The sequence below is a fragment of the Streptomyces sp. NBC_00464 genome, assembly GCF_036013915.1.
Classification (GTDB): domain Bacteria; phylum Actinomycetota; class Actinomycetes; order Streptomycetales; family Streptomycetaceae; genus Streptomyces.
Window position 1 is genome coordinate 3,653,782 of sequence record NZ_CP107899.1, and the last position, 57,671, is coordinate 3,711,452.

At 68.4% G+C, this 57,671-nt stretch carries 49 protein-coding genes (1 of these 49 running past the window's edge); 27 read left to right on the top strand and 22 right to left on the bottom strand.

The features are described from left to right. Positions 1 to 450: the 3' portion of an HAD hydrolase family protein gene (locus OG912_RS16315; protein WP_326737462.1), read on the top strand. The gene continues 417 nt to the left of window position 1, outside the view; only the last 450 of its 867 coding nucleotides appear in the window; its start codon lies beyond the left edge, outside the window; the stop codon is at positions 448 to 450. Positions 451 to 497: 47 nt separating this feature from the next. On the opposite strand, the gene OG912_RS16320 is transcribed toward OG912_RS16315, so the two are convergent. The 5 genes from OG912_RS16320 to hisC all read right to left on the bottom strand — a co-directional run bounded on the left by OG912_RS16320 (position 498) and on the right by hisC (position 9,983). Further along, a complete protein-coding gene (locus tag OG912_RS16320) occupies positions 498 to 2,195 on the bottom strand; it encodes a sensor histidine kinase (protein WP_327709962.1) in 1,698 nt (565 codons plus the stop codon). Between the two features lie 189 nt (positions 2,196 to 2,384). Further along, a complete protein-coding gene (gene cydD, locus OG912_RS16325) occupies positions 2,385 to 6,017 on the bottom strand; it encodes a thiol reductant ABC exporter subunit CydD (protein WP_327709963.1) in 3,633 nt (1,210 codons plus the stop codon). 46 nt (positions 6,018 to 6,063) lie between these two features. Next, entirely contained in the window at positions 6,064 to 7,065 is a 1,002-nt protein-coding gene (cydB, locus tag OG912_RS16330) for a cytochrome d ubiquinol oxidase subunit II (RefSeq protein WP_327709964.1), read from the bottom strand. 19 nt (positions 7,066 to 7,084) lie between these two features. Next, positions 7,085 to 8,593 carry a cytochrome ubiquinol oxidase subunit I gene (locus OG912_RS16335; protein ID WP_326737458.1) on the bottom strand — a complete coding sequence of 503 codons (1,509 nt, stop codon included), beginning with the start codon at positions 8,591 to 8,593 and terminating at the stop codon, positions 7,085 to 7,087. 310 nt (positions 8,594 to 8,903) lie between these two features. Beyond that, the gene (gene hisC, locus OG912_RS16340) at positions 8,904 to 9,983 is read right to left on the bottom strand and encodes a histidinol-phosphate transaminase (protein WP_326737457.1); all 1,080 of its coding nucleotides are present in this window, start codon (positions 9,981 to 9,983) and stop codon (positions 8,904 to 8,906) included. A 371-nt stretch (positions 9,984 to 10,354) separates the two neighbouring features. Here hisC and OG912_RS16345 point away from each other — a divergent pair, with 371 nt between their 5' ends. From OG912_RS16345 to OG912_RS16355, 3 genes are all read left to right on the top strand, one after another. Continuing rightward, positions 10,355 to 11,467 carry a LacI family DNA-binding transcriptional regulator gene (locus OG912_RS16345; RefSeq protein ID WP_326737456.1) on the top strand — a complete coding sequence of 371 codons (1,113 nt, stop codon included), beginning with the start codon at positions 10,355 to 10,357 and terminating at the stop codon, positions 11,465 to 11,467. A 173-nt stretch (positions 11,468 to 11,640) separates the two neighbouring features. Beyond that, a complete protein-coding gene (locus tag OG912_RS16350; protein ID WP_327709967.1) occupies positions 11,641 to 12,696 on the top strand; it encodes a metallophosphoesterase in 1,056 nt (351 codons plus the stop codon). Positions 12,697 to 12,878: 182 nt separating this feature from the next. Then, positions 12,879 to 13,706 carry a hypothetical protein gene (locus OG912_RS16355; RefSeq protein WP_327709968.1) on the top strand — a complete coding sequence of 276 codons (828 nt, stop codon included), beginning with the start codon at positions 12,879 to 12,881 and terminating at the stop codon, positions 13,704 to 13,706. A gap of 76 nt (positions 13,707 to 13,782) precedes the next feature. Here the strand turns inward: OG912_RS16355 and OG912_RS16360 are convergent, their stop codons facing one another. Further along, positions 13,783 to 14,667 carry a LysR family transcriptional regulator gene (locus OG912_RS16360; RefSeq protein ID WP_327709969.1) on the bottom strand — a complete coding sequence of 295 codons (885 nt, stop codon included), beginning with the start codon at positions 14,665 to 14,667 and terminating at the stop codon, positions 13,783 to 13,785. 142 nt (positions 14,668 to 14,809) lie between these two features. Here OG912_RS16360 and OG912_RS16365 point away from each other — a divergent pair, with 142 nt between their 5' ends. Further along, the gene (locus OG912_RS16365; RefSeq protein ID WP_327713454.1) at positions 14,810 to 15,196 is read left to right on the top strand and encodes a VOC family protein; all 387 of its coding nucleotides are present in this window, start codon (positions 14,810 to 14,812) and stop codon (positions 15,194 to 15,196) included. Positions 15,197 to 15,274: 78 nt separating this feature from the next. On the opposite strand, the gene thiC is transcribed toward OG912_RS16365, so the two are convergent. Then, the gene (gene thiC, locus OG912_RS16370; protein WP_327709970.1) at positions 15,275 to 17,068 is read right to left on the bottom strand and encodes a phosphomethylpyrimidine synthase ThiC; all 1,794 of its coding nucleotides are present in this window, start codon (positions 17,066 to 17,068) and stop codon (positions 15,275 to 15,277) included. Positions 17,069 to 17,264: 196 nt separating this feature from the next. Between thiC and OG912_RS16375 the strand changes: the two genes are divergently transcribed. After that, complete coding sequence (locus OG912_RS16375) at positions 17,265 to 18,596, top strand: YibE/F family protein (protein ID WP_327709971.1); 1,332 nt, start codon at positions 17,265 to 17,267, stop codon at positions 18,594 to 18,596. An 80-nt stretch (positions 18,597 to 18,676) separates the two neighbouring features. Here the strand turns inward: OG912_RS16375 and OG912_RS16380 are convergent, their stop codons facing one another. From OG912_RS16380 to OG912_RS16395, 4 genes are all read right to left on the bottom strand, one after another. Then, positions 18,677 to 19,114 (bottom strand): SsgA family sporulation/cell division regulator, encoded by a 438-nt coding sequence (locus OG912_RS16380; protein ID WP_114245561.1) that lies wholly within the window; start codon positions 19,112 to 19,114, stop codon positions 18,677 to 18,679. Between the two features lie 101 nt (positions 19,115 to 19,215). Beyond that, positions 19,216 to 19,986, bottom strand: coding sequence for an IclR family transcriptional regulator (locus OG912_RS16385; protein ID WP_326737450.1), 771 nt, complete (start codon positions 19,984 to 19,986; stop codon positions 19,216 to 19,218). A gap of 240 nt (positions 19,987 to 20,226) precedes the next feature. Next, positions 20,227 to 20,439 (bottom strand): DUF5326 family protein, encoded by a 213-nt coding sequence (locus tag OG912_RS16390; RefSeq protein ID WP_326737449.1) that lies wholly within the window; start codon positions 20,437 to 20,439, stop codon positions 20,227 to 20,229. A gap of 125 nt (positions 20,440 to 20,564) precedes the next feature. Further along, positions 20,565 to 20,882 (bottom strand): cupin domain-containing protein, encoded by a 318-nt coding sequence (locus tag OG912_RS16395; protein ID WP_327709972.1) that lies wholly within the window; start codon positions 20,880 to 20,882, stop codon positions 20,565 to 20,567. 68 nt (positions 20,883 to 20,950) lie between these two features. Here OG912_RS16395 and OG912_RS16400 point away from each other — a divergent pair, with 68 nt between their 5' ends. The 6 genes from OG912_RS16400 to OG912_RS16425 all read left to right on the top strand — a co-directional run bounded on the left by OG912_RS16400 (position 20,951) and on the right by OG912_RS16425 (position 25,803). After that, a complete protein-coding gene (locus OG912_RS16400) occupies positions 20,951 to 21,328 on the top strand; it encodes a phage holin family protein (protein WP_326737447.1) in 378 nt (125 codons plus the stop codon). Positions 21,329 to 21,395: 67 nt separating this feature from the next. Then, entirely contained in the window at positions 21,396 to 22,526 is a 1,131-nt protein-coding gene (locus tag OG912_RS16405; RefSeq protein WP_327709973.1) for a cystathionine gamma-lyase, read from the top strand. 208 nt (positions 22,527 to 22,734) lie between these two features. Next, positions 22,735 to 23,631, top strand: a complete 897-nt coding sequence (locus OG912_RS16410) for a LysR family transcriptional regulator (RefSeq protein WP_327709974.1) — start codon at positions 22,735 to 22,737, stop codon at positions 23,629 to 23,631. 63 nt (positions 23,632 to 23,694) lie between these two features. Continuing rightward, the gene (locus OG912_RS16415) at positions 23,695 to 24,174 is read left to right on the top strand and encodes an NUDIX hydrolase (protein ID WP_326737444.1); all 480 of its coding nucleotides are present in this window, start codon (positions 23,695 to 23,697) and stop codon (positions 24,172 to 24,174) included. 187 nt (positions 24,175 to 24,361) lie between these two features. Next, positions 24,362 to 24,889: a DUF2269 domain-containing protein gene (locus OG912_RS16420; RefSeq protein WP_327709975.1), complete on the top strand. Its 528-nt coding sequence runs from the start codon at positions 24,362 to 24,364 to the stop codon at positions 24,887 to 24,889. 5 nt (positions 24,890 to 24,894) lie between these two features. Continuing rightward, positions 24,895 to 25,803 (top strand): GNAT family N-acetyltransferase, encoded by a 909-nt coding sequence (locus OG912_RS16425; RefSeq protein WP_327709976.1) that lies wholly within the window; start codon positions 24,895 to 24,897, stop codon positions 25,801 to 25,803. Positions 25,804 to 25,886: 83 nt separating this feature from the next. Here OG912_RS16425 and OG912_RS16430 read toward each other — a convergent pair whose 3' ends face one another. Then, the gene (locus OG912_RS16430; RefSeq protein ID WP_327709977.1) at positions 25,887 to 26,312 is read right to left on the bottom strand and encodes a GlcG/HbpS family heme-binding protein; all 426 of its coding nucleotides are present in this window, start codon (positions 26,310 to 26,312) and stop codon (positions 25,887 to 25,889) included. 49 nt (positions 26,313 to 26,361) lie between these two features. After that, complete coding sequence (locus tag OG912_RS16435; protein ID WP_327709978.1) at positions 26,362 to 27,576, bottom strand: MFS transporter; 1,215 nt, start codon at positions 27,574 to 27,576, stop codon at positions 26,362 to 26,364. A 140-nt stretch (positions 27,577 to 27,716) separates the two neighbouring features. On the opposite strand from OG912_RS16435, the gene OG912_RS16440 reads away from it, so the two are divergent. Genes OG912_RS16440 through OG912_RS16450 form a run of 3 tightly spaced genes read left to right on the top strand, consistent with a single transcriptional unit; the run spans position 27,717 to position 29,888 of the window. Then, positions 27,717 to 28,175: a MarR family winged helix-turn-helix transcriptional regulator gene (locus tag OG912_RS16440; protein WP_327709980.1), complete on the top strand. Its 459-nt coding sequence runs from the start codon at positions 27,717 to 27,719 to the stop codon at positions 28,173 to 28,175. 38 nt (positions 28,176 to 28,213) lie between these two features. Next, positions 28,214 to 28,666 carry a GNAT family N-acetyltransferase gene (locus OG912_RS16445; protein WP_327709981.1) on the top strand — a complete coding sequence of 151 codons (453 nt, stop codon included), beginning with the start codon at positions 28,214 to 28,216 and terminating at the stop codon, positions 28,664 to 28,666. Positions 28,667 to 28,724: 58 nt separating this feature from the next. Further along, positions 28,725 to 29,888, top strand: coding sequence for a winged helix DNA-binding domain-containing protein (locus tag OG912_RS16450; RefSeq protein WP_327709982.1), 1,164 nt, complete (start codon positions 28,725 to 28,727; stop codon positions 29,886 to 29,888). An 87-nt stretch (positions 29,889 to 29,975) separates the two neighbouring features. On the opposite strand, the gene OG912_RS16455 is transcribed toward OG912_RS16450, so the two are convergent. Then, a complete protein-coding gene (locus tag OG912_RS16455; RefSeq protein ID WP_327709983.1) occupies positions 29,976 to 31,358 on the bottom strand; it encodes a serine hydrolase domain-containing protein in 1,383 nt (460 codons plus the stop codon). A gap of 132 nt (positions 31,359 to 31,490) precedes the next feature. Between OG912_RS16455 and OG912_RS16460 the strand changes: the two genes are divergently transcribed. Next, positions 31,491 to 32,030 (top strand): ArsR/SmtB family transcription factor, encoded by a 540-nt coding sequence (locus OG912_RS16460; RefSeq protein WP_327709984.1) that lies wholly within the window; start codon positions 31,491 to 31,493, stop codon positions 32,028 to 32,030. Then, the gene (locus tag OG912_RS16465) at positions 32,027 to 33,310 is read left to right on the top strand and encodes an MFS transporter (RefSeq protein ID WP_327709985.1); all 1,284 of its coding nucleotides are present in this window, start codon (positions 32,027 to 32,029) and stop codon (positions 33,308 to 33,310) included. Before OG912_RS16460 ends, OG912_RS16465 begins: the two co-directional genes overlap by 4 nt. A 27-nt stretch (positions 33,311 to 33,337) precedes the next feature. Here the strand turns inward: OG912_RS16465 and dnaB are convergent, their stop codons facing one another. Beyond that, on the bottom strand, positions 33,338 to 34,816 hold the full coding sequence (gene dnaB, locus OG912_RS16470) for a replicative DNA helicase (protein WP_326737433.1): 1,479 nt from the start codon (positions 34,814 to 34,816) through the stop codon (positions 33,338 to 33,340). Between the two features lie 459 nt (positions 34,817 to 35,275). On the opposite strand from dnaB, the gene OG912_RS16475 reads away from it, so the two are divergent. After that, positions 35,276 to 36,613 carry an MATE family efflux transporter gene (locus OG912_RS16475; protein WP_327709986.1) on the top strand — a complete coding sequence of 446 codons (1,338 nt, stop codon included), beginning with the start codon at positions 35,276 to 35,278 and terminating at the stop codon, positions 36,611 to 36,613. 122 nt (positions 36,614 to 36,735) lie between these two features. Here the strand turns inward: OG912_RS16475 and rplI are convergent, their stop codons facing one another. The 4 genes from rplI to rpsF all read right to left on the bottom strand — a co-directional run bounded on the left by rplI (position 36,736) and on the right by rpsF (position 38,475). Next, entirely contained in the window at positions 36,736 to 37,182 is a 447-nt protein-coding gene (gene rplI, locus OG912_RS16480) for a 50S ribosomal protein L9 (RefSeq protein WP_018553905.1), read from the bottom strand. A gap of 18 nt (positions 37,183 to 37,200) precedes the next feature. Then, positions 37,201 to 37,437, bottom strand: a complete 237-nt coding sequence (gene rpsR / locus OG912_RS16485; protein ID WP_003967857.1) for a 30S ribosomal protein S18 — start codon at positions 37,435 to 37,437, stop codon at positions 37,201 to 37,203. A 43-nt stretch (positions 37,438 to 37,480) separates the two neighbouring features. After that, the gene (locus OG912_RS16490; protein ID WP_326737431.1) at positions 37,481 to 38,110 is read right to left on the bottom strand and encodes a single-stranded DNA-binding protein; all 630 of its coding nucleotides are present in this window, start codon (positions 38,108 to 38,110) and stop codon (positions 37,481 to 37,483) included. A 74-nt stretch (positions 38,111 to 38,184) separates the two neighbouring features. After that, positions 38,185 to 38,475, bottom strand: a complete 291-nt coding sequence (rpsF, locus tag OG912_RS16495; RefSeq protein ID WP_018101872.1) for a 30S ribosomal protein S6 — start codon at positions 38,473 to 38,475, stop codon at positions 38,185 to 38,187. Between the two features lie 279 nt (positions 38,476 to 38,754). On the opposite strand from rpsF, the gene OG912_RS16500 reads away from it, so the two are divergent. The 3 genes from OG912_RS16500 (at position 38,755) to OG912_RS16510 (ending at position 41,546) form a co-directional block, all read left to right on the top strand. Then, positions 38,755 to 39,075: a hypothetical protein gene (locus OG912_RS16500; RefSeq protein WP_326737430.1), complete on the top strand. Its 321-nt coding sequence runs from the start codon at positions 38,755 to 38,757 to the stop codon at positions 39,073 to 39,075. Positions 39,076 to 39,263: 188 nt separating this feature from the next. Next, entirely contained in the window at positions 39,264 to 40,382 is a 1,119-nt protein-coding gene (locus OG912_RS16505; RefSeq protein WP_327709989.1) for a lipid II:glycine glycyltransferase FemX, read from the top strand. A gap of 132 nt (positions 40,383 to 40,514) precedes the next feature. Then, positions 40,515 to 41,546 carry an alanine racemase gene (locus tag OG912_RS16510; protein ID WP_136330867.1) on the top strand — a complete coding sequence of 344 codons (1,032 nt, stop codon included), beginning with the start codon at positions 40,515 to 40,517 and terminating at the stop codon, positions 41,544 to 41,546. Between the two features lie 20 nt (positions 41,547 to 41,566). Here the strand turns inward: OG912_RS16510 and OG912_RS16515 are convergent, their stop codons facing one another. Together OG912_RS16515 and OG912_RS16520 are read right to left on the bottom strand one after the other, a co-directional pair. Beyond that, positions 41,567 to 43,063, bottom strand: coding sequence for a glycosyltransferase family 87 protein (locus OG912_RS16515; protein WP_327709990.1), 1,497 nt, complete (start codon positions 43,061 to 43,063; stop codon positions 41,567 to 41,569). 128 nt (positions 43,064 to 43,191) lie between these two features. Continuing rightward, the gene (locus OG912_RS16520; protein ID WP_327709991.1) at positions 43,192 to 45,933 is read right to left on the bottom strand and encodes a transglycosylase domain-containing protein; all 2,742 of its coding nucleotides are present in this window, start codon (positions 45,931 to 45,933) and stop codon (positions 43,192 to 43,194) included. Positions 45,934 to 46,334: 401 nt separating this feature from the next. Here OG912_RS16520 and OG912_RS16525 point away from each other — a divergent pair, with 401 nt between their 5' ends. The 3 genes from OG912_RS16525 to OG912_RS16535 all read left to right on the top strand — a co-directional run bounded on the left by OG912_RS16525 (position 46,335) and on the right by OG912_RS16535 (position 49,567). Next, positions 46,335 to 47,039, top strand: coding sequence for a PadR family transcriptional regulator (locus OG912_RS16525; protein ID WP_326737426.1), 705 nt, complete (start codon positions 46,335 to 46,337; stop codon positions 47,037 to 47,039). 62 nt (positions 47,040 to 47,101) lie between these two features. Beyond that, entirely contained in the window at positions 47,102 to 48,184 is a 1,083-nt protein-coding gene (locus OG912_RS16530) for an inositol-3-phosphate synthase (RefSeq protein ID WP_326737425.1), read from the top strand. A 123-nt stretch (positions 48,185 to 48,307) separates the two neighbouring features. After that, entirely contained in the window at positions 48,308 to 49,567 is a 1,260-nt protein-coding gene (locus OG912_RS16535) for an MFS transporter (protein WP_327709992.1), read from the top strand. Positions 49,568 to 49,672: 105 nt separating this feature from the next. Here the strand turns inward: OG912_RS16535 and OG912_RS16540 are convergent, their stop codons facing one another. Next, positions 49,673 to 51,115, bottom strand: coding sequence for a CCA tRNA nucleotidyltransferase (locus tag OG912_RS16540; RefSeq protein ID WP_327709993.1), 1,443 nt, complete (start codon positions 51,113 to 51,115; stop codon positions 49,673 to 49,675). A gap of 181 nt (positions 51,116 to 51,296) precedes the next feature. On the opposite strand from OG912_RS16540, the gene OG912_RS16545 reads away from it, so the two are divergent. The 3 genes from OG912_RS16545 to OG912_RS16555 all read left to right on the top strand — a co-directional run bounded on the left by OG912_RS16545 (position 51,297) and on the right by OG912_RS16555 (position 57,656). Continuing rightward, positions 51,297 to 53,594 (top strand): DUF6049 family protein, encoded by a 2,298-nt coding sequence (locus OG912_RS16545; protein ID WP_327713455.1) that lies wholly within the window; start codon positions 51,297 to 51,299, stop codon positions 53,592 to 53,594. A 49-nt stretch (positions 53,595 to 53,643) separates the two neighbouring features. Continuing rightward, positions 53,644 to 55,809 carry a murein biosynthesis integral membrane protein MurJ gene (gene murJ / locus OG912_RS16550; protein WP_327709994.1) on the top strand — a complete coding sequence of 722 codons (2,166 nt, stop codon included), beginning with the start codon at positions 53,644 to 53,646 and terminating at the stop codon, positions 55,807 to 55,809. 128 nt (positions 55,810 to 55,937) lie between these two features. Further along, a complete protein-coding gene (locus OG912_RS16555) occupies positions 55,938 to 57,656 on the top strand; it encodes a protein kinase family protein (protein WP_327709995.1) in 1,719 nt (572 codons plus the stop codon). The last annotated feature ends 15 nt before the right edge of the window (positions 57,657 to 57,671 follow it).

Genomic DNA, 57,671 nt, shown 5'->3' on the forward strand with positions numbered 1-57,671 from the left:
GCCACGGTGGCCGTCGCCGAGAAGCTGCTCCAGGAGGAGACGCCGGGCAGTGGCGCCCCCGTGCTGAAGCTTCTGGCCCACCACGGCGAACTGGCCCCGGACGACTTCCTCGCCCTGGCGCTCAGGGTGGCCGGCGACCGCGCATCCTTCACCCGGTCCAGCCCCACGGCGCTCCTGGAGGTCAGCGGACCCGGTGTCTCCAAGGCCAGCACGCTGGAGCTGTGCTGTGCCGAGCGCGGCATCACCTCCGCCGAGGTCGTCGCCTTCGGCGACATGCCGAACGACGTGGAGATGCTGAGCTGGGCGGGCACGTCGTACGCGATGGGCAACGCCCATCCGGCCGCTCTGGCGGCGGCCTCCGGCCGTACGGTCACCAACAACGAGGACGGCGTCGCTGTCGTCATCGAGCGGATCATCGCCGAACGCGCCCGGCCCCGCGCGGAGCGCTGAGAGCAGTCGCTGAACGGGCCGGCCCCTTCAGCGACTGCCCCGACGGGTCAGAGCGGCGCCTGCCACACCACCGTCGTACCGGCGCCGTCCTCCCCGATGCCGGGCCCGAACCAACTGGCCCCACCGAGTGATTCCGCCCGCCGGGCCAGGTTCCGCAGCCCGCTGCGCCGGCCGCCCGCCGGGATGCCCACCCCGTCGTCGGCGACCGAGAGCCGCACCGCGTCCCGTCCGTCGGGCAGCGTGGCGGTCGCGTCGACGACCACATCGATCCGTGCCGCACCGGCGTGACGGAAGGAGTTGGACAACGCCTCCCGCAGCGCCGCGATCAGGTTCTTCCCGGTCAGCTCACCGACCAGGGAGTCGACCGGACCGAGAAAGCGGTGGGACGGTTTGAAGCCCAGCGGGACCGCCGCCATGTTGATCTCGCGCAGAACCCGGGTGCGCAGCCCGGAGGGTGCTTCGGCCGGCTCCTGCTGCAGCGCGAAGATCGCGGTACGGATCTCCTGAATCGTCACGTCCAGTTCGTCGACCGCCCTGCCCACCCCGGTCTGCACCTCCGGCACGTCCGACCGGCGCTGCGCGCTCTCCAGCATCATCCCGGTGGCAAACAGCCGCTGGATGACCAGATCGTGCAGGTCGCGGGCGATACGGTCGCGGTCCTCGTAGACCGCGAGCCGCTCCCGATCGCGCTGCGCCTCGGCCATCATGAGCGCCAGTGCGGCCTGCGAGGCGAACTGGGTGGCGAGGGTCCGCTCGGTCTCCGTGAACGGCCGGCCGCCTCTGGCGCGCGGTGTGGCGAGCGCTCCGAGCACCCTGCCCCCGCTGTGCAGCGGGAGCATCATGCTCGGGCCGAACCGGTCCGCCAGCCTCGTGATCATGCGGGAGTCGGTGGCCGAGTCGTCGATGAAGACCGCCTCACCGCTCAACAGTCTGGCCACCACGGGACTGTGTGCCGGAATGATCACTCCGAGCGAGGCGGACGGATCGTCCGCGGAGACGGCGACGATCTCCAGTCCCCCGTCCTCGGCGGGCAGCAGCACGATGCCGGCCGCGGATCCGGCGAGATGGCGGGCCTGTTCGGCAACAACGGAGAGCGCGTCGTCGGCGTCCCCGCCGGACAGCAGGGCAGTGGTCACTGCCACCGAACCGTCGATCCACCGCTCGCGCTGCCTGGCCGCCTCGTACAAGCGCGCGTTGCCGATGGCGATGCCGGCCTCGGTGGCCAGCACGCGGACCATGTGCAGGTCGTAGTCGTTGAACTCGCCGCCGTCGGTCTTTTCGGCCAGATACAGATTGCCGAAGATCTCGCCCTGGACCCGGATCGGAACGCCGAGGAACGTGCGCATCGGTGGATGGCCCGGAGGGAGGCCCGCGAATCTCGGGTCGGACGTCAGGTCGGCAAGCCGCAGGGGGCGCGGGTCGTGGATGAGGGCGCCGAGCAGCCCGCGGTGCCCGTCCGGCCGACGCCCGATCCGGCGCGCCACAGCCTCGGAGATTCCGTATGTGACGAAGTCGGAAAGCCCCTTGCCCTCCTCGTCCACGACACCGATGGCCGCATAGCGGGAGTGCGCCAACTCGGCAGCCGTCTCACAGATCCGGTCGAGCGTGGAGTGGAGTTCGAGCCCCGTGCCCACCGACCGCATGGCTTCCAGCAGGCGCGGTACGCGGGCGGTGAGTTCCGTGGACAGGCCCTGCAGGCTGCGGGTCGCCTCCGTCGCGGCGTCGAGCGAGTCCGTCGGGCCCATCGGGCCTGCCGGGTCAAGCGGGCCTGCCGGATCGAGCGGATCCCTTGAGCCCGACGGTTTCACCGGTTGATCCGAGTGATTCGGGTCCTTCGAATGCTGCGGGTGGTTCGGGTCCTGCTCTGACATACCCAGAGCGTAGTTAGTCCCTTTTGCCATGGAAAGTCGAGAGCTGGAGGCGGGCCGGATGTCTCACGCATGTGCGCCCGCCGACTCGACGGAAGCGAGTGTGGTCTCCCGTTCACGCTCAAGCATCAGGCGCAGCGGCCCGTCCACCGCTGCGAGGGCGTCGTACGGGCCGCGCTGCACGACGGCACCCGCCTCCAGAACGACAACCTCGTCGACGGCTTCCAGGCCTTCGAGACGGTGTGTGATCAGTACCGTCGTACGCCCCTGGGTGGCCGCCAGCAGGTCCACGGTCAAGGCATCGGCCGTCGGCAGGTCGAGATGCTCGGCCGGCTCGTCCAGGACCAGCACGGGGAAGTCCGCGAGCAGTGCCCGTGCCAGGGCGAGCCGCTGGCGCTGACCGCCGGAAAGGCGGGCGCCGTGCTCACCGACGAGGGTGTCCAGGCCGTCCGGCAGTGCCTCCGCCCAGTCGAGCAGCCGGGCCCGTCCGAGGGCGTCGCGCAGTTCCGCGTCTGTCGCGCCGGTACGGGCCAGCCGCAGATTCTCCCGGATGGAACTGTCGAAGATGTGGGCGTCCTGGGCGCAGAGGCCGACGAACCGCCGCACCGTATCCCCGTCCAGCGCGGAGGCTTCCACCCCACCGATCCGGTACGTCCCCGTCCGTGTGTCCAGGAACCTGAGCAGGACCTGGGCCAGCGTGGTCTTCCCCGAACCGGACGTTCCCACGACCGCGATCCGCCGGCCTGCCTCCAGTGTGAGGTCGATGGAGTCCAACGCATCGCGTCCGGCCCCTGCGTAGCGGGCGGACAGCCCCCTCAGTTCCAGGGGGAAGGGCGACGCGGGAGCCTCGGCCGGGGCGGCGGGTTCCTGCACCGGAACCGGGGCGTCCAGCACCTCGAACACCCGCTCCGCGCTCCGCTTGACGCGCTGCCGGTACTGCACGGCGACCGGCAGGCCGGTCACGGCTTCGAAGGCGGCCAGCGGGGTGAGGACGACCACGGCGAGTGCCACACCGGCCAGTCGGCCATCGGCCACTGCGGGAAGGGCGACGAGAGCGGCCGCGACCACGGTGAGGCCTGCGATCAGAGCGCTGAGACCGCCGCCGAGCGCGGTGGCGGCCGCTGCCCGGGCGGCGATCCGGGTCAGCGCGCCATCGGCCTCCCGGGTCCGGTCCACGCGCCCCGGGAGCGCACCCGCGACGGTCAGCTCGGCCGTTCCGCCGAGCAGGTCGGTGACCCGGGTGGCCAGATCGGCCCGTGCGGGCGCCAGGCGGCGCTCCGCGTGCCGGGCGCAGGCTCCGCTGACGAGCGGGACCCCGATCCCCGCCAGCAACAGTCCGGCGGCCAGTACGAGGCCCGCCTCCGGCAGCAGCCAGCCGGTGAAGCCGGCGGCTCCCGCCCCTACGACGACCGCGGTCCCCGCGGGCAGCAGCCACCGCAGCCAGTAGTCCTGAAGGGCGTCCACATCGGCGACGAGCCGTGAGAGCAGGTCTCCCCGCCGGGTCCGGCGCAGGCCCGCGGGCGCGATGCGCTCCAGGCTTCGGTAGACCGCGACACGGAGCTCGGCGAGCATGCGGAGCACGGCATCGTGCGAGACGAGGCGCTCGGCGTAGCGGAAGACCGCCCGCCCGATCCCGAAGGCGCGGGTCGCCGTCACCGCCACCATCAGATAGAGAACCGGAGGCTGTTCGGAGGCGCGGGAGATCAGCCAGCCGGAAACGGCCATGAGGCCGACGGCCGAGCCCGTCGCCAGGCTCCCCAGCAACAGCGCCAGCAGCAGCCTGCCGCGCTGCGCGCCGGCGGCCTCCCTCACCCGGGCGAGCACATGTCCGGTCCAGGCTGCGGTGTCCCGCAGCACCTTGGGTTCCCGTGCCGTCTCGGGCGCCACGGCGGCTGCCTGCGCCCCCACCGGCTCGGCCACCACAACGGACGCGCCACCGGACACCGCCCGGGGCACCACAACGGACGCGCCACCGGACACCGCACCAGGCACCGCAGCGAATGCCTCGGCCGCCAACGCCACGGGCACCGCGGCAGACGTCTCGTCCAACGCCCGCTCGGCCCCTCCGGCAGGAGCCAGCGTCACCACCCGGTCGGCCACCGCCAGAAGCGCCGGCCGGTGGACGACCAGCAGGACGGTCCGGCCCATCGCCAGCCGTCGTACCGCCTCGACGATGCCCGCCTCCGTCTCCCCGTCCAGGCTCGCGGTCGGCTCGTCGAGCAGCAGCACCGGCCGGTCCGCAAGGAACGCCCGGGCGAGCGCGAGCCGCTGGCGCTGTCCGGCGGAAAGCCCCGCGCCGTCCTCGCCGAGAAGCGTGTCGGCGCCATCCGGCAACGCGGCCACGAACTCGTACGCCCCGGCATCGCGCAGCGCAGCCGTCACCGCGCTGTCGTCCGCCCCGGGGCGGGCCAGCCGGACGTTCTCCGCGATCGAACCCGCGAAGAGGTGTGGCCGCTGCGGCACCCAGGCGATCCGCTCGCGCCAGCGCTCGGGGGAGAGGGAAGCCAGATCGGTCCCGCCGACCCGCACCCGGCCCTCGTCGGGTTCCACGAACCCCAGCACCACGTTCAGCAGGGTGGACTTGCCGACGCCGCTCGGACCGACCAGCGCGACGGTCTCCCCCTCGTCCACCACCAGCGAGGCCCCGGCGAGCGAGGGTTCGGTGCGCCCGGCGTGCCGAACGGTCACTCCTTCCAGCTCCAGCCGCAGCGAACCGGGAACGTCCTGCGTACCGCCCGTGCGCGGCTGGGTCTCCAGGACGGCGAAGATCTCCTCCGCGGCCGACAGTCCCTCGGCGGCGGCGTGGTACTGAGCGCCTACCTGCCGGATCGGCAGGTAGGCCTCGGGCGCGAGGATCAGCACCACCAGTCCGGTGTAGAGGTCGAGCTCACCGTGCACAAGGCGCATGCCGATCGTGACGGCGACGAGCGCCACCGACAGCGTCGCCAGGAGCTCCAGGGCGAAGGAGGAGAGAAAGGCGATCCGCAGAGTGCGCAGGGTCGCCTGCCGGTACTGCGAGGTGATGGTGCGGATGGACTCGGCCTGGGCCTTGGCCCGGCCGAAGACCTTCAGCGTCGGCAGTCCCGCGACCACGTCGAGGAAGTGTCCCGAGAGCCGGGAGAGCAGGCGCCACTGCCGGTCCATCCGCGACTGGGTGGCCCAGCCGATCAGAATCATGAACAGCGGGATGAGCGGCAGCGTGACGACGATGATCGCGGCCGATACCCAGTCCTCGGTGACGACTCTGGCCAGCACGGCCACCGGAACCACGACCGCGAGTCCGAGCTGTGGAAGGTAGCGCGCGAAGTAGTCGTCGAGCGCGTCGATCCCCCGCGTGGCGAGAGCCACCAGCGAACCGGTGCGCTGCCCGCTCAGCCAGTCCGGGCCCAGCTCTGCCGCCCGGGCGAGAAGACGCCCGCGCAGTTCGGACTTGACGGCCGCACCGGCCCGGTAGGCGGCCAGTTCGGTGAGCCAGGAGACCAGGGCCCGGCCGAGTGCGACGGCAACGAGCAGGAGGAGAGGCGTGCGGAGGCCCTCACCGGTGAGTCCGTCCTCGAAGCCGCCCACGACCACCTCGGCGACAAGCATCGCCTGGGCGATGACCAGCGCCGCTCCGGCCAGTCCGAGTGCCACCACTGCCACCAGGAACTGGCGGGTGGCACGGGCGTGGCGGAGCAGACGCGGATCGATCGGTTTCACGTGAAACACCCCATGGCGCTCGGCTCGGTCAAGGCACTCACTGCATTCAGTGCGCGTCGGCGATGTGCTGCGTACCGATGCGCTTGCGGAACACCCAGTACGTCCAGCCCTGGTAGAGCAGGACGACAGGAGTGGCGATCCCCGCACACCAGGTCATGATCTTCAGCGTGTACGGGCTGGACGAGGCATTGGTGACCGTGAGGCTCCAGGCATCGTTCAGCGAGGACGGCATGACGTTCGGGAAGAGCGTCAGGAACAACATGGCGACCGCGGCCGCGATGGTCACCCCGGAGAAGGCGAAGGACCAGCCCTCGCGTCCCGCCGCAATGGCTCCGATCGCCCCGACCAGGGCCACCACGGCGACGATCATCGCGATCAGGCTCCAGCTGTCACCGTTGTCGATCTGGGTCCAGATCAGGAAACCCAGAGCGAGAACCGCGGTGACCACGCCCAGCTTCAGCGCCAGACTGCGCGCCCGGGCCCGGATGTCCCCGACCGTCTTGAGGCCGGCGAACACCGCACCGTGGAAGGTGAAGAGGAAGAGCGTGACCAGTCCGCCGAGGATCGCGTACGGATTGAGCAGGTCCCAGAAGTTGCCCACGTACTCCATGTCCGCATCGATCTTCACGCCGCGGACGATGTTCCCGAAGGCCACTCCCCAGAGCAGGGCCGGGATCAGCGAGGTCCAGAAGATCGCGTGCTCCCAGTTGGTCTGCCACTTCACCTCGGGCCGCTTCGCCCGGTACTCGAAGGCGACACCCCGCACGATCAGGCAGAGCAGGATGATCAGCAGCGGCAGGTAGAAGCCGGAGAACAGCGTGGCGTACCACTCGGGAAACGCGGCGAAGGTCGCCCCGCCGGCACTGAGCAGCCACACCTCGTTGCCGTCCCAGACGGGTCCGATCGTATTGATCAGGACCCGTCGTTCCTTACGGTCCCGCGCCAGCAGCTTGGTCAGGACACCGATCCCGAAGTCGAATCCCTCCAGGAAGAAATAGCCGGTCCAGAGAACGGCGATGAGCACGAACCAGACGTCGTGGAGTTCCATCTCTCAGCTCCCTGCGCTCTCAGTAGGAGAAGGCCATGGGGCGGTCGGCGTCGTTGTCGTCGCCGCCGATCCTGGTGGGCGGGTTGAGGTCGGCGTCGGTGAGCTCCGGCGGTCCGGCCTTGATGTACTTCACGAGGAGCTTGACCTCGATGACGGCGAGCACCGCGTAGAGCACCGTGAACAGGATCATCGAGGTGAGCACCTCGCCCTGGGAGACACCGGGGGAGACCGCGTCACGGGTCTGCAGGACGCCGTAGACCACCCAGGGCTGACGGCCCATCTCGGTGAAGATCCAGCCCCAGGAGTTGGCGATCAGCGGGAAGAGCAGGGTCCACAGCGCGACGATCCAGTAGCACTTGGCGAGCTTCGGGCTCAGCGCCTTGTTCTTGAACAGGACCAGGTGGGGCACCTCGTCCTCACCGGTGCGCATCCCCGGCGGCAGCATGAACTTCTTCCGGGTCAGCCACAGTCCGAGGATCCCGAGGCCGAAGGACGCCATACCGAAGCCGATCATCCACCGGAAGCTCCAGAAGGCGACGGGGATGTTGGGCCGGTAGTCGCCGGGCCCGAAGCGTTCCTGTTCGGCCTTGTTGATGTCGTTGATGCCGGGGACGTACGAGTTGAAGTTGTCGTCGGCGAGGAAGGACAGTATCCCGGGGATCGAGATCTCGACGGAGTTGTGGCCCTTGCTCACGTCTCCGTACGCGAAGATCGAGAAGGGTGCGGAGTTCTGCCCGTCCCACAGCGCCTCGGCCGCCGCCATCTTCATCGGCTGCTGCTTGAACATCACCTTGCCCAGCTGGTCACCGCTGACGGCGGTGAGGAGACCGGAGATCACGATGGTGATCAGTCCGAGCCGCAGCGAGGTCCGCATCACGGGGATGTGCTTCTTGCGCGCCAGGTGGAAGGCGGCGATGCCGACCATGAACGCGCCACCGACCAGGAAGGCCGCCGTGATGGTGTGGAAGAACTGGGCGAGCGCGGTGTTCTGCGTGAGCACGTGCCAGAAGTCGGTGAGCTCGGCGCGTCCGCGTTCCTTGTTGATGCGGTAGCCGACCGGGTGCTGCATCCAGGAGTTGGCCGCCAGGATGAAGTACGCGGAGAGGATGGTGCCGATCGAGACCATCCAGATGCAGGCGAGGTGGATCTTCTTCGGCAGCTTGTCCCAGCCGAAGATCCACAGGCCGATGAACGTGGACTCGAAGAAGAAGGCGATCAGCGCCTCGAACGCGAGCGGGGCACCGAAGATGTCGCCGACGAACCGCGAGTAGTCGGACCAGTTCATCCCGAACTGGAACTCCTGGACGATGCCCGTGACGACGCCCATGGCGATGTTGATCAGGAAGAGCTTTCCCCAGAACTTGGTGGCTCTGAGGTACTTCTCCTTATTGGTCCGCACCCAGGCGGTCTGCAGGCCGGCGGTGAGCGCGGCCAGAGAGATCGTCAGGGGAACGAAGAGGAAGTGGTAGACGGTGGTCGTTCCGAACTGCCATCGCGCCAGGGTCTCCGGCGCCAGAGCCAGCTCCACGTCGTCTTCTCCTTACGTCGCCGCCAATACACCGGCAGTTTGTCCTATAAATCCGACTGAATAGCGGAGGAAACGGGACACGCTTGTGAACGCGTTCACATTCACAAGCAATTATGGCGCACAGGCTTTCGGAAGGTAAGACCGGGGTACCCCTCCCGGGACGTAACGATCATTACCCCCGAAGCAGACACCCCCGGCATGGCATCCGCGCCCACGGACACGGCCCCCCGGGCATCCACGTCCACGCACGCAAACGGCCCCGCACCTCGCGAACGAGGCACGGGGCCGGGCCGGCCGGGGAATGCCGGTGCTACAGATCCTTGCGGTACGACTCCGTCACCTTCAGGAACAGGTCGTTCGCCTCGTCCTCGCCGATCGAGACCCGCACACCCTCACCGGCGAAGGGCCTGACCACCACACCGGCCTTCTCGCAGACCGCGGCAAAGTCGGCGGTACGGTCCCCCAGCCGCAGCCAGACGAAGTTCGCCTGGGACTCGGGCACCGTCCAGCCCTGCCGCACCAGCGTCTCGTACACCTTCTGCCGCTCGCACACCAAGGAACCCACCCGGCCCAGGAGTTCATCCTCGGCCCGCAGTGACGCCACCGCCGCGTCCTGGGCCAGCTGGCTGACGCCGAAGGGCACCGCCGTCTTGCGCAGCGCGGCCGCCACCGGCTCGTGGGCCACGGCGAAGCCGACCCGCAGCCCCGCCAGACCGTAGGCCTTGGAGAACGTGCGCAGCACCGCCACATTGGGCCGGTCCCGGTAGATCTCGATGCCGTCGGGAACCTCGACGTCGCGGATGAACTCCTTGTACGCCTCGTCGAGCACCACGAGCACATCGCCCGGCACCCGGTCCAGGAACCGCTCCAGCTCCGCCCGGCGCACCACGGTGCCGGTCGGGTTGTTCGGGTTGCAGACGAAGATCATCCGGGTCCGGTCGGTGATCGCGTCCGCCATCGCGTCCAGATCGTGCACCTCACCGTCGGTCAGCGGCACCTTCACCGAGGTCGCCCCGCTGACCTGGGTGATGATCGGGTACGCCTCGAAGGAACGCCAGGCGTAGATGACCTCGTCGCCCGGGCCCGAGGTGGCCTGCAGCAGCTGCTGGGCCACGCCGACCGAACCGGTACCGGTGGCCAGGTGTGAGAGCGGCACGCCGAAACGGTTCGCCAGCTCGTTCATCAGACCGGTGCACGCCATGTCCGGGTACCGGTTGAAGTTCGCGGCCGCGGCCAGCGCGGACTCCATCACTCCCGGCAGCGGCGGGTACGGATTCTCGTTGGAGGACAGCTTGAACGCGAGCGGTCCGTCCGCCGCGGCCGGCTTGCCCGGCACATAGGCAGGGACGCCATCCAGTTCGGCACGCAGCTTGGGGCTCGTCTCGCTCACCGCAGGTCCTCCTCGACCATCCGTACACATCAATACTGCTCACCTTATGAGGATTGGGCGCCGGTGCGAATGGGCGGACCGATGATTCGTCCGGTGGACCCCGGAATGAGGGGGAGCGCCCCTCGCCGTGGCGTGCGCCGGTGGCTCACTCCGTGGCGCGCGTCCCTCGAAGAGGTGAGTTGAGACCTCTTCGAGACATCGACGTATCGGCAGGCCCATCCGGCCCGACACGTGACACATGACGGCACCACCCCATAACTCCCTCCGTTCCAAAGGCGATTGGGGCTTGATGACCATGCAGAAACGTGCCTGCCAACGTGTGCATATGCGACCGGCCCAAGTACCCGCCCGAGCCCTACTATCGGCTCGCCATGACAGCAGCAGGGAAGCACCAGGTGAGCCGGACGGAGACCCCCCGGCGCGGCGGCCGGCAGGGACGAGCAGGTATCCGGGACGTGGCCGCCGCCGCCGGGGTCTCCATCACGACCGTCTCCGACGCGCTCAACGGCAAGGGCAGGCTCCCGGACGCCACCCGCAGCCATGTCCGCGAGGTCGCCGAGCGCTTGGGCTATCGCCCTTCCGCCGCGGCCCGAACGCTCCGTACCGGCAAGTCGGGCCTGATCGGCCTGACCGTGACCACCTACGGGGATGAACCTTTCACCTTCACCGAATTCGCGTACTTCGCCGAGATGGCCAGAGCCGCCACCTCTGCCGCACTCGCCCGCGGCTATGCCCTCGTCATCCTTCCCGCCACCTCACGCCACGACGTCTGGTCCAACGTCGCACTCGACGGCACCGTCGTCATCGACCCCTCCGACCAGGACCCGGTGGTCACCGAACTCGTACGCCAGGGACTGCCCGTCGTCTCCGACGGCCGGCCGGCCGGGACCCTCCCGGTCACCGCCTGGGTCGACAACGACCACCGGGCAGCCGTCCTCGACCTGCTCGACCACCTCGCCGCAGCCGGCGCGCGCCGCATCGGACTGCTCACCGGCACCACCACCGACACGTACACCCGGCTGTCCACCACCGCGTACCTCCACTGGTGCGAGCGCGTCGGCCAGGACCCGGTGTACGAGTCCTACCCCGCCCACGACCCGTGCGCGGGCGCGGTGGCAGCGGACCGCCTGCTGGCCCGTCCGGACCGCCCGGACGCCGTCTACGGCCTCTTCGACCCCAACGGCACCGATCTGCTGGCGGCCGCCCGCCGGTACGGTCTGCGCGTCCCGGAGGACCTGCTCCTGGTCTGCTGCAGCGAGTCCACCGTGTACGCGACGACCGAGCCGCCCATCACCACGCTCTCGCTCAAGCCGCGCCGCATCGGCACGGCGGTCGTCCAGCTGCTCATCGACGCCATCGAAGGCGTCGACCAGGACGGACCGGTGGAACAGGTCATACCGACGGAACTCATCGTCCGGACCTCCTCGCAACGCCGTCCGCCACGCACCACGGTCAGCGCTCCACGCTCCCCGGCCGGGGACTGATCAGGCCAATTGGGACTAATCGACCGACGAACCTGGCGTGCGCGCGGATTCACCACCCCTGGTGCGTCACAGAGCACGATCCTCATTCCTATGATGGGCGCACGACACCGCGGACCACCCCGACCAGCAGGGCCCGTCAGGTGTACGGCGGCGCGATGGTGGTGGAGGGGTCGATGACACAGGGGGCCGGTCAGGAACCCGTGGTGCGGACGGCGACGTTGCGCGACTTCCGCGTACCGCCCTATGCGCAGTCCGCTGCGCCGCCCGCCCCGCGTCCGGGCAACACCTTCCCGGGGGGCGAGCCGCCGGAGGGGTACACCCCGACCGCGCGCGACCTCCCCGTGATCAGCCGCGAGGACACCGTCCAGGTGCGGAGCGTGCCCGACCCGCGCCCCGCCCAGGAGCCGGGTCTCGGACCGCTGTACGTCGTCGGTGACGTCCACGGCTATCTGGACGAGCTCCTCGCCGCCCTCGCCGAACAGGACCTGATCGACTCCGAGGGCAGCTGGGCCGCGGGCAACGCGCGACTCTGGTTCCTCGGCGACTTCACCGACCGGGGGCCCGACGGAATCGGCGTCATCGACCTCGTGATGCGGCTGTCCGCCGAGGCCGCGGCCGCCGGCGGGTACTGCAAGGCCCTGATGGGCAACCACGAGCTCCTGCTCATCGGTGCCAAGAGGTTCGGCGACACCCCGGTCAACTCCGGTGCCGGCACCGCCACCTTCCAGGCCGCCTGGCTGCTCAACGGCGGCCAGAAGACCGACATGGAACGGCTCCAGGACGTCCACCTCCAGTGGATGTCCCGGCTCGACGCCGTCGTCGAGGAGGACGAGCACCTCCTGATGCACTCGGACACGACGGCGTACCTCGACTACGGGTCCACCATCGAGGACGTCAACGACACGGTGCACGCCATTCTCACGCGGAACGACGCCGATGAATGCTGGGACCTCTTCCGCAAGCTGACCAAGCGGTTCGCGTTCCGCGACGAATCGGGTCCGCAGGCCGTGCAGGAGCTCATGGCGGCGTACGGCGGCCGACGCGTCGTCCATGGTCACAGCCCCATTCCCTACCTTCTGGGCGAGGTCGGTTCCGAGGACGGCGAGGACAGGTCGGGGCCGCTGGTGGACGGACCGCACGTGTACGCGGACGGTCTCGCCATCGCCATGGACGGCGGAGTGACCATGGCCGGAAAACTACTGGTCGTCCAACTCCCGCTGCATGACTGACGTTCTTCGGGGAAGACGCATCCCGACCTGAACACGCGGACCACTGGGCCTTATTTCCGGAAACCCCCTGTCACCCCGTGCCGTGGGCGCTCTACCATCGGCGTATCAGTAGCAGGCTCTCCTCCGTTTCCGCCCGACTGCCCGGTTCGAACGGGCACACAGGCCCTACGGAGCATCGGGGGATGCACATGAACAGCGCTCCGCACCTGCTGACCGAGGACCGCCCCGAGTACGAGCGGATCCTCGACGACGCACTGCGTCACGCCCATGAACGACCGGATCTGGCCGCTGTCGGCGAACGGCTCAACCCGGTGCAGTTGCGTACCATGGCGATGGCTGCCACGGCGCTGATCACTGCCGCTGCGGCCACCGAGTACGAGCACTACGTCAAGGCTCGCGAGGAGATCCGCGCCGCCACGGCCGCCGGCCGGGACGAGGACGGTGAACCTGACGCGGACCCGGCCGGCATGAACCACTCGGGCGCAGGCATAGGAGTCGTCATCACCGTGCTGGCCCCGGTGCTGGCCGGCACCGCCGCGGTGATCTTCCTGCTCATCGGCTACATCCTCAGGGCGCTCGATCCGCCCCCGGCGTTCGCGCGCACCATGGTCGGTGCGGGCTGGTTCTTCGCGGCGGCGACGGCGGCCGCGATCCTCGTGGCCGCCGTCGGCCTGCTCATCACGGCTCTGCGCAACGGCTCGACATCGCTGGCCGCCGAGGAGCAGGGTGAGGAGTTGCCGGAGGACGTGGCGCGAGCCAGAGAGGCCTGGCGGCACGCCCTGCTGGAACGCGGCATCCTGCCGTTCCTGCGGGACGCCCTCGCCGACCCCGGGGCCGCCCCGGCCGCGCGCGTCCCGCACCGCTCGCCCAACCGCATCCCGAAGATCGGCTACAGCAGGCCGGACTTCTCCAGCCCGGGCGACGGCCCGGCCGCCGCTCCCCGCCCGACGTTCACCAGTCCGGACTTCACAAGCCCCGACTTCGGGGGGCCGGAGCACGAGCTGGACTGACGTGGTCCGGCGCCCGGGACACTCGTCCCCGGGCCTCCGGGCCCCCGGGTGTTCCGGACCGTTCCCGGACTCACACTCAAGCGGTCGACAGCTCCTCGGCAACATCCGCCGCAGCCCGTACGAACTCGTGGACCCGCTCTGTGGCATTCCCCTCCAGCCAGACCGGTCCCCGTTCGATCGGCTGCGCGTCGCGCATGGGCACATAGGAAATGTCCGGTCGCGGGTAGTAACGGCGGGAGTGCTCCCCGACCGGAAGAACGCCCTTTCCCCTCGCGACCAGCGTGAGCATTTCGGAGAACGAACCTCCGGCCGGCCCCTTCGGCACCGGCCTGCCCGACGGAGTGTGGTCCGGTGTGCGATCTTGCTTGAACACCGCCGAGGTCACTTCCGGGTACTGCACCACCGGGTGTTCCGCGAGCACTTCGACGGACACGGACTCCTCGTCGGCGAGCGAATGCCCGGCAGCAACGGCGAGCACCCGTTTCTCCGTCAGTAGTTTCGGCCCACAGGCCATACCGTCGAACGGGTACGAGGCGATGAGGACGTCCACCGAGCCGTCCTCAAGACTCGCACGGGAGTTGGACAGCTGAACCTCCCGTACATCAACCCTGCAGTCGGGGTGGCGCTCACTGAACAGATCGACGACTTTCAGGAGTGCAGGCGCTGTCCACTCACCGAGGAACGCGACCCGCAGTGCTCCGGTGACTCCACGACCGGCGTCGGCGGCCCTTCGGAACGCGTCCTCCATCCCTGCGACGAGCGGCACCAGGTCATCGGCCAACTGACGCCCGATCGCCGTGAGTCGAACGGTTCTACTGGTCCGCTCGAACAACATGCCGCCGATCCGCCGCTCAAGTTTCTTGATCACCTGGCTGACCCGCCCGGTCGTCACGCGGAGGCGCTCTGCGGTACGGCCGAAATGCAGCTCCTCGGCAAGCGTCAGAAAGGTCTCGATCTCCACCCGTTCCAGCATGATGCCCCCATCGTTGAATCGGACTAAACGATCGTATTCCGATCCCGTCTTGTTGGCGGACTCCCCCCGGCGGATCGTGGAGAGCGTCCGTCCGGCACCAACTCATCGTTCTGGAGAAGCAGTGACCTCTCTGCGCGTCAAGGCATTCGACCACCTGGTCCTCAACGTCGGTGACGTCGAACGAGCCCTGCGCTTCTACGTCGGGAGCCTCGGTCTGGAACCGGTACGCGTTGCCGAGTGGCGCGCCGGCGAAATCCCGTTCCCCTCCGTGCGAATCACTCCCGAAACCATCATCGACCTGGTCGGTCGCCCTCGGGGAGAATCCAACGTCGACCACATCTGTCTCACCGTGGAACCGGTGGACTGGGACGAGTTCATCAAGTCGGCGGCCTTCTCCGTCATCGAAGGCCCTGTTGATCGCTTCGGCGCCCGGGGCAACGCCACATCGGTCTACGTCCGGGACCCGGACGGCAACACCGTGGAACTCCGCTGGTACCCACAGGACACCGCGGCCTGACCGTCCTGAGGAGCCCGGCCCGAGTGGGGCCGCCCGGACCGGGCTCCTCAGGACGAACTCAGTCGCCGGTTCGTCGCATCAGTCCGCGAGCGGCAGGTACACCCGGTTCCCGCTCGCCGCGAACTCCTTGGACTTCGCCAGCATCCCCGCCTCGATCTCCCTGTCCGAGGCAGAAGGGACCAGATCGGGGGCAAATTGCTCGGTGATGCTTCTGCTGATCTTCATCGAGCAGAACTTCGGGCCGCACATCGAGCAGAAGTGCGCCGTCTTCGCCGGCTCGGCCGGCAGCGTCTCGTCATGGAACTCCCGTGCCGTGTCCGGATCGAGAGCCAGGTTGAACTGATCCTCCCAGCGGAACTCGAACCGGGCGTCCGACAGCGCGTCGTCCCACTCCTGCGCCCCCGGGTGCCCCTTGGCCAGGTCCGCCGCATGAGCCGCGATCTTGTAGGTGATGACCCCGGTCTTCACGTCGTCCCGATTGGGCAGACCGAGGTGCTCCTTGGGCGTCACGTAGCAGAGCATCGCCGTCCCCCACCAGGCGATCATCGCGGCGCCGATGCCCGAGGTGATGTGGTCGTACGCCGGCGCCACATCGGTCGTCAGGGGGCCCAGCGTGTAGAACGGCGCCTCCTCGCAGATCTCCTGCTGGAGGTCGATGTTCTCCTTGATCTTGTGCATCGGGACGTGGCCCGGGCCCTCGATCATGGTCTGGACCCCGAACCGCTTGGCGACGGTGTTCAGTTCACCGAGGGTGCGCAGCTCCGCGAACTGGGCCTCGTCGTTGGCGTCCGCGATCGACCCGGGCCGCAGCCCGTCGCCGAGGGAGTACGTCACGTCGTACGAGGCGAGGATCTCGCAGAGCTCCTCGAAGTTCTCGTAGAGGAACGACTCCTTGTGGTGCGCGAGACACCACGCCGCCATGATCGAGCCGCCCCTGGAGACGATGCCGGTCTTGCGACGGGCCGTAAGCGGTACATACGGCAGGCGCACGCCGGCGTGGACCGTCATGTAGTCAACGCCCTGTTCGGCCTGCTCGATGACGGTGTCCTTGTACATCTCCCAGGTCAGCTCCTCCGCCCTGCCGTCGACCTTCTCAAGGGCCTGGTACAGGGGCACGGTGCCGATCGGCACGGGGGAGTTGCGAAGAACCCACTCACGGGTGGTGTGGATGTTGCGTCCGGTGGACAGATCCATGACCGTGTCGGCGCCCCACTTGGTCGCCCAGGTCATCTTGTCCACCTCCTCCTCGATGGAGGACGAGACCGCGGAGTTGCCGATGTTGGCGTTCACCTTCACCAGGAACCGCTTGCCGATGATCATCGGTTCGATCTCCGGGTGGTTGACGTTGGCGGGCAGCACGGCCCGGCCGGCGGCGATCTCCTCGCGCACCACCTCCGGCTCGACGTTCTCCCTGATCGCCACGTACTCCATCTCCGGAGTGACCTCGCCCCGGCGGGCGTACGCGAGCTGGGTGACGGGCCGGCCGTCCCGGCTGCGCCGCGGCTGGCGGGGACGGCCCGGGAAGACCGCGTCCAGATTGCGCAGCCCACCGCGCGGCGAAGTGTGCTTGAGCCCGTCGTCCTCAGGGCGGGCAGGGCGCCCCGCGTACTCCTCGGTGTCGCCACGGGCGATGATCCAGTTCTCCCGCAGCGGCGCCAGACCGCGGCGGACATCGGTCTCGGCCGAGGGATCGGTGTACGGCCCCGAGGTGTCGTACAGCGTCACGTCCTTGCCGTTGGTGAGGTGCACCTGACGGACCGGCACCCGGAGGTCCGGGCGTGAGCCCTGGACGTAACCCTTGTGCCATCCGATGGACTTCCCGGCCTCGTCGCTCTGGTTCGAGGCAGGCGTGCGTGCGTCCGATGTGGTCATGAGACCTACTCCCTACGCCGGCATTACCCGGTAACAGGTTCGGCGGTCGGCGCAGCCTGTCCCGTACGGGCGTACGGAGATCAGCGCCCTCTCAGCCCGGTGCTCCGAGCTCCCGCGTGTGCAAAGGTGCCACCACGCTAGCGCCCTCATCGGCCGGCTGGCCAGAGGGCCCCTTTCCTCTTGCGATGATCGGCCGGTGACAACCCCTCATAACGACTCCGCACCGCAGGGCCATCAGCACACGCACTCCCACAGCCACGGCCCCGCCGCACCCGTCTCCGGCCATCTGCGCAAGGTGATCGCCGCCGTGCTGATCCCGTTCGCGGCCGCGGTCGTCGTCGGGCTCATGGTCCTCTGGCCCGGTGGTGCGCCGGCGCACGAGCGCACCGGAGTCGGTTTCGACCGGCAGACCCAGCAGGGCAAGGTGGTGAACGTCGACAAGGTCGACTGCAAGGACGTGAACGCCTCCCAGATCCCCGTCAGCGGTGAGACATCGCGGCCCACGGACGAGCCGGCCACCGGCGAGGACCTGTGCGAGAAGGCCACCGTCGAAGTGACGAGCGGCCAGGACAAGGGCCGCACGTTCATCGAGGTCGTCCAGCCGGACGCACCCCGGCAACTACGGGAGGGACAGGGAGTCGTCGTCGCGTACGCGCCCGACGCGCCCCATGATCTCCAGTACTCCGTGACCGATGTGAACCGGAAGTTCCCTTTGCTGCTGCTGGCCGGGATCTTCGCCCTGGTGGTGGTGGCCGTGGGCAGAATGCGCGGGGTCATGGCGCTGGTGGCGCTCGCCCTGTCGTTCGCCGTCCTGACCCTGTTCATCCTTCCGGCGATCCTGCAGGGCTCGAACCCGCTGGTCGTGGCAGTCGTCGGGGCCGGCGCCATCATGCTGATCGCGCTCTACATCTGCCACGGGCTGACCGCCCGCACCTCGGTCGCCGTCATCGGCACCCTGATCTCACTGCTGCTGATCGGGCTGCTCGGCTCGCTCTTCATCGGCTGGGCGAGTCTGAGCGGGAACACCGACGACAACACCGGCCTCATCCACGGCCTGTATCCGCACATCGACATGAGCGGGCTGCTGCTGGCCGGCGTCATCATCGGTTCCCTGGGGGTGCTCGACGATGTGACGGTCACCCAGACCTCGGCGGTCTGGGAACTGCATCAGGCAGACCCCACGATGAGTGCGAAGGAGCTCTACCGGGCAGGGATCAGAATCGGACGCGACCACATCGCCTCGGTGGTCAACACCCTGGTGCTCGCCTATGCGGGCGCCGCGCTTCCGCTGCTGCTGTTGTTCTCGATCGCCCGGAGCAGCGTGGGAGCGGTGGCCAACAGCGAACTGGTGGCGGAGGAGATCGTGCGCACACTGATCGGCTCGATCGGACTGGTCGCCTCGGTGCCGGTGACCACCGCGCTCGCGGCTCTGGTCGTCGCCGCGGACCGCACCGGTTTCGTCGCGGATTCCGGAGCGCCGGCACCTGTACGCAGCGGTAAGGGACGCCGTCGCCGGGCGAGGTCCTGAGTGCCCGGACACGGAGAGCGATTCACCCGTTCGGCAGGTGTGCTGTTCGACCGGCATGCAGGCCATGAGCACAGCCTTCATCAGCCGGCGTTCTGTTCCTCGGCCAGAATTCGCCCCAGCGCCTCTTCCAGATTGCCCTCGAAGTCACCCAGCGTGCACTCCTGCCCGAGCGGCACGAGCTTGTCCGTCCGGTCGAGAAAGGCCACAAGGGGTGCCGTTCCGGCCCTGAACAGCGCACGGTCAGCGCCCACCTGGAGCCGGATGTGGACGTCGGACAGCCCTTCGGGCTCCGTCGGCCCGATGTGCACATCGCCGTCACCACTGGGGCTGTTGAGACCGTCGAGCAGCAGCTCACGGCCGAAAGCCCAGGTGACGGGGGCGTCGCCGGGCAGATGGAAGGTCATCCGGATCGCGTACGGATCGCACACTTCGTACCGGAGCTCCACCGGGATACGGAAAGAGAGCTCCTCGGAGACGAGGAAGCTCATCATGACCTCAGCTTGAACCGACTCGCGCATCGTTCAACCCCGCAGTAGATGAATCTGGCCAGGAATGATCCCCCATGGCCCTATTGACGCCATCGTGGTGCACCCGATAGCAGATCACAAGGAGTGATTTTTCAGATACTGATAGAGAACACGAACGAACGCAAGAGGCTGGCCACTTCGCCACGTAGTCGTTCGACTGCGGGGAGCAACCGTTCTTCCTGGTCGAGGGGGACCGAAATGGCCATCGCAGCGGCCGTGAATCCGGCCGCGATCGGGATGGCCGCACAGACCGTCCCGAGGGCGTACTCCTGTCGCTCGATGACAGGTTCCATACGCTCGATCGACCGCAGCCGTTCACGAAGTGCCGGACGGTCCCGCACGGAGTGGCGGGTCAGCGGTCGTACCGGATGCCGGTCCAGGTGATCCTCGCGCGCCTGCTCGTCGAGCTGGCTCAGCAGACACTGGCCGATCGCGTGGGCATGCCCCGTCTCCCCGAAGGCGGCCCACTCCTCCACCGCCGGCATGGCGGGGGTGTCCGCGACCGCGACGAGTTCGATCTCACCTTCGCGGTAGATGGCGCAGTACACCGGGGCGCCGATGATGTCCCGCCACCGGCCCAGGGACTGCGTCATTCTGCTGCGACGATTCTGCAGTGCGCCGTCGTCCACCAGCCGCTCCGCAGCGGCGCCGAAGAGGAAGACCCCGTTCTCCCTGCGCAGATATCCCTCGTGCGTCAGCGTGCGCAGCAGGTGGTAGGCGGTGGGAAGGGGGAGTCCCGCTTCCCTTGCCAACTGTTTGGCCGGGGCCCCGTCGCGATGGGTGCCCACAGCCTCCAGCAGCCTCAGCGCCCGCTGCACCGATCCGATCAGCGTCGGAACAGCGGTACTCGATGCCGTGGTCAACGGTCACCCCCAGGCATGGTGACGGGCGGTCAGCCCGCCTGTGGGGGCCGCCCCCACAGATCTGCCGCAGGCCTGGGGTCCAGAAGGCCGGATGCCGTACAAACCACTGGTCAGGGTGGCGACTGACGGTGTTTTCCCAGGCGGCGGCAGCGGACTGCCACTGTATCGGGAGCATCCGGGCGGGGTGCCGTTTCACCTTCCGCTTAGCTCAGCTGGGCTAATCGCCCAGCAGGTCTGCGCTTACCAGTCGCTTCCCGAGGAGGAGGACGACATGAACTTCCGTACGACGAAGACGAGCCCGCCGACCAGGATCACGACGAGCAGGACCTTGAACAGCAGCCAGATCACAAACCCGACGATGCTGGCGATCAGGCCGCCGAACACGACGATCGCGATGACGGGCACCGCGATCCACTTCACCCACCAGGGCATTCCCGCGAATATCTCCCGCACGGCCATCGTCCATACCTCGTCTCTGTGAGTTCCTGCTTCGATGCTAGAGGCGCAGGGGCGGGCTGCGGGGCTCCGGAGCCCTTGAACTCCCCTGATCGATCCCCTAGGGATCCCTGAGGCAGGGCTCAGCCCTCGGGCGGCGAGAAGACCACCATGACGCGCAGATCCTCGGTGATGTGGTGGAACTTGTGGGCGGTGCCGGCCGGCACATATACGACACTTCCCCTGCCCACCTGCGTCGTTTCCATGCCCACGGTGATCGATGCGCGCCCGCTGACGACGAAGTAGACCTCGTCCTGGTTGTGCGGCTGCTGCGGGTCGAGTTCACCGGCGTCCAGGGCGTACAGACCGGCAGACATGTTCCGTTCGCGGATGAACTGGAGATAGGCGCCGTCGTTGGCGGCCCGTTCCGCTTCCAGTTCGTCCAGTCTGAATGCCTTCATGGCCCGTCCGCCCCTTGCCTCTGCCCTGCCGGTGTCCGCCACCGATCGTGTCTGCCACGATCAGACACATGAAGAATTTCGTAGTCAAGACGATCGCCAACGCGGGTGCGCTGGCCGTGGCCATCTGGCTGCTCCAGGACATCACGCTGACCGGTGGCGGCACCGGCCGCAAGATACTGACCCTGATCGTGGTCGCGCTGATCTTCGGCCTGGTCAACTTCCTCGTCAAGCCGGTGGTGAAGCTGCTCACACTGCCGCTCTTCATCCTGACACTGGGGCTGATCACCCTGGTGGTGAACGCCCTGATGCTGCTGCTGACCTCGTGGCTGGCCGACGTGCTGGATCTGAGCTTCCATGTCCACGGCTTCTGGACCGCCATCCTCGGCGGTCTGATCATCTCGATCGTGTCCTGGGCGCTGAACGTCGTCCTGCCCGACGAGGACTGAACCCCGGACAGCTGAAACAGTGACGCCAGGACCGGCGACCGACCGGGGAGAGAAACGAGGAAGCTGTATGAGCACCATGGGCGACGGAACCCGGGCGGTACGTGCGGGACTGCCGGAACCGCAGCAGTACGAGCCCACTCTCCCCGGTCCGGTCTTCGCCGCTCACTTCCATCTTTCCGGCGAGCCGACCGGGCCGTACACCTACGGCCGTGACACCAATCCGACCTGGACCCATCTGGAGCGGGCCATCGGCGAGCTCGAGGCGCCGGGTGAGAACGTCGAGACCATGGTCTTCGCCTCCGGCATGGCGGCGGTCTCCGCGGTCCTGCTGTCCCAGGTGCGCACCGGCGATGTCGTCGTGCTGCCCGACGACGGCTACCAGGCCCTTCCGCTGGTGCGCGCGCAGCTGGAGGCCTACGGCGTCGAGGTGCGCACCGCGCCGACCGGGGGTGACGCACAGCTGGCCCTCCTGGAGGGGGCGAAGCTCCTGTGGATCGAGACCCCGTCCAACCCCGGGCTCGACGTCTGCGACGTGCGACGGCTCGTCGAGGCGGCTCACGCGGTCGGCACACTGGTGGCCGTCGACAACACCCTCGCCACCCCGCTCGGCCAGCGCCCGCTCGAGCTCGGCGCCGACTTCTCGGTGGCCAGCGACACCAAGGGCATGACCGGCCACGGCGACATCCTGCTCGGCCATGTGACCTGCCGGGACTCCGAGCTGGCGGCGGGGGTGCGGCGCTGGCGCAAGGTGGTCGGTGCGATCCCCGGCCCCATGGAGGCCTGGCTCGCCCACCGCTCCCTGGCCACACTGGAGCTGCGGATCGAGCGGCAGTGCACGAACGCCCTCCTGCTTGCCGAGACTCTCGCCAAGCATCCGGAGGTCAGCGGAGTGCGCTACCCCGGCCTGCCCACCGATCCCTCGTACCCGAACGCCGTGCGGCAGATGCAGCGCTTCGGCTCGGTCGTGTCGTTCGTGCTGGCGGATCGCGGGACCGCCGAGCGCTTCCTCTCGGCGCTGCATCTCGCCGAGGACGCCACCAGCTTCGGAGGCGTACGTTCCACCGCCGAACGCCGGGCGCGCTGGGGCGGCGACGCCGTGCCGGAAGGCTTCATCCGCTTCTCCGTCGGGGCCGAGAACGCCGCCGACCTGGTGGCCGACGTCGAACGTGCGCTGGCCGAGGCCGTCACCGGAAGCTGAGCTCCCCACACTTGTGCGGTACGGACGGTCCGAGCCTCCCCCCTCGTGGCTCGGACCGTCCCGGTTCTCCGCCTTCTCCTCGCGAAGAACCGCCTCGACAAGGCTAGTTGACTCTGCGTCAGTGTCCAATCACAGTAGCGGCAGCGACCTATCGACATATTTATAGTTGTCCGGGTTCGACGGGTCGCCCGGGCGAGAGGGGACGGACATGGACCTGGCCCTGTTGCGCACCTTCGTCACCGTGCACCGCGCCGGCTCGTTCACCCGCGCCGCCGCGCTTCTCGGCCTCTCCCAGCCCGCCGTGACCTCGCAGATCCGCACCCTGGAACGACAACTGGGCCGTCCACTCTTCCTCCGCAGGGCCCGCGGGGTGACACCCACCACCATCGGCGACGAGCTCGCGCACCGGGCGGCTCCCCACCTGGACGCACTGGTCGAGATCGCCGAAACCGAGCTCGACGAGGAGTCGGGCGTACGGACGCTGCATCTGGCGGGACCACCGGAGTTCACCTCACTGCGGGCTCTGCCTGCCCTCACCCCGCTGATCGCCCAGGGACTCGCACTGCGCAGCTCGTTCTCCGCGGACACCGACGAGACGCTTGACGGTCTTGCCGCCGGACACCATGACCTGGCCATCGTGACGGCCCGGCCGCGCGGCGGCCTGCTCACCGCCGCCCCGCTCTGCGACGAGGAACACGTCCTGGTCGCAGCACCCCGGTGGGCCGGACGTCTGGGACCGGGAACGCTGCGGCGCAACGGCCCGGTGGTCCTGGAGCAGCTGCCGGTGGTCGAGGTGCACGAGAGCCTGCCCCTCGTCTCCCGCTACTGGGCGGCAGTCTTCGACAGCCGCCCAGCGGCCACCGGGGCCGTCATCACACCGGATCTGCGCGCGGTCCTGGCATGCACGGCGGCGGGAGCCGGACTCGCCGTGCTGCCCCGATATCTGTGCGAGGGCGCACTGGAACGGGGAGAGGTGGTGGCGCTGCTCGATCCACCGGTCCCGCCCCTGCGTACGTACTTCCTGGCCGCACGAACCGGCACGCTCGCGCTTCCGCATATCGCTCGGGCACACGATTTACTGCTGCGTGCCGCAGCCGACTGGTGACCGCAGGACGGTCCAGCAGGCGTCAGGTGTTTCAGAACCGGTTCTGCGGGCCACTCTCTTGCCATGACCGAACGTCCTGTGGTCAAGCGCACCGCACGCGCCGTCCTGCTCGATGGCAACGACCTCATCCTCATCAAGCGCACCAAGCCGGGGGTGGACCCGTACTGGCTCACGCCGGGTGGCGGGGTCGAGCGCGAGGACGCCACCGTCGTCGAGGCCCTGCACCGCGAGTTGGACGAGGAGCTCGGCGCCAAGGTCACCGATGTGGTGCCCTGCTTCGTCGACACCGTGGAACACATCGAGGGCGGCGGGGTGAAGGGCGTCAAGGTCCAGCACTTCTTCGTCTGCCGACTCGAATCGATGGACCTGTCCCTGCGTCACGGCCCCGAGATCGACGACCCCTGCGGGGAGTACGACGTCGTACGCGTGCCGTTCAGCAGGGTCGGGATCGCTGCCGTTCACCTCGTACCGCTGTCACTGCGGCACTACCTGGACGGCAATATCGAGGGTGTCCGCGCAATGCACGCGCCCGACCTGGGCTGATTCGCGAAAGCGTTGCGACTCGCGGCGGCCCCTCCTTCCGGCGGCTGCGGGCCGGTTCTGCGGGGGCGGCCGCTCACCTTTCGGGCGGACGGGCCTGCTTCCAAGCCCTCCGTACGCCGAAGCAAGTACGTGGGGATACTCCCCTCGGCAGATGACCCGCCACCCGGCCCGCTGCACCGTGTTTCACGTGAAACCACTCAAGCGCCGCGCTCGCAGAAGCCTCCTCGTCGCCCATGTATCGGTATCCGTCAGCTGGCTCGGCCTCACCGTCGGTCTGCTGGCGCTCGGCATCACCGCTTTCACGACCGGCGATCCGGTCACGGCGCAGGCCGCCACCCGGGCCATGAAGATCTTCGGTGACTGGCTTGTCGTCCCGGTCGCGCTGACTGCCCTGCTCAGCGGCCTGATCCTGTCACTCGGCACCCCATGGGGACTGGCCAGACATCGCTGGGTCTGGGTGAAGTTCTGGCTCACCCTGGTCACCACGGGACTGTCGGTCTTCTCGTTGCGCCCCGGCATCAACGAAGCCGCGGAACGCGGGGCTGTCGACATCAGCCTCGTCGTAGCTCCTTCGGTGGCCACCGCGACCTATCTGTTCATCACCGCGATCTCCGTACTGAAGCCCTGGGGGCCCACCCGGCGCGGCCGGCGGCTGCGTGTCTCGGACAGATCCGTTAAAACGGTGGACGAGCGATCACTGCGTCGGACAGCCTGACCCCTATGCCCAGCTCATTGCCCCGCCCGCTCGCCGACCTACCCGTCCGGCGTCTCACCCGGGACGATCTGGTCCCGTGCGCCGATCTCAGTGAGGACCGCGGCTGGCCCCGCGATGAGCACCGGTGGGGACTGCTCCTCACCGCGGGGACGGCCTACGGCATCGACGACCCCGAGGGCAAGGGTCTGATGGCGACCTGCGTGGTGACCTCGTACGGTCCGGACATGGCCGCCATCGGCATGCTTCTGGTCGCCGGGCGCTACAGCCGCCAGGGGGTCGCGCGGCACCTGATGCATCGGGTGATCGACTCGACCGGGGGCGCTCCCCTCAGCCTCTATGCGACGCCGGCAGGCCAGCCGCTCTACGAGGAGCTCGGGTTCAGAGCGGTGGGCCGGACCCAGCGGGTGAGCGGGCACCTCAGGCCGGCTGCGGAGCCGGGCAGCAGCGCAACGGGGGCTCTCCCGGGCCCGGCCGCCGATGCGGGCCCGACGGTCCGCCCTGCCACGGCGGGGGATCTGCCGGCCTTGCTGCGCCTGGACTCGGAGGTTGTCGGTCTCGACCGGATGCAGCTCCTGGCCCGCCTCCCTGCCTTCGCCGACCATCTGCGGGTGGCCGAGGACGGCGGGGAGCTCGTCGGGTACGCCGCGCTGTGGCCCAGCTCGGACAACCATGTGGTCGGGCCGTTGATCGCGCGGGACACCGCCACGGCGAAGCTGCTTGTCGTCTCGCTCGCCGGGGCGACGGACCGGCCGTTGCGCGCGGACATCGACGCCCGTCACGAAGAGCTGCTGACCTGGTTCGGTGCGTGTGGCCTGGAGCCCGGCTCGGCGACCACGGTCATGCGACTCGGGAACCCGTCACCGCAGGGTGACTGGACACGGAGCTTCGCGCCGCTGAGCGTGGCGACGGGCTGACGCCTGCCAGGTCCGTTCGAACCACCGGGATCGCTCCCCGGTTCGGTACCAGCGAATCGCCTTGGTCCAGGGCAGGTGAGACCTCAGACGAGGCCGGCCACAGCAGCGGTCGCGAACCCGTGGTCCTGCTCGGGCGCACCGCCACCGACCCCGACGGCGCCGATCAGCCTGCCGTCGCGGTGGACCGGGACACCGCCGGCGATGAAGAGCAGCGGGCGGTCCAGCGCGGTCGGCAGGGTGTGGAAGAGTCCGCCCGGCTGGACCGCCTCGACGAGGTCGGCCGTGGGGGCGTCGAGCTGGAGCGCCGTGTACGCCTTGCGGGTGCTGGTCTCGCCGGCGATGAGAACGGCCCGGTCGTCGCGGCGGAAAGCCAGCAGGTGGCCTCCCGCGTCCAGGACGGTAACGGCTGCCGCAACGCCTGCGGCCTCGGCGGCCGTACGTGCCGCGTGGATCAGCGCCTCCGCGTCCTGGGTGGTCAGCGGGGCAACGGCGGCGGTGAGCGTGGTCATGGGGGGGCTCCTTGGTGTGGTGCGGTGATGGGGGTGGGGATACGGGTGGTCAGTGCCGGGCGGCCGCGGGTACGGCGGCCGGCTCCGGGATGTGGGCGGTCACGAGGCGATTTCGGGTGGTCGTGCGGCGCTCCAGGTTGCTGGAGACGAAGGCAAGCACCAGTGCGGAGGCGGCGAGCACCGCACCGACCCAGTTGGGTGCGGTGTAACCGAGACCGGCCGCGATGACGATGCCGCCGAGCCATGCGGACAGGGCGTTCCCGAGGTTGAAGGCGCCGATGTTCACCGCGGAGGCGAGAGTGGGGGCGCCGGCCGCTTGGTCGAGCACCCGCTTTTGCAGCGGGGGCACGGTCGCGAAGCCCAGGCCACCGATCAGAAAGATGGTGACGGCTGCCGCGACCTGGTTGTGGGCGGTCAGCGTGAACAGCGCCAGGACGGTGGCGAGGCCGCCCAGCGACACGTACAACAGGGGCATCAGGTGGCGGTCGGCGAACTTGCCGCCGAGCAGGTTGCCTCCGACCATGCCAAGGCCGAAGAGCACCAGCAGCCAGGTGACGGAGGAGGCCGAGTAGCCGGCGATCTCCGTCATCATCGGCGTGATGTACGTGATCGCGGCAAAGACCCCACCGAAGCCCAGCACGGTCATCGCCATGGCGAGCAGTACCTGCACGTTGCGGAAGGCGGCGAGCTCGTGGCGGAGCCTGACGCCTTCGGGGCGGGGCTGGTCGGGAACAAGCCGGGCCACACCGAGCAGGCCGATGACACCGAGGGCGGCGACAACGAAGAACGTGCTCCGCCAGCCGACGCTCTGACCGATGTAGGTCCCCAGCGGCACACCGATGACGTTGGCGACGGTGAGCCCCGTGAACATCATGGCGATCGCGCCGGCCTTCTTGTGCGGGGCGACCAGATCGGCTGCCACCACCGATCCGATGCCGAAGAAGGCGCCGTGGGCGAGCGAAGCGATCACCCGGCCCGCGAGCATCACTCCGAAGACGGGGGCGGTCGCGGAGACCACATTGCCGATGACGAACAGTGCCATCAGGATCATCAGCATGCGCTTGCGGCTGACCCTGGTGCCGAGGAGGGTCATCAGCGGGGCTCCGATGACGACACCGAGCGCGTAGCCGGTGACGAGGAAGCCTGCGGTCGGGATCGAGACCTGGAAGTCCGCAGCCACCTCGGGGAGCAGCCCTATGATCACGAACTCGGTCGTTCCGATACCGAATGCCCCGATGGCGAGGGCGAGGAGCGCGAGCGGCATGGGTTTCACCTTCCCTGGAGATTGCGTCTGCGCCTTACGAGCGTCCACAATAATTGCAGGCGCGGGCTAATTGCAAGCGCGGGCTATTGCGCCCGTCGCCTATCCTGGACGCAAGCAACTCCGGCACGGAGGAGAGACCCATGACAGCGACGGACCCGGCCCTGACCGCCCTTTCCCAGGGCTGGTGCGCGCTCTCCCTGCTCCACGGGAAGATCGAGGCCCATATCGAGCGGGCCCTGCAGACCGGGCACGGCCTCAGCGTGCGGGAGTACTCCCTGCTGGACGTCCTGAGCCGACAGCACAACGGACCGGGCGGACACCTGCAGATGAAGCAGGTGTCCGACGCCGTCGTGCTCAGCCAGAGCGCCACCACTCGCCTGGTCACCCGCCTCGAGGACCGTGGCCTGCTGACCCGGTATCTCTGCGACACCGACCGAAGGGGCATCTACACCGATGTCACCGAAGCCGGCCTCACGCTGCTCTCCGAGGCCCGGCCGACCAATGACACCGCGCTGCGGGCCGCGCTGGACGAGGCCGCCAAGAATCCCGAACTGGCCCCGCTCGTCCGGACGGTCGAGGAGCTGAAGGTTCCCGCATAGAGAGCCCCGCCACAGGGTCGCGGCGTAGGCTGCCGATCATGAGCGATCCGGAAATCCGTCCTGCGGCCGTCGGTGATCTCTCCGAGATCGTGGCCATGCTCGCCGACGATCCGCTGGGCGCCCGACGCGAGTCGCCGGACGATCTCGCCCCCTATCTCGCGGCGTTCCGCCGGCTGGCCGACGACCCCCATCAGCATGTGATGGTCGCCGTACGCGCGGACCGCATCGTCGGGACGCTCCAGCTGACCGTGATCCCCGGGCTCTCCAGGCGCGGCTCGACCCGGTCGGTGATCGAGGGCGTCCGCGTCCACGCGGACGAGCGCGGCAGCGGTCTCGGTACCCAGCTGATCCAGTGGGCTGTGGATGAATCACGGCGGCAGCAATGCCAGTTGGTCCAGCTGACGTCCGATGCCACTCGGACCGACGCCCATCGCTTCTATGAACGGCTCGGCTTCGTGGCCAGCCATGTGGGCTTCAAGCTCGCGCTGTGACCGTGGCCCGGCATCCACTCGCCCTCTGACCGCCGCCCGGCATCCAAGGGAGTCGACTGTGCACCGCATCAACGACGAACAGCGCCGCATCAGGATCGGCCGCCGCCACCTCCTGGCCCCCTCGGTGCGGTCGGAGTCCCCCGTCTCCGTGGCCGACGCCGTCGTCGCCCTGCACGCCACCGACGCGGCCACCGTCTTTCTCTCCGCCTGCGCACGTCTCCGGGTGCCGGACGTAGCCGCCGTGGAGCAGCACCTCTACGAAGACGTCTCACTGGTTCGGCTGCTCTCCATGCGCAACACCCTCTTCGTCATGTCGCAGGAGATGGCCCCACGGGTCGAGGCGTCGAATGCGCGCGCTGTCGCCGCCAAGGAACGCCGGACCCTCCTCAAACACCTGGCGGAGGACGGCAACGGGCTCGACGACCAGTGGCTGACCGGCACCGAGGAGTCCGTCCTCGCGGCCCTGGCCACCCGGGGTTCCGCCACCGGCAGCGAGCTCTCCACCGCCGTACCCGCCCTGCGCACCAAGATCACGCTCTTCCCCGGAAAGAAGCAGGAAGCCGTACAGGGCGTGGCCTCACGGGTCATCCGCGTGCTGGCAGCCGAAGGACGGATCCGCCGCGACCGGCCACGGGGGTCCTGGACCTCCAGCCAGTTCCGCTGGACGGCGTCCGTGTCCCGGCCCGTGCAGGAAACCGACCGGGCCCAGGCGGAGCTGGCCTCGTGCTGGCTCCGTTCCTACGGCCCCGCGTCCGAGGGGGACCTCAAGTGGTGGACGGGCTGGGGGCTCGGCCAGGTCCGTAGGGCGCTGGCAACCGCGGGGGCGGAAGAAGTACGGCTCGAAAGCGGCGCCACGGCCTGGGTCGCGCCACAGGACTACGAACCCGATCCGGCACCCGAGCCCTGGGCCGCCCTGCTGCCCGCGCTCGACCCGAGCGCCATGGGGTGGGCCGATCGCGGCTTCCACCTCCCCGCCGAGCACCGGGCAGCGCTCTTCGACCGTTCCGGCAACGTCGGCCCTACCGTGTGGTGGAACGGTCGGATCGTGGGCGGGTGGGCTCTGCGTGGCGACGGGGAACCGGTCTGGCGGCTTCTCAGCGACGCCGGCCGGGATGCCGCCGCCGCCATCGAGACAGAGGCTTCTCGGCTTGCCGGCTGGGTGGGCGAGGCGCGGATCACACCGCGCTTCCGCACGCCGCTGGAAAGGGAGTTGATGGCCTGAGCGGCCCGCCGCACAGTTTCACGTGAAACGGGCCGCTCAACTCTCCGAGCTGCTCAACACGCCAGCTCGCTCAACACCCCAGGCGGCTCAACTCCCCAGCCCGCGCCATCCGTCCGCGTCCACGCCCCCGGGAACGGCCGCTGCGGCATCGTACGGCTCACGCGTGAAGACGAACGAACCGAGATCCAGATGGTTCACACTGCCGTCGTCGTTCCGCACAACCCGCAGCGTCTCCCCCGCGTAGTAGCCGTCCAGCCCGATCCAGGTTCCGTCCGGGCGGGCGGTGAAACGGGCGCCGCGGCCCTGACCGTTCAGGGGCTGCAGCTCCAAGCCGCGATCGGCTGTCAGCCGCAGGATGTTCGTACGGGTACCCCAGTACCAGGGGCCGGTCAGTGCCAGAAGTTCCGCATCCACCTCGGGCAACGGGCGCCACGGCTCAGGGATACGGGGCTCCGACTCGGCGACGATGTCCACGAGTTCGGCAGCCACCTCACCGACCAGCACCCCGGACGTGACGTTGGCGAACGCGACAGCGGCCACATCCTCCTCGGCGCAGAACCAGAGCGCCGCCAGGAAGCCGGGAAGCGACCCCGTGTGCCCGATGAGTGTGCGGCCCTTTCTCCGGACCACCTGCAGGCCCAGACCGTAATGGCCGTCCCAGTCCCCGGGCTCGGACGGAGCCGCCGGCTCCTTCATCTCCGCCACGGACGCGGCCGTGAGCACCCGGTCGTCTCCCTCGGCAAGGAAGGCGGCGAAGCGGAGAAGGTCGGCGGTGGTGGACCAGAGCTGACCGGCCGGCGCCATCAGCCCGAGATCCTCGGCCGGTTCGGGCAGCATGACGTCCGCCCACGGATGCACGGCCCAGCCGCCGGCGTGCGGGACCTGGGCCTGCGGGCTCGTACGGTGCATGCCCAGCGGCTCCAGAATCTCGCTGCGCAGCACCTCGGCCCACGACGCTCCGCGTGCCGCTTCGATCAGTGCTCCGAGCAGCGTGTAGCCCGGGTTTGAATAGTGATGGCGGCGGCCGGGAGGGTGCATCCTGGTCTGCTCGCCGAGAACGTCCGCAAGGCCGGGACGCAGACTGCCGGGCGTCCGCTCCCACCAAGGTGCGGGCGACTCCGCACCGAGCCCCGCGCTGTGGCCGAGCAGCTGATGGATGGTGACGTCACCCGCGGCCGTACCGGGCAGATGCTTCTCAAGTGGATCACCCAGGTCCAGCAGGCCCTCGTCCCTGAGCCGCAGGACCAGCACAGCCGTGAACGTCTTGGTGAGCGAACCGATCCTGAACTGTGTATCAGCATCCGGAGCATGGCCGTCGACGCAGCTTCGGGAGCCGTTCCAGACGACGTGGCCCTGCCGTTGCACAGCAGCGGCGAAGGAAGGTGAGCGCCCTTCGGTCTGGGCTTCGGCAATGCGGTGCAGCAGGGCGCGCTGCGTACCCGGGAGCAACTGTTCAGTGGAAGAAGTCATCGTCAACAACTACCTCCCGAACCGGCGCGGGGCGAGCTCATTTCCGGGTGGCTGTCGCACCGGACAGTGAGTTTTGGAAGACCTCAAGAAATCCCCTTGCCCAATGGTCAAGAATCGTTGACCATTGGGGACATGCCTGCCGACGATCGCCCCGAATCCCTTCACGTCACCACTGACGCGCAGCTACGCGCCGTCTCCAACCTCACGCGCCACCGGATCATGGCCGTACTCCGCTTCGAGCCGGCGACGATCACGCAGATCGCCGGGCGGGTGGGCCTCGCGAAGGGGAGTTCCAGCTATCACGTACGGCTGCTCGAACGGGCCGGCCTGGTGAAGGTGGTGCGGACGCGGAAGGTGCGGGGGGTCACCGAGCGGTACTACGCGATGGCCGCGCAGACAATCGTGCTGCCGGACCCGGGGGCAGGGCAGCCCGATGTGCTGATGCGGCATGCGGTGGCGGACCTGGAGTCGGCGCCGGCGGAGAGCGAACGGCACGTACAGATGGCTCATCTGCGGCTCACCCCGGAGCAGTTCGCGGAACTGGGCGCGAGGCTGGAGGCGCTGGCGGACGAGTACCGGGAGCTGTCCGATCCCTCGCTGCCCGACGTGTCGCTCGCCTTCGCACTGTTCCGGCCGACGCCCCGTAAGCCGGCCGAGGAGGATGCCAAGTGACGTCAGACATAAGAAAGTTGCCCGCCGGGTTCGGACGGCTGTGGACCGCGCAGACGGTGTCCTCGCTCGGTGACGGGGTGATGCATGCCGCGCTGCCGCTGCTCGCGTTGACGTTGACGCGGGATCCGATGGCACTCGCCGTCGTCACGGCCGCCGGCACACTGCCGTGGCTGCTCTTCGGGGTGCTCGGCGGTGCACTGGTGGACCGCTGGGACCGCCGGCGCACGATGTGGGTCGCGGACCTGACGCGTGCGGCGCTGCTCGCGATACCGGCAGCGGCGGCCGGGCTCGATGTGCTGAGCATTCCGCTGCTCGCGGCCGTCGCCTTCCTGCTCGGCGTCGGCGGACTCTTCTTCGACACGGCCGCCACGGCCTATCTGCCGGATCTGCTCGGCCGCGACCCCGCACTCCTTGAGCGCGCCAACTCCCGTCTGCACAGCGCCCAGACCGCCGCCTCCGGCTTCGCGGGACCGCCCCTGGGCAGTGCGCTGCTCGCGCTCGGACGGGCCGTTCCGCTGCTCGCCGACGCAATGTCGTTCGCGCTCTCCGCACTGCTCGTACGCTCGCTGCCCGCCGTGCCCCGGCCCGTACCGGAGTCCCGCGATTCGCTGCTGCGGCAGGCGCGGGCCGGTGCCTCGTACGTCTTCCGGGATCGGCTGCTGCTCGGACTCGCGCTCCGTCCGGCGGTCGGCAACGTCGCCTTCCTCGCCGTGGAGACCGTACTCGCCCTCTTCGCGCACGAGCGTCTCGGCATCGGCGCCGTCGGCTTCGGCCTGCTTCTCACGGCGGAGGCCACCGGTGGCCTGCTGGGCGCGGGCGTCGCCTCCTTCCTCGGCCGACGACTCGGCACCGGCACCGCACTGACCTGTACGGCCGCGGTCGAGGGGCTTGCCATCCTGGGGCTTGCCGCCGCCCCGAATCCGTACGTGGCGGGGCTCGCGCTCGCCGCCTGCGGGGCGGGCATGGGCGCCACGATGGTGCTCGGGCCCTCCCTCCGGCAGTCGATCGTCCCCGCCCACCTGATGGGCCGGGTCGCCTCCACCTCCCGCATGCTCGCCATGTGCGCGGCCCCGTTCGGTGCCTTCCTCGGCGGCTGGCTGGCCACCGCGTACGACATACGGACCCCGCTCTACGCCGCCGCCGGCCTCCTCCTCGCCATGACCGCCGTCACGGCGACCATGACCGGCAACCGCCGGGTCGAGGCGGCACTGCGCGCAGTTGCTCCGGCTGAACCACTCGATGTCGGTGATGTACAGCTGATGGACGGGCCCGAGCACTGAAATGAACCGGCCCTCTGCCCGGACCGGTCAGGTCTGCGCCATGTCCACGAAGCGCGAGTAGTGCCCCTGGAAGGCGACCGTGATCGTCGCCGTCGGCCCGTTACGGTGCTTGGCCACGATCAGGTCGGCCTCGCCCGCACGCGGTGACTCCTTCTCGTAGGCGTCCTCACGGTGCAGCAGGATCACCATGTCGGCGTCCTGCTCGATCGATCCGGACTCACGGAGGTCGGAGACCATCGGCTTCTTGTCGGTGCGCTGCTCGGGCCCACGGTTCAGCTGGGAGAGCGCGATGACCGGCAACTGGAGTTCCTTGGCCAGCAGCTTGAGGTTTCGGGACATGTCCGAGACCTCCTGCTGACGGCTCTCCGCACGCTTCGAGCCACCGGACTGCATCAGCTGCAGATAGTCGATGACCACCAGCTTGAGGTCGTTCCGCTGCTTGAGACGGCGGCACTTGGCCCGGATCTCCATCATGGAGAGGTTCGGGGAGTCGTCGATGTAGAGCGGGGCCGCCGACACATCGGGCATCCGCCGCGCCAGCCGCGTCCAGTCCTCGTCCGTCATGGTGCCCGAGCGCATGTGATGGAGCGCCACCCGCGCCTCGGCGGACAGCAGACGCATCGCGATCTCGTTCCGCCCCATTTCGAGGGAGAAGATCACGCTGGGCAGGTTGCTCTTGATCGAGCAGGCCCGGGCGAAGTCCAGGGCGAGCGTGGACTTACCCATGGCAGGCCGGGCCGCGATGACGACCATCTGGCCCGGGTGGAGACCGTTGGTCAGGGCGTCGAGGTCGGTGAAACCGGTCGGCACACCGGTCATCTCGCCGCTGCGTGAGCCGATCGCCTCGATCTCGTCGAGCGCACCCTCCATAATGTCGCCCAGCGGCAGGTAGTCCTCACTGGTCCGCTGCTCGGTGACGGCATAGATCTCGGCCTGGGCGGAGTTGACGATGTCGTCCACATCGCCGTCGGCCGCGTATCCCATCTGCGTGATCTTCGTGCCGGCCTCGACGAGACGCCGCAGGACGGCCCGTTCGTGAACGATCTCCGCATAGTACGAAGCGTTGGCCGCGGTCGGCACCGACTGGACCAGAGTGTGCAGATACGGGGCTCCGCCCACCTTGGTGATCTCGCCGCGCTTGACCAGTTCGGCCGCCACCGTGATCGGGTCGGCCGGCTCGCCCTTGGCATACAGGTCGAGGATCGCCTGGTACACGGTCTCGTGCGCGGGACGATAGAAGTCGTGACCCTTGATGATCTCCACGACGTCGGCGATGGCGTCCTTGGACAGGAGCATGCCACCGAGGACGGACTGTTCCGCGTCGAGGTCCTGGGGCGGGACCCGCTCGAAACCGGGGGAACCGCCCTCCCAGCCACTGCTTTCCCGGCCTCGGTCGTGCTGTTCACCGCGGTCCCTGCCCTCGCCCCGTCGCTGGCGGGAAACGGGCAGCCGGTCGCTGGGACCGGTGTCGGCCCAGGGGTCGTCCAAAGGCTCGGGAATGCTCATCCGGCCACCTCCTCCCGTCCGCTCCGCGGACCTAGCCGTGCCACTCTTTCTTACGGCACGGCACCGACAATCAGGACGCCCGACTCCGGTTCCGGTGTGTCGGGTTCTGCTGGTTTCCAGGGCCGAAACGAGGTGGGGGCGCCGGACCACGGTAGGCGTCCCAGAAGCGTCAGCCAATCTGGTTATCCACAGGGCATGTGGACGACGGACCAGATGCTGTGGAGAACTCCCCGGAACCTGTGCACGGACCGGGGGACAGCACTGTGGACAAACTCATAGCGATGCCCTCAACACCGCCCTGACCTGCACTTTCTCCATCCACGGGCTGTGGGGGAGAAAAACTTTCCGAGTCGGCACAAGATCGCGACAACCGGCACATGCCAGAACGTCACGCCACAGAGAATGTAAGGATCGCATGACAGTTGCATCCATTACCTGTGGAAGATTAGATTGACTCCCATGATCCAGGCACCGGCGACCCCGCCGTCTCGTCGTCGGCGGCACGACCGCGAGATCATCGCGCTCGCCGTCCCCGCCTTCGGCGCGCTCGTGGCCGAGCCCCTTTTCGTGATGGTCGACAGCGCCGTCGTCGGTCATCTCGGCACTCCGCAGCTGGCCGGCCTGGCCGTCGCCGCAGCCTTGCTGACGACCGCCGTGAGCATCTTCGTGTTCCTCGCCTACGCCACCACCGCAGCTGTCGCCCGACGGGTCGGCGCCGGCGATCTGGCCTCAGCGATCCGCCAGGGCATGGACGGCATCTGGCTGGCGATCCTGCTCGGCCTCGCCGTCGTCGCCCTCACCCTCCCCCTGGCTCCCTGGCTCGTTGAGGTGTTCGGCGCCTCCGACACCGCAGCCCCATACGCCACCACCTATCTTCGGATCTCCAGCCTCGGAATCCCCGCGATGCTCGTGGTGATGGCAGCAACCGGAGTGCTGCGGGGCCTGCAGAACACCCGCACCCCGCTCTACGTCGCCATCGGAGGATTCGCCGCCAACGCGGCCCTCAACGCAGGCCTCGTCTACGGTGCCGGGCTCGGCATCGCAGGATCGGCCTGGGGCACGGTGATCGCTCAGATCGGGATGGCCATCGCCTATCTCGTGGTCGTGGTCCGCGGCGCCCGGCGCCACAGGGCCTCACTGCGCCCCGACATCGCAGGCATCAGGGCCAGCGCCCAGGCAGGCGTTCCCCTCCTGGTCCGTACGCTGTCGCTCCGCGCCGTCCTGCTCATCGCCACGGCCGTCGCCGCCCGGCTGGGCGACACCGACATCGCGGCGCACCAGATCATTCTGTCGCTGTGGAGCCTGATGGCCTTCGCGCTGGATGCCATCGCCATCGCCGGACAAGCCATCATCGGGCGCTACCTGGGAGCGGGTGACACCAAGGGCGCGCGCGAGGCCTGCCGCCGCATGGTGCAGTGGGGCGTCGTCTCCGGCGTGGTGTTCGGGGTCCTGATCATTCTCGCCCGCCCCCTGTTCGTCCCCCTCTTCACCAGCGATCGGGCTGTGCAGGACGCACTGCTCCCGGCCCTGCTGGTGGTGGCACTGACTCAGCCTGTCGCCGGAGTCGTCTTCGTCCTGGACGGCGTCCTGATGGGCGCCGGGGACGGTCGCTATCTTGCCTGGGCCATGCTCGTCACCTTGGCTGTCTTCGCCCCGGTGGCTCTGCTGGTTCCCGTTCTCGGGGGCGGGCTGACCGCGCTGTGGGGTGCGATGGCCCTGATGATGCTGGTTCGCATGGCCACACTCTGGCTTCGGGCCCGTTCCGGCACATGGATGGTCACCGGCGCTACCCGCTGAGGCCCCACAGCCACCCTGTTTCACGTGAAACAGGCAAGCCGTGAACAGGCAAGCCAGGGCAACGGTGAAGGGCCGCACCCAGAGGGTGCGGCCCTTCACTGTTCTGCTGAGGTGCGGCCCAATCAGGCAGCAACAACCTCGATGCCGAGCTTTGCAGCGACCTCGGGGTGCAGACGCACGGACACCTGGTGTCCGCCGAGCGTCTTGATGGCCGAGCCGAGCTCGACGCGACGCTTGTCGACATCCGGGCCACCGGCAGCCTTGATCGCCGAAGCGATGTCGGCCGGGGTGACGGAGCCGAAGAGACGGCCGGCGTCGCCGGAGCGAACAGCCAGACGGACCTTCACGGCCTCGAGCTTGGCCTTGATCTCGTTGGCCTGCTCGATGGTGGCGATCTCGTGGATCTTGCGGGCGCGGCGGATCTGCGCCACGTCCTTCTCGCCACCCTTGGTCCAGCGGATGGCAAAGCCACGCGGAACCAGGTAGTTACGGGCGTACCCGTCCTTGACGTCTACAACGTCGCCCGCAGCACCGAGGCCGGAGACCTCGTGGGTGAGGATGATCTTCATGATTCGGTCACCCTTCCCTTATCGCGCGGTGGACGTGTAGGGCAGCAGCGCCATCTCACGGCTGTTCTTGACTGCCGTGGCGACGTCACGCTGGTGCTGAGTGCAGTTGCCCGTAACGCGGCGGGCACGGATCTTGCCGCGGTCGGAAATGAACTTCCGCAGCATGTTCGTGTCCTTGTAGTCCACGTACTGGGTCTTGTCCTTGCAGAACGCGCAGACCTTCTTCTTAGGCTTGCGCACAGGCGGCTTCGCCATGGTGTTTCTCCTGTGTGATCAAGAAGTGGGGGTACGAGCTGCCCTAGAAGGGCGGCTCGTCCGAGTAGCCGCCGCCAGAACCACCAGAACCGCCGGAACCGCCGGAGCTTCCGCCCCAACCGCCTCCGCCACCCTGCTGGCCCCCGGCCTGCTGGCCGCCGGCCGGCGCGCTCGTGGCCCACGGGTCGTCGGCGGGAGCGCCGCCACCACCCTGCTGGCCACCAGCACCGGGACCGCCGCCCCAGTTACCGCCACCCTGCTGACCGCCGCCGTACCCACCCTGGCCCTGGCCGCCCTGACCACCGCGACCGGTGGTCTTGGTGACCTTGGCGGTGGCGCTCTTGAGACTGGGGCCGACTTCCTCGACGTCCAGCTCGTAGACCGTGCGCTTGACGCCCTCGCGGTCTTCGTACGACCGCTGCTTCAGCCGGCCCTGCACGACAACGCGCATGCCTCGCGTGAGCGACTCGGCGACGTTCTCCGCCGCCTGACGCCAGACCGAGCAGGTGAGGAACAGGCCTTCGCCGTCCTTCCACTCATTGGTCTGCCGGTCGAAGATGCGGGGAGTGGACGCGACGCGGAACTTCGCGACCGCCGCACCGGACGGGGTGAAGCGCAGCTCGGGGTCGTCGACGAGATTGCCGACGACCGTGATGACGGTCTCGCCTGCCATGGATGAACCTCTCGGCGGGGATTGCTTCTGGCTGCTTGCTGCTACTCGAACCCGATGACCACTGAGCTAGAAGCTCAGTGGATCTCGGGACGGAGGACCTTGGTCCGGAGGACCGACTCGTTCAGGTTCATCTGGCGGTCGAGCTCCTTGACGACCGCAGGCTCGGCCTGCAGGTCGATGACCGAGTAGATGCCCTCGGGCTTCTTCTTGATCTCGTAAGCGAGCCGACGACGGCCCCAGGTGTCGACCTTCTCAACCTTTCCTTCGCCCTCACGGACGACGGAGAGGAAGTTCTCGATCAGCGGGGAGACTGCTCGCTCCTCGAGATCGGGGTCGAGGATGACCATCACCTCGTAGTGACGCATGTGGAACCCACCTCCTTTGGACTCAGCGGCCACGGTCGTTCCGTGGCAGGAGGGTCGTGATGCGTAGGCATCAGTGTCTCCGAGTAAAACAGCCGCCACTGACAACGCCCTCCGTTGAGAAGGGGCTGACTGTGCTGGCCTGGGCAGACACCGGTGCAGACCGTACAGAGTACCCGTAGACCGGCTTCCGGTTGAAATCCGGTGGTCAGGAGACGCAATCTGGACACATCGGGTGTGAGCGGCGCCACGATGCGCCGCCTTTCGGCCAGGAGGTATTCCATGGCACAAGCAATGCGATCCCGCTCCCGCTCCTCCGTCTCCCTGTTCGCGACCGACGGCAGGCCCCACCCCCTCCAGGACACTCTGGTGGCCGTGACCGTGGTGCTCGGCGCCCTCGCGTTCGTGACGGCGATGTTCCACAGCCTGCATCTGGTCAGCTCGTGGGCCGGACTCGTCGGAATCATCACCGGCGGTTACGGGCTGTACATCTCCGCGACCACCCGGGAGAGGTTCCCGCTGTTCATCGGCATGGGCGCTGCCGGCCTCGGGTTCTTCCTCGGTATGGCCCACGGAGGACTCTTCGGCGGCGTGATCAGCTGACCGCGCCGCAGCAGCGTCCCGGCAGCCTGCGGGGCGGCACCGTCCACGGGCGGGGCCGCCCCGTACGCCATGCCGGAACCGCACGGGTACGACGGGGCCAGACCGCGCGCTTCCCGGTCACAGTAGGCTTCGGCGCGAGAGCCGGAGCCCCTGACCGATGGGGACACACCTGCCGAGGAGCACCCCGCATGAGCCTGACCCTGAGGACCATCAGCCGAGAGCAGCATCTGGCGTACATCCAGAGTCTGCCCGCGGCCAGTCACATGCAGGTCCCGGCATGGGCGGATGTGAAGGCCGAGTGGCGCTCGGAGAGCCTGGGCTGGTTCGACAAGGGCGGCCAGCTCGTCGGCGCCGGTCTGGTGCTCTACCGACAGCTGCCCAAGATCAAGCGATACCTCGCGTATCTGCCCGAGGGCCCGGTGATCAACTGGTACGCCCCGAATCTGGCCGACTGGCTGCAGCCGATGCTGACGCACCTCAAGCAGCAGGGTGCCTTCTCGGTGAAGATGGGCCCGCCCGTCGTGATCCGCCGCTGGGACGCCACCGCCATCAAGGCCGGCATCCAGGACCCGGACGTGAAGCGCCTGCGCGACGTCGAGGCCACCCACATCGAGCCCCGCGCCTTCGAGGTCGCGGACCGGCTGCGGAAGATGGGCTGGCAGCAGGGCGAGGACGGCGGCGCCGGATTCGGTGACGTACAGCCCCGCTACATCTTCCAGGTGCCGCTGGCCAACCGCTCCCTCGAAGACGTGCACAAGGGCTTCAACCAGCTCTGGCGGCGCAACATCAAGAAGGCCGAGAAGGCCGGTGTCGAGGTCGTCCAGGGCAGCTACGCGGAGCTCGCCGAGTGGCAGCGGCTGTATGAGATCACGGCGGAGCGCGACCACTTCCGGCCGCGTCCGCTCGGCTACTTCCAGCGCATGTGGACGGCCCTCAACAACGAGGACCCCAACCGGATGCGGCTCTATTTCGCCCGTCACGAGGGCGAGAACGTCGCGGCCGCGACCATGCTGATCGTGGGCGGGCACGTCTGGTACTCCTACGGCGCCTCCGCCAACCACAAGCGCGAGGTCCGCCCCTCGAACGCGATGCAGTGGCGGATGCTCCGTGACGCGTACGCGATGGGCGCCACCGTCTACGACCTGCGCGGCATCTCCGACTCACTGGACGAGACCGATCACCTCTTCGGCCTGATCCAGTTCAAGGTGGGCACCGGCGGCCAGGCCGCGGAGTACCTCGGTGAGTGGGACTTCCCGCTCAACAAGCTGCTGCACAAGGCCCTCGACATCTACATGTCACGCCGCTGATCGGTCACTGTTCCACCGCGCAAGGCTGACGAAACCGGCTTTATTCGTTTCAATGGGCTCTTCCGGAAGCTGTTCCGGAGCTCCGCACCCCTCTGACACCACCGCAGCCACCAGAAAGGTTCCGGACCGGCCATGGCGCTCTCCCTGTACGTCGACACCGCGCGCTGGCGGGCGCACCAGAAATCCGTACTCGACCAGTTCCCCGGTCTCGTACCGGTCTGCAAGGGCAACGGGTACGGCTTCGGCCACGAGCGGCTGGCCGACGAGGCGATCCGCTTCGGCTCCGACATTCTCGCGGTCGGCACCACCTACGAAGCGGCCCGCATCAAGGACTGGTTCAGCGGCGATCTGCTGGTTCTCACACCGTTCCGGCGGGGCGAGGAGCCGGTGCCGCTGCCCGACCGGGTCATCCGCTCCGTCTCGTCCGTGGACGGCGTGCACGCCCTGGTGGGCGCCCGGGTCGTCATCGAGTGCATGAGCTCGATGAAGCGCCACGGCGTCAAGGAGGAGGAGCTCGGGCAGCTGCACGCCGCCATCGAGGACGTACGACTCGAGGGTTTCGCCCTGCATCTGCCGCTGGACCGCACGGACGGCTCGGACGCGGTCGAAGAGGTCATCGCCTGGATGGACCGTCTCCGGGCGGCCCGGCTGCCGCTGCACACGATGTTCGTGAGCCATCTGCGTGCCGAGGAGCTGGGACGGCTCCAGCAGCAGTTCCCGCAGACCCGGTTCCGCGCCCGCATCGGTACCAGGCTGTGGCTCGGCGACCACGAGGCGACGGAGTACCGCGGCGCGGTGCTCGACGTCACGCGCGTCGTCAAGGGCGACCGGTTCGGCTACCGGCAGCAGAAGGCCGCCTCCGACGGCTGGCTGGTCGTTGTCGCCGGAGGTACGTCGCACGGTGTGGGCCTGGAGGCCCCGAAGGCCCTGCACGGTGTGATGCCCCGCGCCAAGGGGGTCGCCCGGGCCGGTCTTGCCACCGTCAACCGCAATCTGTCGCCGTTCGTCTGGGCCGGCAAGCAGCGCTGGTTCGCCGAGCCGCCGCACATGCAGGTGTCGATCCTGTTCGTGCCCTCGGACGCCGAGGAGCCGCGGGTGGGCGACGAACTGGTGGCCCATCTGCGTCACACGACCACGCAGTTCGACCGGCTCGTCGACCGCTGAGGCCCCGGGCCGCCGGTCGCTCAGTCGGCGGCCGGTGTGCCCGCCGTGCCCCACTCCACCCGCGGTGCCGCCTCGGTCAGTGCGGCATGGCGCGGCGGGTGCGCGGCCGCGTGACCCAGCACGAAGACGTCCTCGGCCCCGTCGAGCACACCGCCAGACGGGTCGTCCGAACCGTCACGCCGCACCACGTCGCGCTCCGGCATCAGGATGTCCCGTACGACCACGGCGCAGAGGTAGAGCGTGCCCAGCAGGTGCAGGACGATCGCCAGTTGATAGCCCTCCGTCGGCAGCCCCTGGTGCTTGTCCCCGCTCGTCGTGTAGGCGAGGTACATCCAGATCCCCAGGAAGTACATGACCTCGCACGCCTGCCAGATCAGGAAGTCCCGCCAGCGCGGCCTTGCCAGCACGGCGAGGGGGATCAGCCACAGCACGTACTGCGGTGAATAGACCTTGTTGACGAGGATGAACACCGCGACGACGAGGAAGGCGAGCTGGGCGAAGCGCGGCCTGCGGGGCGCCATCAGCGTCAGCGCCCCGATCGCGGCACACAGGCCGATCGTCGCCAGCGTGGAGACGGTGTTGACCGTGGAGACCTCGATGGATTCGCCGGTGCGCTGGGTGATGACCAGCCAGAAGGAGCCGAAGTCGATCGAGCGTTCCTGGCTGAAGGTGTAGAACTTCTTCCAGCCCTCGGGCGCGAACACCATCACCGGCAGGTTGACCACCAGCCAGGAGCCGGCGGCGCCGAGCGTGGCCACCGAGAACGCCCGCCATTTCCCCGCCCGCCAGCACAGCACGAAGACCGGGCCCAGCAGGAACACGGGATAGAGCTTGGCAGCCGTGGCCAGCCCGATCAGGATGCCGAAAGCGAGGGGGCGGCTCCGGGACCACATGAGCATCGCCGCGGCTGTCAGGGCGACCGCCAGCAGGTCCCAGTTGATGGTGGCCGTGAGGGCGAACGCGGGCGCCAGTGCCACCAGCAGACCGTCCCAGGGTCGGCGCCGGTGCGTGCGGGCGACACACACGGCCATGACGGCGGTGCAGATCATCAGCATGCCCGCGTTGACGAGCCAGTAGGCCTGTTCCTGCTCCTGGATGGAGCCGCCCGGGGTGAACCATGCGGCGATCTGCATGAACACACCGGTGAGAACCGGGTACTCCAGGAACTGCATGTCGCCGGGCAGCCGGTCGAAGTACGGCACCAGGCCCTCGGCGAAACCACGTCCTGCGAACAGATGCGGGATGTCGGAGTAGCAGGCGTGGGTGTACTGGGAGCCGGCGCCTCTGAACCACGCCCAGTTGTAGCAGGGCAGCTTCTGCACCATGCCGAGCGCGAACATTCCGATCGCCACCAGCGCGACGGCGCCCACGGGCGTGAGGGCGGTGCTGCCCAGCCGCGCCCAGCGGCCCGACCTCCCGCCGATCAGCTCGCTGCCGGCCGCGGCGACCTCGTCCTGGTGCGTGGGCCGTACGACAGACGGTTCCTGGTGCACGCTCGTTTCCTCTGCGCTTGGCATGCCGCACATCCTGCCGTACCGACGTGTGGAAACGATGAGGGCCGCCGCACCCTGTGGTGCCGCGGCCCTCGTCACACTGCGCGGCTCATCTCGGCCCGCCCTGGCGGACGCGGGGATGAGCCGCCTGGCTAGCCGACCTGGCCGCCCCAGGGGTTGCCGTTCCCGTTCCCGTTGCCACCTGTGTCGGGTGAGGGGCTGGCGCCTCCCGTGCTCTCACCCTCCGTGGTTCCGGTAGTGGTCCCGGCGTCCGTGCCGCTCGTACTTCCGTCGGTCGTCCCGCTGTCGGTGCCTCCGTCGGTCCAGCCGGTGGAATTGCCGCCGTTGTTGTTCTGGCAGGTCACGTCCCACGTACTGCACGTGTCGGTCGGGTCGGGCGTCGGAACCTCAGGCGTGGTCGGGGACGGGGTGACCGTCGCCGTCTCGGAAGGCGTGGGGGTAGGCGTCGGGGTCGGGGTCGGGGTCGGCTCGGGGCTCTTCGCGCCGCCGCCGTAGACCGTGTCACCGATCGGCTCGGGCTTCGGGAAGGAGACCTTCGGCTGGCCCTCCATCGCCTCGGCCATGTAGTCGTGCCAGATCTTGGCCGGGAACGAGGCTCCGTGGATCTTCTCCTCGCCACCCGTGCCGTACATCTTCTCGAAGGCACGTTCCTTGTGGCTGTCGTCGTCGTCCATCCGGTACATGCTGATCGCGGTCGACAGCTGAGGGGTGTAACCCACGAACCAGGCGGACTTGTTGAAGTCCGTCGTACCCGTCTTACCCGCGACGTCCCGTCCGGGAAGCCTGGCCGGCGTACCGGTTCCCTTCTCGACGACGTTCTTGAGGACGTCCGTCACGTTGTCGGCGATGACGTTGGAGAAGGCGCTCTTGGAAACCACCTTGTGCTGGTAGACGATCTCGCCGCGCTTCTTCACCTCGGTCACCGAGAAGGGCTCACGCTGCTGGCCACTGGCCGCGAACGTGGCGTACGCGCCCGCCATGTCGGTCGTGCTGGGTGCGGAGGTGCCGATGGAGAACGACGGGACGTTCGCGTTGGCCATGTACCGGTTGTCCTTCAGGCCGGCCGCCATGGCCACTGCCTTCACCTTGTCCGTACCGACGTCCATGCCCAGCTGCACGTAGGGCGAGTTGGCCGACACCCGCATCGCCTCACGAAGCGTGATGTTGCCCTCCGACTTGTGGCCGTCGTTGGTCTGCAGCCACTCCTTGCCCTTCTCGTCGGTCCAGATCTCGCCGTTGTACTTCTTGATCTTCAGCTTGTCGTCGCCGTTGTAGATGCTCTTGGGCGAAACCTTCGTACGTTCCGACTCGCCCTGTTCCGAGCCCCCGAAAGGATCCCGCTTGCCGTACTCCATCGCGGCAGCCAGCACGAACGGCTTGAAGGTGGAGCCGACCGCGGCACCGGTGGGGTCGGCGTTGCTGATGTAGTGCTTCGTCGCGTCCTCACCGCCGTAGATCGCCTCGACGGCGCCGGTCTTCGGATTGACCGACGTGCCGCCGAACTGGACGTGCGTGTCCGTCTTCGGGCGCTTCTTCGGGTCGATCTTCGTGTCGTAGACCTTCTTGACGGCCTTGCTGAGCTGGTTGACCTTGTTCTCGTCGAAGGTCGTGTGGATCTCGTAGCCGCCCTGGTTGAGCCGCTCGCGGGTGATGGTCTTGTCGTGCTCGACGATGTAGGTGTTGGCCGTGTTGACGAGATAGCCGATCTGGCCGCCCAGCTGGGCGTTCTTCTTCGGCTTGTCGGGCATCGGGAACTTCGTGTACTTGGCCCGTTCCTCCGCCGACATCCGGCCGTCCTTCACCTCCTCGTCGAGGATCCAGCTCCAGCGCTTCTCGGCCCGGTCCCTGTTCTTCTGCGGGGTCGCCTGCACGGAGTCGATCTCGCGGGCACCCGCGGGGTCGTAGTAGCTGGCGCCCTTGAGCAGGGTGGCCAGGAAGGCGCACTGGCTCGGGTTCAGGTCCTTGGCGTCCTTGCCGTAGTACGTACGCGCAGCCGCCTGGATACCCGAGGCACCTCGTCCGTAGTACGAGACGTTGAGGTACCCGGCCATGATTTCTTTCTTGTCCATCTCGCTGCCGACCTTCAGCGTGATGAAGAGTTCCTGGAACTTGCGGCTCAGGCTCTGTTCCTGCGACAGCTGCGCGTTCTTCACGTACTGCTGGGTGATCGTCGATCCGCCCTGGGTCTGGCCGCCCTTGGCCATGTTGAACACGGCCCGGGCGATGCCCATCGGGTCGATGCCGTGGTCGGTGTCGAACGTCTTGTTCTCGGCGGAGATGACGGCGTTGCGCATCGCTTCCGGGATCTGGGCATAGTCGATGATCTGGCGGTTGACGTCACCGCCGGTGGACACCATCTGCGAGCCGTCTTTCCAGAAGTAGACGTTGCTCTCCGCCTTCGCGGCCGCCTGGACCTGGGGCTTGGCGACCATCGCGTACGCGAGACCGGCGAGCCCCATCAGGAGGCCGAGGAAGCCGATACAGAGGCCGGAGACCAGCTTCCACGACGGCATCCAGCGCCGCAGGCCCTGCTTGCCGGTGCGTGGGTAGTCGATGAAGCGCTTCTTGGCCGGGCGCTGGCTGCCGCGCCCACGGCCCCGGCCGGGGCCCTCCTGACCGCCGTCCCCGCCTCCGCGGCGCCGGCCACCGCCACCGTCGGAACCACCGCGGCCACCGCCGCCCCGCTGGGCGGCCCGTCTGGCAGCGGCACGACCGCCGTACGGGGTCTCGTCCCCATGCGAGCCGGAAGGTGATTCAGAAGTTACTCCGCGTGACGGTGCTGCTCGGCGTCCAGGGGACTGCTGGGCGGCTCGTCTGGCCGCGGCACGCCCGCCACCTTGCGGTTGCGGCATCTTGCGACGGTGCTCGCTCATCGAACGACTACTCCTCGGGCAGGCGAGAGCGCCTGGAAGCGGCAGTTGAGATCCGGTCCCCCGAATTACGGACCAGCCCTGCGACAGGCTCATCCGCAGTGCATCCGGTTAGTCCGCGAAGACTGACGCACTCGGACGTCACACGGTTCCCGGTGGTCTGCATGCCGCACAGACTACGCACGGTCAAAACCCCCCTGGGGCCGAACTTCACCCCAAAATACGCAAGTCGGTTGCTACGAATTAGCGATGTGACGCCGCTCACTAAGGTCCCCCTTGTCGCAGCCCGGAGTCCGATCTATCGTGCTGATGTATCGACTCGATACATCAGCTCGGTACATCGGTTCGGTACATCGGTTCGGCACAGGGCCACGCGAGAGCACTCGGAGAAGGAGGAGGCGAGGTTGAGCAGACGCTCAGGCATCCTCGAATTCGCCGTCCTCGGACTGCTCCGCGAGTCCCCGATGCACGGCTACGAGCTGCGCAAGCGCCTCAACACCTCGTTGGGGATCTTCCGTGCCTTCAGCTACGGAACCCTCTACCCCTGCCTCAAGACGCTGGTCGCCAACGGCTGGTTGATCGAGGAGCCGGGGAATGTTCCGCCAGACCTTCCGCCCGGCGCCGGCCGCGCGGTCGCACCCGCTTCTTCACTGGCAGGGCGCCGCGCCAAGATCGTCTACCGGCTGACGGCAGAAGGTAAGGAGCACTTCGAGGAACTGCTCTCGCACACCGGCCCCGACTCCTGGGAGGACGAGCACTTCGCTGCTCGTTTCGCCTTCTTCGGGCAGACGGAGCACGACGTGCGAATGCGGGTGCTGGAAGGCCGTCGCAGCCGGCTGGAGGAGCGTCTCGAGAAAATGAGCGCCTCTCTGGCCCGCACCCGCGAGCGCCTCGACGACTACACACTTGAGCTTCAGCGACACGGCATGGAGTCCGTGGAGCGCGAAGTGCGCTGGCTGAACGAGCTCATCGAGAGCGAGCGGTCGGGACGGGATCATCGACGATCCTCGCCCGAGGGCTCAGCTCAGCAGGACACCGCAGGAGAGCCGGACGGCCTGCCCCGGCGGGGTAACAACCCGCCGGATCCGTCCGGCGACACCGCCAAGTGAGTTCCCCGCAGATCCGCGGGGGCCTCATCAGGAACATCCATTACACACAGGGAGCAACCGGAATGGGTTCGGTTCGCGTAGCCATCGTCGGCGTGGGCAACTGCGCCGCCTCGCTGGTCCAGGGCGTCGAGTACTACAAGGACGCCGATCCGGCCGGCAAGGTGCCCGGCCTGATGCACGTCCAGTTCGGCGAGTACCACGTGCGGGACGTCGAGTTCGTCGCCGCCTTCGACGTCGACGCGAAGAAGGTCGGCCTCGACCTCTCGGACGCCATCGGCGCCAGCGAGAACAACACCATCAAGCTCTGCGACGTGCCGAACGCCGGCGTCACCGTCCAGCGCGGCCACACCCACGACGGCCTGGGCAAGTACTACCGCGAGACCATCGAGGAGTCGACCGAGGCGCCGGTCGACATCGTCCAGATCCTCAAGGACCGCAAGGTCGACGTGCTCGTCTGCTACCTGCCCGTCGGTTCCGAGGTCGCTGCGAAGTTCTACGCGCAGTGCGCCATCGACGCCAAGGTCGCGTTCGTCAACGCTCTCCCGGTCTTCATCGCCGGTACCAAGGAGTGGGCGGACAAGTTCACCGAGGCCGGTGTCCCGATCGTCGGCGACGACATCAAGTCGCAGGTCGGCGCCACCATCACGCACCGCGTGATGGCGAAGCTGTTCGAGGACCGGGGCGTCGTCCTGGACCGCACGATGCAGCTGAACGTCGGCGGCAACATGGACTTCAAGAACATGCTCGAGCGTGAGCGCCTGGAGTCCAAGAAGATCTCCAAGACGCAGGCTGTCACCTCGCAGATCATCGACCGCGACCTCGGTGCGGACAACGTCCACATCGGCCCGTCGGACTACGTGGCCTGGCTGGACGACCGCAAGTGGGCGTACGTGCGCCTTGAGGGCCGCGCCTTCGGTGACGTTCCGCTGAACCTGGAGTACAAGCTCGAGGTCTGGGACTCCCCGAACTCGGCCGGTGTCATCATCGACGCCGTCCGTGCTGCGAAGATCGCCAAGGACCGCGGCATCGGCGGCCCGATCCTCTCCGCGTCCTCGTACTTCATGAAGTCCCCGCCGGTCCAGTACTTCGACGACGAGGCGCGCGACAACGTCGAGAAGTTCATCCGCGGCGAGGTCTCCAACTGACCCACCGGAAACGGTGCGTCGGCGCGGCGTGGTGAAGAGCGGTAACGCTCTTTGACTGCCGCACCGTTGAGGGTCCCCGGGCAATCCGCCCGGGGACCCTCAACGTATGTGACCCTTGCTTCCATGCCCGTCGTGCGTGACCTGCGCGTACTCCTGCGCCTTCGGAACTTCCGCCGTCTGCTGGCCGTGCGGATCCTGTCCCAGTCGGCCGACGGCGTCTATCAGGTAGCTCTCGCGGCGCATGTCGTCTTCTCCCCGGAGAAGCAGGCGTCCGCCGGTGCCATCGCCTCCGCGATGGCGGTACTCCTGCTGCCTTACTCACTCATCGGCCCGTTCGCCGGTGTGCTGCTGGACCGCTGGCCGCGCCGACAGGTCTTCCTCTACGGCAATCTGCTGCGCGCCGCGCTCGCCTGCTGCACCGCGCTTCTGATCCTTGGCTCCGCCCCCGACTGGCTCTTCTACGCTTCGGCGCTCTGCGTCACGGCAGTCAACCGCTTCGTCCTGGCCGGCCTCTCCGCCGCGCTGCCACGTGTCGTCGACCGGGATCTGCTGGTACTGGCCAACTCGCTGTCCCCGACCGCGGGCACCCTGGCCGCCACCGCCGGCGGCGGTCTCGCCTTCGCCGTACGCCTCCTGCTCGCCGACTCCGATGCCGCGGTGGTACTCCTGGGTGCAGGGCTCTACCTGGCATCGGCACTGGCATCCCTGAGCCTTGCTTCGGGCCTCCTGGGACCGGACAGGAGTGGAAGCCACCTCCACCTGCGGACGGCTCTGGCCACCACCGCACGCGGACTCGGCCATGGACTGCGCCATCTCACGGAGCGGCGAAACGCCGCCCGGGCGCTGGCCGCCATGACGGTGCTCCGTTTCTGTTACGGGGCACTGACGGTCATGGTCCTGATGCTGTGCCGGTACGCCTGGGCCGACAACGACTCCGACGGGCTGGCATTGCTGGGCCTGGCCGTCGGGGTGTCCGGTGCGGGGTTCTTCGCGGCAGCCGTGCTGACGCCCTGGGCCGCGGGACGACTGGGCAGATTTCGCTGGATGATGGTGTGCGCTGCGGCGGCCGCCGTCCTGGAGCCGGCACTTGGCCTCTGGTTCAGGCCCGTACCGATGCTCGTCGCGGCGTTCGTACTGGGACTGGTCACCCAGGGAGCGAAGATCGCGACGGACACCGTGGTGCAGACAGCCGTGGACGACTCGTTCCGCGGCAGAGTCTTTGCGCTCTATGACGTGTTGTTCAACGTGGCCTTCGTAGGCGCTGCCGGGGCCTCCGCACTACTCCTGCCCGCTGATGGGAGATCGGCAACGGTGGTGATCGGAGTGGCCGTGCTCTACGCCCTGGTGGCCGCGATGCTGCTCCGGTGGAGCAGGACCGAATGACAACGCCGTTTCACGTGAAACAGTGCCGTCGACACAACCGCCGCAGGGCATGTTTCACGTGAAACATGCCCTGCAACTGCCCGGCCGAAGTAGACCTTCACGGCCTCAGTTCTGCGCCGCCCACCACTTCTTGAGCTCGGCCACGGCCGCGTCATGGTCCATCGGCCCATGCTCCAGACGCAGTTCAAGCAGGAACGCATACGCCTTGCCGATGACCGGCCCCGGTCCGACGCTCAGGATCTCCATGATCTCGTTCCCGTCCAGGTCCGGCCGGATCGAGTCCAGTTCCTCCTGGCCCTGGAGCTGCGCGATGCGCTCCTCCAGTGCGTCGTAGGTCCGCGAGAGGGCACTGGCCTTGCGCTTGTTCCGCGTGGTGCAGTCCGAGCGGGTCAGCTTGTGGAGCCGATCCAGCAGAGGTCCCGCATCGCGCACGTAGCGACGGACCGCCGAGTCGGTCCACTCCCCGTCGCCGTATCCATGGAAGCGCAGATGCAGTTCCACCAGCTTCGCGACGTCCTTGACCATGTCGTTGGAGTACTTGAGTTCGGTCATTCGCTTCTTGACCATCTTGGCGCCCACCACCTCGTGGTGATGGAACGAGACCCGCCCGTCCTTCTCGAAGCGGCGGGTCCTCGGCTTACCGATGTCATGGAGAAGGGCAGCAAGGCGCAGGACGAGGTCCGGGCCGTCCTCCTCCAGATCGATCGCCTGCTCCAGGACGGTCAGGGAGTGCTCGTACACGTCCTTGTGACGGTGATGCTCGTCACTTTCCAGCCGGAGCGCGGGAAGCTCGGGAAGGACCTGCTCGGCCAGTCCCGTGTCGACCAGGAGTGCCAGCCCCTTACGAGGATGCGTAGAGAGCAGGAGTTTATTCAGCTCCTCCCTCACCCTCTCGGCGGAGACGATCTCGATCCGGCCCGCCATCTCCGTCATCGCGGCGACAACGTCCGAAGCAACCTCGAAGTCCAGCTGCGCGGCAAAACGCGCGGCACGCAACATGCGCAGGGGGTCGTCGGAGAAGGAGTCCTCAGGCGTTCCCGGGGTACGCAGCACCCGATCCGCCAGGTCCGCGAGGCCGCCGTGCGGATCGACGAACTCCTTCTGCGGCAGCGCGACCGCCATCGCGTTGACCGTGAAATCACGGCGGACGAGGTCTTCCTCGATGGAGTCACCATAGGAAACCTCGGGCTTCCGCGAGGTCCTGTCGTACGCCTCGGACCGGTATGTGGTGACTTCGATCTGGTAACCGTCCTTCTGGGCACCCACAGTGCCGAAGGCGATCCCGACCTCCCACACCGAGTCCGCCCAGGGCCTGACGATCTTCAGTACGTCCTCGGGCCGCGCGTCGGTCGTGAAGTCCAGGTCATTCCCCAGCCTGCCGAGGAGCGCGTCCCGGACCGAGCCGCCGACCAGGGCGAGACTGAATCCGGCATCCTGGAATCGGCGGGCGAGATCGTCGGCGACCGGGGACACCCGCAGCAGTTCGCTGACTGCGCGGAGCTGCACCTGGGTCAGGGCGCTGGGGTTGTCTTCATTGGCGTTCGGCACAACAGAAAAGGGTACGTGCCCGGACCGGCCCAGGCGTCATCGTTTCCGCTCGCTCTGTGAGACTCTCCCGATCATGTGACGCACTCCCCGGCACTTGGCCACCGCGCAGATCGTTACCATGCGGGGGCGCAGCAACGGACAACGAGTGACAGCAGCTGACGACGACGAGGGACGGATACGCGTGGCCGAGGCGGCAGACATTCAGGGGATGAGTCCCTCTCCTGCCCGCCGGTGGCTGCGGCGCACCGCCGCAGCGCTCACCGGGGCTCCGCTCGTCGCCGCCCTGCTGGCCGGGTTGGCCGCCCCGCAGGCGCAGGCCGGCCCGGCGAGCAAGGCTCCGACGGGATCCAGCACCGTCTCGGTGTCCCTGGACACCGTGACGCCGAGCGCCCCAGTGAAGGGGGACACGCTCACCGTCTCCGGCACCCTGACCAACAAGGGCAAGGAAGCCGTCACCGACGCGCAGGTCGATCTGCGAGTGGGTCCGCGGCTCTACAGCAGGACCGCGATCGACACGGCCGCTCAGCGCACGGGGTATGTCCCGGGGACGGATCCGTATCCCCTCGGGGGCAAGTACACGGTCAAGATCGCCAAGCTCGCTTCGGGTATCAGCCAGGACTTCACCCTGTCCGTGCCGGTCAGCAAGCTGGACCTCGGCGACGACGGGGTCTACCAACTGGGCGTCTCGCTGTCGGGCCAGACGTCTCGTGCTCAGTACGACCACGTACTCGGCATCAAGCGGACGTTTCTGCCCTGGCAGAACAAGGACAGTGACTCCAAGACCGGGATCAGCTACCTCTGGCCGCTGATCGCGTCGGCGCATCTCACTGCGGAGACCGGCTCCGACGAGGAGCAGACCCCGGTGTTCGCCGATGACGGCCTGGCCGCCGAGATCGCCCCCGGCGGCCGGCTGGAGCGGATGGTGTCGCTCGGCAGCCAGCTGCCCGTGACCTGGGTCGTCGACCCGGATCTGCTCACCAGTGTCGACGCCATGACCAAGAGCTATCGCATCAAGTCGGGTGACACCACGGTCGCCGGCACGAACCAGGCCGTGGCCAAGAAGTGGCTCAGCTCGCTGGAAGCGGCCGTGGCCGACGGCAAGGTCGTCGCGCTGCCCTTCGGGGACCCTGACCTGGCGTCCATCGCACACCGCGGCAAAAACGTGTCGGGCACGCTCAGCCATCTCCAGACGGCCAGCGAGGTCGCCGGGGTGACCGTGGAGACCATTCTCCACCTGAAGCCCTCGACCGACTTCGCCTGGCCCGTCGACGGTGCGATCGACCCGTCCATCGTGGATGTCGCCACCTCGGCCGGCGCCCACAACGTGATCGCCCGCAGTGACAGCCTCCAGGAGACCGCCGGCCTCGCGTACACGCCGACCGCTGCGCGGCCCATCGGCGGCGGCACCACCGCGGTGGTCTCCGACGCCCGGCTCTCCACGGCCTTCCAGGGCGACATGGCTGAGGCGGGGGACTCCACGCTGGCCGTGCAGAAGTTCCTGGCCCTCACGCTCGCCCTGTCCGAGCAGGACACGGACAAGGACCGAAGCGTCGTCGTGGCGCCCCAGCGGATGCCGACCATCGCCCAGGCCCAGTCGATGGCCCGCGCGCTCCACACCCTCGACGACGGGCGCTGGACGCAGTCCCAGACCCTGATGCAGGCCACGGCGGCGAAGCCCGACGCGGAGGCGACCACCACGGTCCCCCGGACATCCAAGTACCCGAAGAAGCTGCGCAGCCAGGAGCTGCCCACCCAGGCCTTCCAGGACATCAAGTCCACCCAGGCCTCCCTCGACAACTTCCGGGTCATCCTCACCCAGCCCGAGCGGGTGGTGACCCCCTTCGGCAACGCGATCAACCGCTCCATGTCGACGTCGTGGCGGGGCAAGCCCCTGGAGGCCCAGCAGTACCGGGACTCGGTGCGCACCTACCTCCAGGGCCTCACCAACGAGGTCCAGCTCATCTCGAAGTCGGATGTCACCCTGTCCGGCCGCAGCGCCACCATTCCCGTGACGGTGCAGAACAGACTGCTCCAGGACGTCGAGCACCTGGTACTCCGCCTGAAGTCGGAGAACGCGACGCGTCTTGAGCTGAACGACGGCGGCGCAGTGGCGGAGCAGCCGATTCTGATCGGCGCCGGCCACAGCCAGTCCGTGAAATTCGACGCAGCGGCCAACATCAACGGTCAGGTCCAGATGACCGCGCAGCTCTACACGGAGGACGGCAGGCCGTACGGCGAGGAGATGGCGTTCACCGTAAAGGTGTCCGAGCTCACCCCGACCGTGCTGCTCGTGATCGCCGGGGGGCTCCTGCTCCTCGTTCTCGCCGGCATCCGGATGTATGCACATCGCAAGCGCGCCAACGCGGGCGGCGCGGCGGGCGACGACGGCAGTGAACCCGAGCAGCCGAGTGACCCGACGCCGGACACCGGTCCCGAAAGCACGAAGCCGCCGGGCACGGGTGAGAAAGTGGACCGTTGAGCGATGTCTGTCGTGGCCGGTCGGCCGGGGACGATGAGGTGGGGTTTCGATGAACGCGCCGTACGACGGTGACCGCGGTCAGGGTACGGGCGGAGCTGGGTCTTCCGGCGGGCCACCGGTGCCGCCCGGGCCGGAGCAGATGCCCCCGCCCCCCGACCCCTACCTGCAGGCGGCCTACGACTACGACCCCTACCGGTCCCAGGATCTCTCCGCCCAGGATCCGGTGAGCGAGGCGCTGTACGACCGCGCCGCGCATCCGCCGCCGCCGCCCGGCTACTACCAGCAGCCGCAGCCCCTCTACCAGCAGCCGCCCGCCGCTCAGTACCCACCCGACCCCCGGATCTGGGCACAGACCCCGCCCCCCGAACCGGACGGCCCGTCGCGCCTCCTGCCGTACGGGGACGACGCCGCGACCACCCAGTTCGTGGGCGTGGACGATCTCGTCACCCAGGCGTCGACGAATCGCGAGGAGCCGGACGCGTTCGCCCATCTCTTCCGGGATCAGGAGGGTCCGGCCGGATCCCCGGCCCCGGACCGGCCCGAGCCGGCCCCCGCTCCCGCCCCCCAGGCGCCGAAGTCCGGCGGTGGCCGGGCGTCCGGTCTGCTGAAGTCCAGCGCCGTCATGGCCGCCGGCACCCTCGTCTCACGGCTCACCGGTTTCATCCGAAGCCTGGTGATCACCGCCGCGCTCGGTGCCGCTCTCCTCGGCGACAGCTTCACCATCGCGTACACGCTGCCGACGATGATCTACATCCTCACCGTGGGCGGCGGCCTCAACTCGGTCTTCGTCCCCCAGCTCGTCCGCTCGATGAAGGACGACGAGGACGGCGGCGAGGCCTACGCCAACCGGCTGCTGACCCTCGTGATGGTCGCGCTCGGGCTGATCGTCGCCGTAGCGGTCTTCGCGGCACCCTTCCTCATCCGGCTGATGTCGTCGACGATCGCCGGCGACCCTGCGGCCAACAACGTGGCCACCACCTTCGCCCGGTACTGCCTGCCCACCATCTTCTTCATGGGTGTGCACGTCGTCATGGGGCAGATCCTCAACGCCCGTGGGAAGTTCGGCGCGATGATGTGGACCCCGGTCCTCAACAACATCGTCATGATCGTCACGTTCGGCCTGTTCATCTGGGTGTACGGCACTTCGCACGAGTCCCAGATGGGCGTCACGACGATTCCGCCGGAGGGCATCCGGCTGCTGGGCATCGGCACCCTGCTCGGCCTGGTCGTCCAGGCCCTCGCCATGATCCCGTATCTGCGCGAGGCCGGATTCCGCTTCCGTCCGCGCTTCGACTGGAAGGGCCACGGGCTCGGCAAGACGGTCAAGCTGGCCAAGTGGACGGTGCTGTTCGTCCTCGCCAACCAGGCCGGTGTGCTGGTCGTCACCCAGCTCGCGACCTCCGCCGGCAAGGCGTCCGGCCAGAACGGGGCGGGCTTCCTCGCCTACTCCAACGCACAGCTGATCTGGGGCATGCCGCAGGCGATCATCACCGTCTCGGTCATGGCCGCCCTGCTGCCCCGCATTTCCCGTGCCGCCCACGACAACGACCCGGGCGCGGTCCGCGACGACATCTCGCAGGGCCTGCGCAACTCGGCGGTGGCCATCGTGCCGGTCGCCTTCACGTTCCTCGCCCTGGGCGTGCCGATGTGCACCCTGCTCTACGCCTCCAGCGGGCCCGAGGCCGCCCGCTCCATGGGCTTCATCCTGATGGCCTTCGGCCTCGGCCTGATCCCCTACTCCGTCCAGTACGTGGTGCTGCGAGGGTTCTACGCGTACGAGGACACCCGCACGCCCTTCTACAACACGGTCATCGTCGCCCTGGTCAACGCGGCCGCCTCCGCCATCTGCTACGTCGTGCTGCCCGCCCAGTGGGCTGTGGTCGGCATGGCTGCCTCGTACGGGCTCGCCTACGCCGTCGGCGTCGGTATCGCCTGGCGGAGGCTGCGCAACCGGCTGGGCGGCGATCTGGACGGCGCCCACGTGCTGCGCACCTATGCCCGGCTGTGCCTCGCCGCGATCCCGGCAGCGGTGGTCGGCGGCGGTGTGGGATTCGCCCTTCTCCAGGGGCTGGGCGACGGCGCCGGAGGCTCGCTCATCGCGCTGGTCTGCGGTGGGGTCGTACTGCTGGGAGTCTTCTTCGTCGCGGCGAAGCGCATGCGGATCGAGGAGATCAACGGCATGGTCGGCATGGTCCGAGGACGGCTCGGCCGCTGAGGATCACCCGCCCGCACAACCATCGCCGGTCTCCGCGTGTCGTGCATAGCGCCGGAGTGTGGGCACAATTGGCGTGACTGTGCGGGGCTGGCTGGCATCGCCCAACGGATGGGGAGGCAGGAACGACGGTGGCGGAACGTAGCACGGCTGCCGTCGACGTGGCCGACAACAGTGGCGACGAGCCGCTGGCCGCGAAGGCGGACGAGGCCACGAGCGACGGTACGGCAGAAGCTCAGGATTCAACGGGTACAGACCCTCAGGACACGGAGAACGAGCCGAGCGGCTCCGAAACCGCTGTGCCGACCCCTGATCTGCACAGCGGTCACAAGCTTGCCGGGCGCTACCGGCTCGAGGAGTGCGTCACCCGTCTGGACGGGTTCAGCAGTTGGCGTGCCGTCGACGAGAAACTGCGCCGTGCGGTGGGTGTACATCTCCTGCCCGCAGACCATCCGCGGGCCCGATCCGTGCTGGCCGCGGCCCGCTCCTCCGCACTGCTCGGCGACCCCCGCTTCGTGCAGGTCCTCGACGCCGTGGAGGAGAACGATCTCGTCTACGTCGTCCACGAGTGGCTTCCCGACGCCACCGAGCTCACCGCTCTCCTGGGCGCGGGGCCGATGGACGCTCACGACGCGTACCAGCTCGTCAGTCAGATCTCCCAGGCCATGGCGGCCGCACATCGTGAGGGACTGGCCCATCTGAGGCTCACGCCCGGAGCGGTGCTGCGCAGTTCCTCGGGGCAGTACCGCATCCGCGGCCTCGCGGTGAACGCCGCGCTGCGGGGGATCACCTCCGCAGGACCGCAGCGCGCCGACACCGAGGCGATCGGTGCCCTTCTGTACGCCGCGCTCACCCAGCGCTGGCCCTACGAGAGCGATGCCTACGGCCTCACAGGGCTCCCCAAGGGCGTGGGCCTGATCGCACCCGACCAGGTGCGGGCAGGCGTCCACCGCGGTCTCTCCGAGATCGCCATGCGGGCCCTCGCCAACGACGGAGCCACAGCCTCCCGCCAGGAACAGCCGTGCACCACCCCGGACGAGCTCGCCAAGGCCGTTGCGGCGATGCCGCGCATCCGCCCGCCCGAGCCCACATTCACCGCACCGCCCGAGTACCAGCGGACCACGTACCAGCAGGGCACCTACGGGCGCCCGGCCGGGCCCGGGGCCGGTGTGCCCCAACCCGTGCCCGCGGTGCCTCCCGCGCCTCTCCAGAGCCGCACGGGGAAGGCCCTGAAGTGGGCCGTGTCCGCGCTGCTCATCGCCGCGCTGGGCCTTGGCAGCTGGCAGCTCGCGGAGACGCTTCTCGACCGCGACAACAGCTCGGGGGACCCGGGGACCACGCAGACCGACCCGGAGAACGGCGACAAGCCGAAGTCCCGGCCTGCCGCGCCGCTGCGGATCACCAATGCTGCGGAGTTCATGCCCAGCGGCTCGGGCATAAGCCAGGACGAGGCACCGAACGCCGTCGACGGCAAGCCGGGCACCTCATGGATCACTCCGCGCTACCTGGGGTTCCCGAATTTCGGCAACTATCCGAACCGCAAGGACGGCAGCGGGATAGTCGTAGACCTCGGCAGCGTGAAAGACGTGTCCGGCATCGACGTGACCATGTACCGCAGTGGACAGAAGGCTGAGGTTCTGGCAGCCGCCGAGAACGCCTCCGCACCGTCGTCCCTCTCGGACTTCCCTCAGCGCCTCACCCAGCTGGGAACGACGGGAAGCAGTCTCAAGGAGACGCTCGCCGAGCCGGTGCGAACCCGCTACCTCCTGATCCACATCACGGAACTTCCCCAGGACGACACCGGCAGCGGATATCGCGGAGGTATTTCGGAGATCTCCGTTCTCGGCTGACCGGCCCTCCCCCTC

Excerpts from the sequence above, each read along its gene's own strand:
- OG912_RS16320 (WP_327709962.1), bottom strand. The coding sequence starts at position 2,195 with ATGGGCCCGACGGACTCGCTCGACGCCGCGACGGAGGCGACCCGCAGC.
- cydB (WP_327709964.1), bottom strand. The coding sequence starts at position 7,065 with ATGGAACTCCACGACGTCTGGTTCGTGCTCATCGCCGTTCTCTGGACC.
- OG912_RS16345 (WP_326737456.1), top strand. The coding sequence starts at position 10,355 with ATGACAGCAGCAGGGAAGCACCAGGTGAGCCGGACGGAGACCCCCCGG.
- OG912_RS16350 (WP_327709967.1), top strand. The coding sequence starts at position 11,641 with ATGACACAGGGGGCCGGTCAGGAACCCGTGGTGCGGACGGCGACGTTG.
- OG912_RS16355 (WP_327709968.1), top strand. The coding sequence starts at position 12,879 with ATGCACATGAACAGCGCTCCGCACCTGCTGACCGAGGACCGCCCCGAG.
- thiC (WP_327709970.1), bottom strand. The coding sequence starts at position 17,068 with ATGACCACATCGGACGCACGCACGCCTGCCTCGAACCAGAGCGACGAG.
- OG912_RS16380 (WP_114245561.1), bottom strand. The coding sequence starts at position 19,114 with ATGCGCGAGTCGGTTCAAGCTGAGGTCATGATGAGCTTCCTCGTCTCC.
- OG912_RS16395 (WP_327709972.1), bottom strand. The coding sequence starts at position 20,882 with ATGAAGGCATTCAGACTGGACGAACTGGAAGCGGAACGGGCCGCCAAC.
- OG912_RS16400 (WP_326737447.1), top strand. The coding sequence starts at position 20,951 with ATGAAGAATTTCGTAGTCAAGACGATCGCCAACGCGGGTGCGCTGGCC.
- OG912_RS16405 (WP_327709973.1), top strand. The coding sequence starts at position 21,396 with ATGAGCACCATGGGCGACGGAACCCGGGCGGTACGTGCGGGACTGCCG.
- OG912_RS16410 (WP_327709974.1), top strand. The coding sequence starts at position 22,735 with ATGGACCTGGCCCTGTTGCGCACCTTCGTCACCGTGCACCGCGCCGGC.
- OG912_RS16415 (WP_326737444.1), top strand. The coding sequence starts at position 23,695 with ATGACCGAACGTCCTGTGGTCAAGCGCACCGCACGCGCCGTCCTGCTC.
- OG912_RS16425 (WP_327709976.1), top strand. The coding sequence starts at position 24,895 with ATGCCCAGCTCATTGCCCCGCCCGCTCGCCGACCTACCCGTCCGGCGT.
- OG912_RS16430 (WP_327709977.1), bottom strand. The coding sequence starts at position 26,312 with ATGACCACGCTCACCGCCGCCGTTGCCCCGCTGACCACCCAGGACGCG.
- OG912_RS16435 (WP_327709978.1), bottom strand. The coding sequence starts at position 27,576 with ATGCCGCTCGCGCTCCTCGCCCTCGCCATCGGGGCATTCGGTATCGGA.
- OG912_RS16440 (WP_327709980.1), top strand. The coding sequence starts at position 27,717 with ATGACAGCGACGGACCCGGCCCTGACCGCCCTTTCCCAGGGCTGGTGC.
- OG912_RS16445 (WP_327709981.1), top strand. The coding sequence starts at position 28,214 with ATGAGCGATCCGGAAATCCGTCCTGCGGCCGTCGGTGATCTCTCCGAG.
- OG912_RS16455 (WP_327709983.1), bottom strand. The coding sequence starts at position 31,358 with ATGACTTCTTCCACTGAACAGTTGCTCCCGGGTACGCAGCGCGCCCTG.
- OG912_RS16460 (WP_327709984.1), top strand. The coding sequence starts at position 31,491 with ATGCCTGCCGACGATCGCCCCGAATCCCTTCACGTCACCACTGACGCG.
- dnaB (WP_326737433.1), bottom strand. The coding sequence starts at position 34,816 with ATGAGCATTCCCGAGCCTTTGGACGACCCCTGGGCCGACACCGGTCCC.
- OG912_RS16475 (WP_327709986.1), top strand. The coding sequence starts at position 35,276 with ATGATCCAGGCACCGGCGACCCCGCCGTCTCGTCGTCGGCGGCACGAC.
- rplI (WP_018553905.1), bottom strand. The coding sequence starts at position 37,182 with ATGAAGATCATCCTCACCCACGAGGTCTCCGGCCTCGGTGCTGCGGGC.
- rpsR (WP_003967857.1), bottom strand. The coding sequence starts at position 37,437 with ATGGCGAAGCCGCCTGTGCGCAAGCCTAAGAAGAAGGTCTGCGCGTTC.
- OG912_RS16490 (WP_326737431.1), bottom strand. The coding sequence starts at position 38,110 with ATGGCAGGCGAGACCGTCATCACGGTCGTCGGCAATCTCGTCGACGAC.
- rpsF (WP_018101872.1), bottom strand. The coding sequence starts at position 38,475 with ATGCGTCACTACGAGGTGATGGTCATCCTCGACCCCGATCTCGAGGAG.
- OG912_RS16500 (WP_326737430.1), top strand. The coding sequence starts at position 38,755 with ATGGCACAAGCAATGCGATCCCGCTCCCGCTCCTCCGTCTCCCTGTTC.
- OG912_RS16505 (WP_327709989.1), top strand. The coding sequence starts at position 39,264 with ATGAGCCTGACCCTGAGGACCATCAGCCGAGAGCAGCATCTGGCGTAC.
- OG912_RS16510 (WP_136330867.1), top strand. The coding sequence starts at position 40,515 with ATGGCGCTCTCCCTGTACGTCGACACCGCGCGCTGGCGGGCGCACCAG.
- OG912_RS16515 (WP_327709990.1), bottom strand. The coding sequence starts at position 43,063 with ATGCCAAGCGCAGAGGAAACGAGCGTGCACCAGGAACCGTCTGTCGTA.
- OG912_RS16520 (WP_327709991.1), bottom strand. The coding sequence starts at position 45,933 with ATGAGCGAGCACCGTCGCAAGATGCCGCAACCGCAAGGTGGCGGGCGT.
- OG912_RS16530 (WP_326737425.1), top strand. The coding sequence starts at position 47,102 with ATGGGTTCGGTTCGCGTAGCCATCGTCGGCGTGGGCAACTGCGCCGCC.
- OG912_RS16535 (WP_327709992.1), top strand. The coding sequence starts at position 48,308 with ATGCCCGTCGTGCGTGACCTGCGCGTACTCCTGCGCCTTCGGAACTTC.
- murJ (WP_327709994.1), top strand. The coding sequence starts at position 53,644 with ATGAACGCGCCGTACGACGGTGACCGCGGTCAGGGTACGGGCGGAGCT.